Origin of the sequence: Ideonella azotifigens, assembly GCF_021043325.1 — a bacterium.
GTDB classification, from domain to species: domain Bacteria; phylum Pseudomonadota; class Gammaproteobacteria; order Burkholderiales; family Burkholderiaceae_C; genus Ideonella; species Ideonella azotifigens.
In genome coordinates, this window is record NZ_JAJNKD010000005.1 from 221846 (window position 1) to 277031 (window position 55186).

At 66.8% G+C, this 55186-nt stretch carries 58 protein-coding genes (1 of these 58 only partly in view); 31 read left to right on the forward strand and 27 right to left on the reverse strand.

What is annotated here, in order from left to right:
* Positions 1-260: 260 nt before the first annotated feature.
* Together LRH25_RS13650 and LRH25_RS13655 are read left to right on the forward strand one after the other, a co-directional pair.
* Positions 261-638, forward strand: coding sequence for a hypothetical protein (locus LRH25_RS13650; RefSeq protein WP_231011364.1), 378 nt, complete (start codon positions 261-263; stop codon positions 636-638).
* 10 nt (positions 639-648) lie between these two features.
* Positions 649-1161, forward strand: a complete 513-nt coding sequence (locus tag LRH25_RS13655) for a hypothetical protein (protein WP_141291328.1) — start codon at positions 649-651, stop codon at positions 1159-1161.
* Between the two features lie 363 nt (positions 1162-1524).
* Here LRH25_RS13655 and LRH25_RS13660 read toward each other — a convergent pair whose 3' ends face one another.
* The gene (locus LRH25_RS13660; protein ID WP_141291326.1) at positions 1525-2070 is read right to left on the reverse strand and encodes an FxDxF family PEP-CTERM protein; all 546 of its coding nucleotides are present in this window, start codon (positions 2068-2070) and stop codon (positions 1525-1527) included.
* A 400-nt stretch (positions 2071-2470) separates the two neighbouring features.
* Between LRH25_RS13660 and LRH25_RS13665 the strand changes: the two genes are divergently transcribed.
* The 3 genes from LRH25_RS13665 (at position 2471) to LRH25_RS13675 (ending at position 5390) form a co-directional block, all read left to right on the forward strand.
* Positions 2471-3736 (forward strand): hypothetical protein, encoded by a 1266-nt coding sequence (locus LRH25_RS13665; RefSeq protein WP_231011365.1) that lies wholly within the window; start codon positions 2471-2473, stop codon positions 3734-3736.
* The gene (locus LRH25_RS13670) at positions 3733-4485 is read left to right on the forward strand and encodes a hypothetical protein (protein WP_231011366.1); all 753 of its coding nucleotides are present in this window, start codon (positions 3733-3735) and stop codon (positions 4483-4485) included. Before LRH25_RS13665 ends, LRH25_RS13670 begins: the two co-directional genes overlap by 4 nt.
* A gap of 140 nt (positions 4486-4625) precedes the next feature.
* On the forward strand, positions 4626-5390 hold the full coding sequence (locus tag LRH25_RS13675) for an SDR family oxidoreductase (RefSeq protein WP_141290825.1): 765 nt from the start codon (positions 4626-4628) through the stop codon (positions 5388-5390).
* 102 nt (positions 5391-5492) lie between these two features.
* Here the strand turns inward: LRH25_RS13675 and LRH25_RS13680 are convergent, their stop codons facing one another.
* Positions 5493-6239: a response regulator transcription factor gene (locus LRH25_RS13680; RefSeq protein WP_141290823.1), complete on the reverse strand. Its 747-nt coding sequence runs from the start codon at positions 6237-6239 to the stop codon at positions 5493-5495.
* 83 nt (positions 6240-6322) lie between these two features.
* Between LRH25_RS13680 and LRH25_RS13685 the strand changes: the two genes are divergently transcribed.
* The 3 genes from LRH25_RS13685 (at position 6323) to LRH25_RS13695 (ending at position 8627) form a co-directional block, all read left to right on the forward strand.
* A complete protein-coding gene (locus LRH25_RS13685; RefSeq protein WP_231011368.1) occupies positions 6323-7270 on the forward strand; it encodes a sensor histidine kinase in 948 nt (315 codons plus the stop codon).
* On the forward strand, positions 7267-7926 hold the full coding sequence (locus tag LRH25_RS13690; RefSeq protein WP_141290728.1) for a response regulator: 660 nt from the start codon (positions 7267-7269) through the stop codon (positions 7924-7926). The genes LRH25_RS13685 and LRH25_RS13690 overlap by 4 nt, the downstream gene beginning before the upstream one ends.
* A gap of 77 nt (positions 7927-8003) precedes the next feature.
* Positions 8004-8627 carry a TetR/AcrR family transcriptional regulator gene (locus LRH25_RS13695; RefSeq protein WP_141290726.1) on the forward strand — a complete coding sequence of 208 codons (624 nt, stop codon included), beginning with the start codon at positions 8004-8006 and terminating at the stop codon, positions 8625-8627.
* 108 nt (positions 8628-8735) lie between these two features.
* On the opposite strand, the gene LRH25_RS13700 is transcribed toward LRH25_RS13695, so the two are convergent.
* Positions 8736-10043, reverse strand: a complete 1308-nt coding sequence (locus LRH25_RS13700; protein ID WP_141290724.1) for a pectin acetylesterase-family hydrolase — start codon at positions 10041-10043, stop codon at positions 8736-8738.
* Positions 10040-10870, reverse strand: a complete 831-nt coding sequence (locus LRH25_RS13705; RefSeq protein ID WP_231011369.1) for a hypothetical protein — start codon at positions 10868-10870, stop codon at positions 10040-10042. The genes LRH25_RS13700 and LRH25_RS13705 overlap by 4 nt, the downstream gene beginning before the upstream one ends.
* 213 nt (positions 10871-11083) lie before the next feature.
* Here LRH25_RS13705 and LRH25_RS13710 point away from each other — a divergent pair, with 213 nt between their 5' ends.
* The 10 genes from LRH25_RS13710 (at position 11084) to ntrC (ending at position 22032) form a co-directional block, all read left to right on the forward strand.
* On the forward strand, positions 11084-11896 hold the full coding sequence (locus LRH25_RS13710; RefSeq protein WP_141286536.1) for a TIGR00266 family protein: 813 nt from the start codon (positions 11084-11086) through the stop codon (positions 11894-11896).
* A 228-nt stretch (positions 11897-12124) separates the two neighbouring features.
* Complete coding sequence (locus LRH25_RS13715) at positions 12125-13108, forward strand: YncE family protein (RefSeq protein WP_259374025.1); 984 nt, start codon at positions 12125-12127, stop codon at positions 13106-13108.
* Positions 13092-13910 (forward strand): polysaccharide deacetylase family protein, encoded by an 819-nt coding sequence (locus LRH25_RS13720; protein ID WP_141286538.1) that lies wholly within the window; start codon positions 13092-13094, stop codon positions 13908-13910. The genes LRH25_RS13715 and LRH25_RS13720 overlap by 17 nt, the downstream gene beginning before the upstream one ends.
* An 8-nt stretch (positions 13911-13918) precedes the next feature.
* Positions 13919-14947 (forward strand): sterol desaturase family protein, encoded by a 1029-nt coding sequence (locus tag LRH25_RS13725; protein ID WP_141286540.1) that lies wholly within the window; start codon positions 13919-13921, stop codon positions 14945-14947.
* Positions 14948-15003: 56 nt separating this feature from the next.
* Positions 15004-15927 (forward strand): EI24 domain-containing protein, encoded by a 924-nt coding sequence (locus LRH25_RS13730; protein WP_141286542.1) that lies wholly within the window; start codon positions 15004-15006, stop codon positions 15925-15927.
* Between the two features lie 29 nt (positions 15928-15956).
* Positions 15957-16742 carry a competence/damage-inducible protein A gene (locus LRH25_RS13735; protein ID WP_231011373.1) on the forward strand — a complete coding sequence of 262 codons (786 nt, stop codon included), beginning with the start codon at positions 15957-15959 and terminating at the stop codon, positions 16740-16742.
* Between the two features lie 388 nt (positions 16743-17130).
* Positions 17131-18546, forward strand: a complete 1416-nt coding sequence (gene glnA / locus LRH25_RS13740; protein ID WP_141286546.1) for a type I glutamate--ammonia ligase — start codon at positions 17131-17133, stop codon at positions 18544-18546.
* Between the two features lie 180 nt (positions 18547-18726).
* Positions 18727-19275 carry a hypothetical protein gene (locus tag LRH25_RS13745; protein ID WP_231011374.1) on the forward strand — a complete coding sequence of 183 codons (549 nt, stop codon included), beginning with the start codon at positions 18727-18729 and terminating at the stop codon, positions 19273-19275.
* A complete protein-coding gene (gene glnL / locus LRH25_RS13750) occupies positions 19272-20366 on the forward strand; it encodes a nitrogen regulation protein NR(II) (protein ID WP_259372430.1) in 1095 nt (364 codons plus the stop codon). Before LRH25_RS13745 ends, glnL begins: the two co-directional genes overlap by 4 nt.
* A gap of 100 nt (positions 20367-20466) precedes the next feature.
* Positions 20467-22032 (forward strand): nitrogen regulation protein NR(I), encoded by a 1566-nt coding sequence (gene ntrC, locus LRH25_RS13755; RefSeq protein WP_141286548.1) that lies wholly within the window; start codon positions 20467-20469, stop codon positions 22030-22032.
* A 43-nt stretch (positions 22033-22075) separates the two neighbouring features.
* Here the strand turns inward: ntrC and xth are convergent, their stop codons facing one another.
* On the reverse strand, positions 22076-22840 hold the full coding sequence (gene xth, locus LRH25_RS13760) for an exodeoxyribonuclease III (protein ID WP_141286550.1): 765 nt from the start codon (positions 22838-22840) through the stop codon (positions 22076-22078).
* Between the two features lie 190 nt (positions 22841-23030).
* Here xth and LRH25_RS33095 point away from each other — a divergent pair, with 190 nt between their 5' ends.
* Positions 23031-23312, forward strand: coding sequence for a hypothetical protein (locus LRH25_RS33095; protein ID WP_141286552.1), 282 nt, complete (start codon positions 23031-23033; stop codon positions 23310-23312).
* 46 nt (positions 23313-23358) lie between these two features.
* Here LRH25_RS33095 and LRH25_RS13770 read toward each other — a convergent pair whose 3' ends face one another.
* Both LRH25_RS13770 and LRH25_RS13775 read right to left on the reverse strand, forming a co-directional pair.
* Positions 23359-23847: a nuclear transport factor 2 family protein gene (locus LRH25_RS13770; protein ID WP_141286554.1), complete on the reverse strand. Its 489-nt coding sequence runs from the start codon at positions 23845-23847 to the stop codon at positions 23359-23361.
* A gap of 176 nt (positions 23848-24023) precedes the next feature.
* Complete coding sequence (locus tag LRH25_RS13775; RefSeq protein ID WP_231011375.1) at positions 24024-24887, reverse strand: SDR family oxidoreductase; 864 nt, start codon at positions 24885-24887, stop codon at positions 24024-24026.
* A 188-nt stretch (positions 24888-25075) separates the two neighbouring features.
* Between LRH25_RS13775 and LRH25_RS13780 the strand changes: the two genes are divergently transcribed.
* On the forward strand, positions 25076-25453 hold the full coding sequence (locus tag LRH25_RS13780; RefSeq protein ID WP_425551801.1) for a winged helix-turn-helix transcriptional regulator: 378 nt from the start codon (positions 25076-25078) through the stop codon (positions 25451-25453).
* 472 nt (positions 25454-25925) lie between these two features.
* Here LRH25_RS13780 and LRH25_RS13785 read toward each other — a convergent pair whose 3' ends face one another.
* The 3 genes from LRH25_RS13785 to LRH25_RS13795 form a co-directional block, all read right to left on the reverse strand.
* Positions 25926-26525 (reverse strand): NADPH-dependent F420 reductase, encoded by a 600-nt coding sequence (locus tag LRH25_RS13785; protein WP_141287007.1) that lies wholly within the window; start codon positions 26523-26525, stop codon positions 25926-25928.
* A gap of 22 nt (positions 26526-26547) precedes the next feature.
* The gene (locus tag LRH25_RS13790) at positions 26548-26961 is read right to left on the reverse strand and encodes a GFA family protein (RefSeq protein ID WP_141287005.1); all 414 of its coding nucleotides are present in this window, start codon (positions 26959-26961) and stop codon (positions 26548-26550) included.
* Positions 26962-27057: 96 nt separating this feature from the next.
* Positions 27058-27792, reverse strand: coding sequence for an SDR family NAD(P)-dependent oxidoreductase (locus LRH25_RS13795; RefSeq protein ID WP_141287003.1), 735 nt, complete (start codon positions 27790-27792; stop codon positions 27058-27060).
* Positions 27793-27904: 112 nt separating this feature from the next.
* Here LRH25_RS13795 and LRH25_RS13800 point away from each other — a divergent pair, with 112 nt between their 5' ends.
* Positions 27905-28282: a winged helix-turn-helix transcriptional regulator gene (locus LRH25_RS13800; protein WP_141287001.1), complete on the forward strand. Its 378-nt coding sequence runs from the start codon at positions 27905-27907 to the stop codon at positions 28280-28282.
* A 130-nt stretch (positions 28283-28412) separates the two neighbouring features.
* On the opposite strand, the gene LRH25_RS13805 is transcribed toward LRH25_RS13800, so the two are convergent.
* Both LRH25_RS13805 and LRH25_RS13810 read right to left on the reverse strand, forming a co-directional pair.
* Positions 28413-29015, reverse strand: coding sequence for an NADPH-dependent F420 reductase (locus tag LRH25_RS13805; RefSeq protein WP_141286999.1), 603 nt, complete (start codon positions 29013-29015; stop codon positions 28413-28415).
* A gap of 32 nt (positions 29016-29047) precedes the next feature.
* The gene (locus tag LRH25_RS13810; RefSeq protein ID WP_141286998.1) at positions 29048-29656 is read right to left on the reverse strand and encodes an FMN-dependent NADH-azoreductase; all 609 of its coding nucleotides are present in this window, start codon (positions 29654-29656) and stop codon (positions 29048-29050) included.
* A 244-nt stretch (positions 29657-29900) separates the two neighbouring features.
* On the opposite strand from LRH25_RS13810, the gene LRH25_RS13815 reads away from it, so the two are divergent.
* A complete protein-coding gene (locus LRH25_RS13815; RefSeq protein WP_141286997.1) occupies positions 29901-30842 on the forward strand; it encodes a LysR family transcriptional regulator in 942 nt (313 codons plus the stop codon).
* Between the two features lie 300 nt (positions 30843-31142).
* Entirely contained in the window at positions 31143-32384 is a 1242-nt protein-coding gene (locus LRH25_RS13820; protein ID WP_141286995.1) for a serine hydrolase domain-containing protein, read from the forward strand.
* Positions 32385-32647: 263 nt separating this feature from the next.
* On the opposite strand, the gene rbp is transcribed toward LRH25_RS13820, so the two are convergent.
* The 3 genes from rbp to LRH25_RS13835 form a co-directional block, all read right to left on the reverse strand.
* The gene (gene rbp, locus LRH25_RS13825) at positions 32648-32998 is read right to left on the reverse strand and encodes an RNA-binding regulator (RefSeq protein WP_141286993.1); all 351 of its coding nucleotides are present in this window, start codon (positions 32996-32998) and stop codon (positions 32648-32650) included.
* Between the two features lie 102 nt (positions 32999-33100).
* Positions 33101-33310, reverse strand: a complete 210-nt coding sequence (locus LRH25_RS13830) for a hypothetical protein (protein WP_141286991.1) — start codon at positions 33308-33310, stop codon at positions 33101-33103.
* A 417-nt stretch (positions 33311-33727) separates the two neighbouring features.
* Complete coding sequence (locus LRH25_RS13835) at positions 33728-34627, reverse strand: LysR family transcriptional regulator (RefSeq protein WP_141286990.1); 900 nt, start codon at positions 34625-34627, stop codon at positions 33728-33730.
* A gap of 101 nt (positions 34628-34728) precedes the next feature.
* Here LRH25_RS13835 and LRH25_RS13840 point away from each other — a divergent pair, with 101 nt between their 5' ends.
* Complete coding sequence (locus LRH25_RS13840; RefSeq protein ID WP_141286989.1) at positions 34729-35598, forward strand: SDR family oxidoreductase; 870 nt, start codon at positions 34729-34731, stop codon at positions 35596-35598.
* A gap of 192 nt (positions 35599-35790) precedes the next feature.
* Here LRH25_RS13840 and LRH25_RS13845 read toward each other — a convergent pair whose 3' ends face one another.
* The 9 genes from LRH25_RS13845 to LRH25_RS13885 all read right to left on the reverse strand — a co-directional run bounded on the left by LRH25_RS13845 (position 35791) and on the right by LRH25_RS13885 (position 45938).
* The gene (locus LRH25_RS13845) at positions 35791-36717 is read right to left on the reverse strand and encodes a sugar kinase (RefSeq protein ID WP_141287009.1); all 927 of its coding nucleotides are present in this window, start codon (positions 36715-36717) and stop codon (positions 35791-35793) included.
* Between the two features lie 14 nt (positions 36718-36731).
* Positions 36732-38270, reverse strand: a complete 1539-nt coding sequence (locus tag LRH25_RS13850) for a D-arabinonate dehydratase (protein WP_141286987.1) — start codon at positions 38268-38270, stop codon at positions 36732-36734.
* Positions 38271-38309: 39 nt separating this feature from the next.
* Positions 38310-39467, reverse strand: coding sequence for a mannitol dehydrogenase family protein (locus LRH25_RS13855; protein WP_231011378.1), 1158 nt, complete (start codon positions 39465-39467; stop codon positions 38310-38312).
* Between the two features lie 10 nt (positions 39468-39477).
* Positions 39478-40488, reverse strand: coding sequence for a zinc-binding alcohol dehydrogenase family protein (locus tag LRH25_RS13860; RefSeq protein ID WP_141291865.1), 1011 nt, complete (start codon positions 40486-40488; stop codon positions 39478-39480).
* A gap of 8 nt (positions 40489-40496) precedes the next feature.
* Positions 40497-41333 (reverse strand): amidohydrolase family protein, encoded by an 837-nt coding sequence (locus LRH25_RS13865; RefSeq protein WP_231011379.1) that lies wholly within the window; start codon positions 41331-41333, stop codon positions 40497-40499.
* A complete protein-coding gene (locus LRH25_RS13870) occupies positions 41330-42346 on the reverse strand; it encodes an aldo/keto reductase (protein WP_141287647.1) in 1017 nt (338 codons plus the stop codon). Before LRH25_RS13870 ends, LRH25_RS13865 begins: the two co-directional genes overlap by 4 nt.
* Before the next feature lie 48 nt (positions 42347-42394).
* Positions 42395-43336 (reverse strand): ABC transporter substrate-binding protein, encoded by a 942-nt coding sequence (locus tag LRH25_RS13875; protein WP_141287648.1) that lies wholly within the window; start codon positions 43334-43336, stop codon positions 42395-42397.
* Between the two features lie 62 nt (positions 43337-43398).
* A complete protein-coding gene (locus tag LRH25_RS13880) occupies positions 43399-44382 on the reverse strand; it encodes an ABC transporter permease (protein ID WP_141287649.1) in 984 nt (327 codons plus the stop codon).
* Positions 44379-45938, reverse strand: a complete 1560-nt coding sequence (locus tag LRH25_RS13885) for a sugar ABC transporter ATP-binding protein (RefSeq protein WP_141287650.1) — start codon at positions 45936-45938, stop codon at positions 44379-44381. Before LRH25_RS13885 ends, LRH25_RS13880 begins: the two co-directional genes overlap by 4 nt.
* Before the next feature lie 198 nt (positions 45939-46136).
* Between LRH25_RS13885 and LRH25_RS13890 the strand changes: the two genes are divergently transcribed.
* Positions 46137-46886 (forward strand): FadR/GntR family transcriptional regulator, encoded by a 750-nt coding sequence (locus LRH25_RS13890; protein WP_141287651.1) that lies wholly within the window; start codon positions 46137-46139, stop codon positions 46884-46886.
* A 281-nt stretch (positions 46887-47167) separates the two neighbouring features.
* Here LRH25_RS13890 and LRH25_RS13895 read toward each other — a convergent pair whose 3' ends face one another.
* Both LRH25_RS13895 and LRH25_RS13900 read right to left on the reverse strand, forming a co-directional pair.
* Positions 47168-47464: a hypothetical protein gene (locus LRH25_RS13895; protein ID WP_231011429.1), complete on the reverse strand. Its 297-nt coding sequence runs from the start codon at positions 47462-47464 to the stop codon at positions 47168-47170.
* 160 nt (positions 47465-47624) lie between these two features.
* Entirely contained in the window at positions 47625-49553 is a 1929-nt protein-coding gene (locus LRH25_RS13900; RefSeq protein WP_141287652.1) for a hypothetical protein, read from the reverse strand.
* A 511-nt stretch (positions 49554-50064) separates the two neighbouring features.
* Here LRH25_RS13900 and LRH25_RS13905 point away from each other — a divergent pair.
* On the forward strand, positions 50065-50316 hold the full coding sequence (locus tag LRH25_RS13905; RefSeq protein WP_141287653.1) for a hypothetical protein: 252 nt from the start codon (positions 50065-50067) through the stop codon (positions 50314-50316).
* A 246-nt stretch (positions 50317-50562) separates the two neighbouring features.
* Here the strand turns inward: LRH25_RS13905 and LRH25_RS13910 are convergent, their stop codons facing one another.
* Positions 50563-51489, reverse strand: coding sequence for a YicC/YloC family endoribonuclease (locus LRH25_RS13910; RefSeq protein WP_231011381.1), 927 nt, complete (start codon positions 51487-51489; stop codon positions 50563-50565).
* 30 nt (positions 51490-51519) lie between these two features.
* Between LRH25_RS13910 and LRH25_RS13915 the strand changes: the two genes are divergently transcribed.
* The 5 genes from LRH25_RS13915 to hemW form a co-directional block, all read left to right on the forward strand.
* Positions 51520-52488: a serine/threonine protein kinase gene (locus LRH25_RS13915; RefSeq protein ID WP_141288372.1), complete on the forward strand. Its 969-nt coding sequence runs from the start codon at positions 51520-51522 to the stop codon at positions 52486-52488.
* A gap of 32 nt (positions 52489-52520) precedes the next feature.
* Entirely contained in the window at positions 52521-53432 is a 912-nt protein-coding gene (locus tag LRH25_RS13920) for a PP2C family protein-serine/threonine phosphatase (RefSeq protein WP_141288371.1), read from the forward strand.
* Between the two features lie 73 nt (positions 53433-53505).
* A complete protein-coding gene (gene rph / locus LRH25_RS13925; protein WP_141288370.1) occupies positions 53506-54246 on the forward strand; it encodes a ribonuclease PH in 741 nt (246 codons plus the stop codon).
* Positions 54247-54268: 22 nt separating this feature from the next.
* On the forward strand, positions 54269-54901 hold the full coding sequence (locus tag LRH25_RS13930; RefSeq protein ID WP_141288369.1) for a non-canonical purine NTP pyrophosphatase: 633 nt from the start codon (positions 54269-54271) through the stop codon (positions 54899-54901).
* 9 nt (positions 54902-54910) lie between these two features.
* On the forward strand, positions 54911-55186 hold the beginning of the coding sequence (gene hemW, locus LRH25_RS13935) for a radical SAM family heme chaperone HemW (protein ID WP_141288368.1). Its footprint extends 1041 nt past the window's final position; the window shows 276 of its 1317 coding nt (coding positions 1-276); the start codon lies at positions 54911-54913; its stop codon lies beyond the right edge, outside the window.

Sequence of the window (55186 nt, forward strand, 5' to 3'; positions counted from 1 at the left end):
GGTCGCGGCATAGGCGCGGGTGGTGGCCGGCAGGTGGAACCGCGCCGGGCGGCGCCGTCCAGCCGCATCACCAGCGACCTGGCGACCCGGCTCGGCACCGTGCCGGTCGCCTGCAGCACCGGCAACCGTGCGCAGGCCAGTGCCTTGCCGGCTTCGTCCAGCGCGAAGCACCGGTTGAACACCGAGAGTCGGCGCAGCACCAGGCGCTGGGTCTCGGCAGCGCCTGGCAGAGCTGCAGGATCGCGGGCAGGTTGGCGGGCGTGGCGGCGAAGCCCCGGCGCGCTGGCCGCGGCACGTTCCACCAGCAAGGCCACGGCAGGCCATTCGAGCGCTTCGGCCAGGCAGACGGGCGGCGTGGTCGGGCCGCGGTCACCTTGGCAACCACCGCGGCGATGCGCCGCGAGAGTGGTGCACCCCGCGCCGCAGCGCCATTGCACAGTCAAAGGGCTTTGGCGTGCTTCGACGGCAAGGTGCGCCTCGTTCGTTTGGAGGAGATTTCCGCCGCCTTCGACTTCGAACAGCCCGTGATCAGAAGCTATGCTTGCCTGGCACCGAAAACCTTCAGCCACCCATGGGCTGAGGCCTTCGCTGTCCCCTTTGCCCTCAAGCAGGTGTTCAGAAGTGACGAATTTCCCTGACAGACGCAGTGTGCTGACACTGCTCGCCGTGGGCGGAGTGACGGTGTCCTGCGCCCCGCCGCTCGATGAAAAACTTCGGGCGGCAGGGGTCAGCTTTACCGTACCTGCCAACTGGACCGAGCAAAGCTTCCCGGGTTCCAGCGGTGTACAGATCATGTGCCCGCCAATCGCCGGAGGTTATGACGCGTACCTCTTCATTGAACAGTTGAGTCGCACCGAGCCGCAAAGCCCAGATGACTACCTGGCCAATCTTTCAAACCGACGCAAGGCCAACACCGTGGGTTACGAGGAGCGCAGGCGAAGGGAAGGCAGGAACGTACACGGAGTGGTGTATGGCCTGCTGGAGTATTTTCACGTCCTCAACCGCATCCCGAGTGTGGAATGGGCCGCGGTGCTTCCGAGAACTCGGCTCAGCAATGTCTACGTGTATGGCTGCACCACGGCGGCGACTGCCGAGCGGCACCTCGCCATCTTCTACGAGTTCCTGAACTCGATTGCGCTGGCGCCGAGCCAGGCGCCATGAGCAAAGCTGGATCAAGCTGCGACGGCTGATGCCTGCCGGCGGCGATGGCTTCGATGCCGTCCATCACCGGCATGCGCAGGTCGAACAACGCGACATCGGGCCGGTGCTGCAGCCAACAAGGCCACGACGGCTTGGCCGTTGGCGGCTTCGCCCGCCACGCACATGTCCACGTGCCTGCCGATCATCGCCGCCAGTCCCTCACGCACGGTGACGTGGTGACCGGCATTCAGCATGCGGATGACGCCAGCGCCGGTGGTGGGCACTGGTGTTGCGGTTTTCGGCAGAAAGGTCGGGTGCCAGCGGGGCCGCACCTTTCCCGGCGCACCAACTGCGGTGCGCAGCCGGCTTGCCTGGCGCGAAGCCTCAGGCAGTGGCGAGCGGGTGTGCGAGGCCAGGCGCTTCGGCTTCGGCCTCTTCCTTCCTGCGGCGCCGGCTCATCAGGGCCAGCACGCCAATGCCCAGGCCCAGCATCGCGTAGGTGCTGGGTTCCGGCACCGGCGCGGCCTGGGCCAGCAGCGAATAGACGCCGCCGTGGCTGCCGGCAGTCTTGCCGGTGACGCCCAGGTAGTAGTTGCCGCCGGGGGACAGCGTGATGTTGCTGAGGCTCTGGTAGTCGCTGACGATGGCGGTGCCGCCGATGGTGTGGGTGATCGACAGCTTCAGGCCGAACAGCTCGGTGAAACCGCTGAGCAGCAGCGTGTTGGAGGCGAACGAGACCAGGCTGGCGTTGGTCGGCACGCTGAAGGACCACCAGTCGGTGAACACGCTGGGCTGGGCCGTGACGCCGTGCACCGCGAAGGTCGGATCGGCGGGCGAGACGCTGAGCACGCCCAGGTCGTACACGCCGGCCTGGCTGGCCAGGCTGGCCGTCGCCAGGCTCAGCGCAGCGAGCAGAGGTTTCAGTTTCATGAGGTCTCCTAGGTTCGGTTTTGCGCAGCCCATGCGGTCGATCACTTCTGGCTGCACCAATGTCGACAGCTTTTGGGGTGTGGCTGCTGGGTTTCAAGCAGTTTGGCCTGCCTGACACCTTCAGCCGGTACCTGCCGCCGCGACACCCGAGGCAAGGGCAAGACTGGGGCCGCCATTCGCCCGGCGTCGCAGCTCGTTACGCCGGTGTCAACTCGGACACGCCGATGCGACGGGTGGCCGGGCACGAGGCGCGGGTGCCGTTCACCGGGAGGCTGTCCCGATTGGCTGGTCTGCCGACCACCCTGCTGCGGGATGCGCTGGCGTGCGGCAGCGCCGAAGCTGCGGGCATCCGCAACCCCCGGCGCCGGCCGTCCGGCACGCTCACGTTTTGGAGCCGCTCATGTCATCTGGTCCTCGAACCCTCCGCTGGCTGCGCCTGCTGCCGTGCCTGGCACTGGCAGGCTGGCTGGGCAACGCCAGCGCGGCGGACGCGCCGATCCGCTCCGCCGGCACGCTGCTGTTCACCGATGCCGACACGCTGGTCGTGGCCGACTGGCGCGGCGCCGCGCTGCACGCGCTGAAGCTGCCGCCGCTGAGCGTGGCGCCCGCCGAGGCGAGCCGGCCGTTCAACCAGTTGCAGGTGGCGGCAAAGGTCGCGAAGGCGCTGGGCACCTCGGCCGAACGGCTGCAGTTCGAGGACATGGCGATGCGCCCCGGCGCCGGCCTGGCCTACCTCTCGCTTTCGGTGGACCATGGCCGCGGTTTGCCCGAGCCGGCGGTCGTGACACTGGACGCTGGTGGCCTGGTGCGCCGGCTGGACCTGGTGCATGCGCCGCACAGCAGCGCGCTGATTGCCGGCCGGCCCACCGATGACCAGCGCTTCTGGGCGGACGTGCCGGCCGCGACCTATACCGTGACCGACATGGTCTACCAGGCCGGCAAGTTGTACGTGGCCGGGCTCAGCAACGCAGCCTTTGCCTCCACGCTGCGGGTCTACGACTTCCCGTTCAACGGCACGGCCAGCGCGACCAGCGTGGAGATGTACCACGCGGTGCACAACCAGGTCGAGACGCGGGCGCCGATCCGCCGCATGGCCATCGCCACGCTCAACGGCGAACCCACGCTGGTGGCAGCCTACACCTGCACACCGCTGGTGACGATTCCTTTGAGGGACCTGAAAGACGGTGCACACATCGTCGGCCGCACCGTGGCCGAACTGGGCTGGGGCAGCGCGCCGGTCGGCCTGGTCAGCCTGGAGACGCAGGACGGACCCGCGCTGCTGCTGGCCAACTCGCACAAGGCGGCGGACCTGTTGCCGGTCTCGGCCATTGCCGCCGCGAGCGCGCAGCCAGGCCTGGCCAAGCCGATCAACTGGCCGACCGAGCCGTACCTGGGCGTGAAAGCCATCCCGATCCCGCTGGCCGGCATCGTCAAGCTCGGCGTGCAGGACAAGACCTTCCTCACGGTGCTGCGCCGCCATGGCAGCACCGGGGCGCTGGAGCTGGTGTCGCTGCGCCAGGGGGCGTTCCTGCGCCTGAGCGATTTCATCAACGAGTACGACTTCGCCGACTTCCGCTACCAGGCCAGCGATGGCTTCCGCGGCCTGCACGGCGTGCTGCGCAGCGACGAGGGCTACCCCGAACTGGCGCGGCGCACGCTGCCGTGAAGCACGGTCGTGCTGCGGTGGCGCTGGCGCTGCTGTCCATCGATGTGCTGGCGGGCTCCGTGCAGGTTTTCCCGTCCGGCCCCAGCGTGCCGGAGAACCTGCTGCACATCGAGCTGCGGCTGCCCATGCCGCTGTCACGGGCGCTGGACATGCGCCATGTGACCTTGCTGGACGCTGCCGGCCAGGTGCTGCCGGGCGCGCTGCTGGACCTGCCGCTGCCCAGTGCCGACGGCCGCCGGCTGACGCTGCTGCTGCACCCGGGGCGGGTCAAGTCCGGGCTGGTCGCGCACGAGCAACTGGGGCTGGCGCTGAAGGCCGGCGACAGCGTCACGCTGAGGATAGACGACCCGGCACTCGGGCCCGCGCTGCGCAAGACCTGGCAGGTCACGGCCGCGGACCGTGCGGCGCCAGAGCCGGCGCGCTGGCGCATTGCAGCGCCGCGAGCCGGCAGTGCGGCTGCGCTGGTGGTGAGGCTGGATGCGCCTGTGAGCGCCAGTGGTGAAGGCTTGATGGCCGTGCGTGGCCCGGACGGTCTGCGCCTGGCGGGCCGGCCGCAGCTGTTGGACGCCGAAACCGGCTGGCGCTTCGTGCCTGCGCAGCCATGGGTGGCCGGGCGCCACAGCCTGATGGTCCACCCCGACCTGGAAGACGCCGCCGGCAACCGGGCCTGCGCCCTGTTCGAGATGCGCGGCAACAGCCACCAGGCGTGTGGCGAGGGCCAGGCCTTGCCGTTTGAAGTGAAGCCTTGAATCTCGTCGACCACCGCGCGTGAATTGCAGTGAATTCACAGCGATTCACTGGTGCGGCCGGGTCGCTCCCAACACCATGCATCACCTCGTTCCTCAACCCCGTTGCTCGCCCACGCGTGCGAGCCAAAAGGAGAAACAAGATGGATCGTCTATCAGGCAAGGTCGCACTGGTCACCGGCGCGAGTTCCGGCATCGGCCATGCCAGCGCGCTGCTGTTTGCTGCCGAAGGTGCCAAGGTGGTGGTCACCGCCCGCCGCGCGCACGAGCTGGACCAGTTGGTCGACGCCATCCGCGACCGCGGCGGCGACGCGGTCGCGCTGGCCGGGGATGTGCGTTCGGAGGCACATGCCAAGGCGCTGGTGGCGCTGGCGGTGGCGCGGTATGGTCGGCTGGACATCGCTTTCAACAACGCCGGCACGCTGGGCGAGGGCGGGCCGAGCACGGAGGTGTCAGAAGCGGGTTGGTCAGACACGCTGGCCATCAACCTGACCGGCGCTTTCCTCGGCGCCAAGCACCAGATCGCGCAAATGCTGCGCAACGGCGGCGGCTCGGTGATCTTCACGTCGACCTTCGTCGGCCACACCTTTGCCTTCCCGGGCGTGGCCGCCTATGCCGCGAGCAAGTCAGGGCTGATCGGCCTCACGCAGGCGCTGGCCGCCGAGTTCGGGCCGCGCGGCGTGCGCGTGAATGCGGTGCTGCCCGGTGCGGTGGACACCGACATGTACCGCAGCATGAACAACACCGAGCAGGCCCAGGCTTTCGTGACGCAGCTGCATGCGCTCAAGCGCGTGGCCACGCCGGAGGAACTCGCGCGCTCGGTCCTCTACCTCGCGTCCGACGACGCCGCGTTTGTCACCGGTACCGCCTCTCTGGTGGACGGCGGCGCTTCCATCACCCGCACCTGAAGCCTGGCTCGGTCCACTGGCTGATGGATGCAGCGACAGGATGCAGCGACAGTGCCGGCAGTCAATGTCGTGCAGGACTTCCTTGCCCGGTGACGGCGGAAGTCAGATTGCGTGGCTCAGGCTTCGCGTGGCCGAGGCCGCAGGCTGCGGGCGATGCGCCGGTGACGGTTCGGTCCGCACGCCGGTGGCGGGCGACGATGGTGCTTGCGAACCGATCAGCCCGCGCCGCATCGCGACGTTGGCCGCTTCGGTGCGGCTCTTCGCGTCCAGCTTGTTCAGGATGCTCTTGACGTGGGCCTTCACGGTGCCGCCGGACAGGCTCAGCGCATTGGCGATGGACTTGTTCGAGTCGCCTTGCGCGAGCAACTGCAAGACCTCGCTCTCGCGGCCGGTCAGCGCCTGGTAGCTCATGCTCTCAGCCACCAGGCTGGCCGCCGCCGGGCACAGGTGGCGCTGGCCGCGGCTGACGGCCAGCACGATCTCCTGCAGCTGGGAAATGCCGCAGTCCAGCAGCGCGTAGCCATGAGCCCCGTGGCGCAGCGCGGCCTGCACGTCCTGCGGCTGCACCTGGGTGCTGACGACCAGCACGCGCACGCTGTTGCCCCAGCCGTGCGCATGCTCACGCCGCTGGGCCAGCAGCAGGGCGGCGCTTGTCGGGTCGCAGACGGCAACGTCGGCCCGCGCACTCACGCAGGCTGCCAGCGGTGATGCCGTGGCGCCGACGATGTCCACCTCGCAGCTGGACTGGCCGCGCAATGCGGTGGCAATGCCCAGCGCGATCACGGCTTCGCTGTGGATCACGCTGACACGCACGGTGCCAGCCTCATGGGACATCCGCTCATATGACATCTGGGCCTCCTTTTGGGTGAGCTGATGCTAGGCCGCATCGTTTGCTTTGATCCAGCCCAGGTCCAGCGACGCCAGATTCACCCTTGTGGGTGAAGGCTGCGCGGCCGAACTGCGGCAAGCTGGACCACCGGCCGCACGCCTGTCTTTTCCAGCACCGCTCATCGTCTGACATGCCGTTTTCCTCGCCGCCGCCGTCGTGTGTTCCGCAAGCCTGTTTCGAGCAGGTGCTGCGTGGCCCCGGTGGCTGGCTGGTGGCGTTTTCGGTGCTGCTGCTGTTGATGGCCGGCTGCAGTTGCGCGCTGTTGCGCAGGCGTGCCCGCTCGCGACAGCAGGAGGCCGAGCGCGCCCGGCAGTTGCGCGAGCTGCAGGCCATGCAGTTGCATGACAGCCTGCTGCAAAGCACCCAGGGGCTGGTGCTGGCGGTCGAAGGCCTGGCGGCCACCTTGCCGGCCGACGGGCCGGTGCGCGCGGATTTTGAAACCCTGCTGACCCAGGCCGATGGCTGGCTGCTGGAGGCGCGCGACCGGGTCAGGACCTTGCCGGCCGCCGAGCTGGATGCCAGCGTGCTGTCGCAAGCCATCGCGGCCATCTGGGCCGAGCTGGCGGGGGGAGAATCGCAGGCTTTTGGGGTGCTGGTGCAGGGCCGGGCCCGGCCGCTGCGGCGGCTGGTCTACCACGAGGTCTGCAGCATCATCCGCGAAGCGCTGGCGCATGCGGTGGCCCACGCGGGGCTGCGTTCGGCGCTGGTGACCCTTCACTACAACGAACAGGTGTTCATCGTCGACATGCAGGACAACCGCCCCGACCACCCGACGCAAGGCCTGCCGGCCTCGGCGGCCATGCACGAGCGTGTGGCGCGCATGGGCGGGCAGCTGCACCTGGACGAGCGTGATGGTGGGGCGCGGCTGCAGCTGCGCCTGCCCGCGAGCCTGGCGCATGAGGCGCCGGACTTGCGCGCACCGACCGGTGGCGATCAGTCCGCAGGCAGTGCCTGGCGCAGCTTGCTGCGGCGGCTGAAGGCGGGCCGATGAACGCCGCGGCGATCCGCCTGCTGGCGGTGGACGACCATCCGCTGATGCGCCAGGGCATTGCCTCGCTGATCATGTCGCAGCCCGACATGCGGCTGGTGGCCGAAGCGGCCGATGGCGACGAGGCCTTGCAGCAGTACCGCAACCACCGGCCCGACGTGGTGCTGATGGACGTGCAGATGCCGGGCAGCGACGGCATCGAGGCGATCGAGACCATCGTCGCCGACGACCCCGGCGCCCGCATCGTCGTGCTGACCACCTACGAGGGTGACGTGCAGGCCCTGCGGGCGCTGAAGGCGGGGGCCCGCGGCTACCTGCTGAAGAACATGGTGCGCAAGGAGCTGCTGGACGCGATCCGCGAGGTGCATGCCGGCAAGCGCCACATCCCGACGGCAGTGGCGGCGATGATGGGCCTGCACTCGTATGGCGAGGCGCTGTCGCCGCGCGAGCTGCAGGTGCTGCGCCAACTCAAGCAGGGCGGCACCAACCGGCAGATCGCCGATGCGCTGTGCCTGTCCGAGGACACGGTCAAGACGCACATGAAAAGCATCCTGTCCAAGCTGGGCGCCACCGACAGGACGCAGGCCGTGGTGATTGCGCTGCAGCGCGGCTTCATCAGCATTGTCGACACGCCGAGCGGGCCGCCCGGGCGGCGTTGAGGCTGCGCGGCATCGGTGCGGCAAGGGCGAAGTGACCGCTCAGTCGCAACTTGACTCGCCAGTCATAGAATGTGGCAATGGCCAAGGTTTCGTTTCGCGAGCAGGTGTTGAAGGTGCGGGAAGACGCCATCGTGGCGTCGGTCAACCGCTTGCTGGCCGAAAAAGGCTTTGACCTGATGACGGTGGACGAAGTGGCCGCCGACGTGGGCATTGCCAAGGCCAGCCTGTACCGGCATTTCGCCTCCAAGGAAGAGCTGGCCGCCGCGGCCATGGTCCGGGTGTTGACGCTGGCGCAGGCCTTCATGGCCACGCTGCCCGCCACCGAGCCCACGCCGCTGGGCCGGCTCAAGGCCGTGGCACGCTGGACCATGCAGTTGCAGCTGGCCGGCGAAATGCCCTCCCTGCCTTCGCAGAACTCGTCCCTGCGCACCACGCTGATGGGCCACGAGACCTACCTGACGCGGCTCAACGAGGTCAGCGAGCAACTCGGCGAATGGATCGTCCAAGCCCAGCAGCAAGGCTCACTGGACGATTCGCTGCCGCCAGAGCTGGTGCTCTACACCCTGTTTGCCCGCGCCTGCGACCCGGTGCTGCCGGTGTTGAAGGCGACCGGCCAGTACAGCGATGAACGCATCATCGAGCTGTTGCTGCAGACCTGCTTCGGTGGGTTGAATGGAGCACCCGGTCCCACGGGTACGTGAGACCACCCGCCGGGCGGGTTGGCGCAGCCGCCTTGGGGCGGCCCGGCGCCGGCTGCGCTGGTGCGCCGTCTAGCGTTGCTTCACAGCGCCCGGCCAGCAAAGCGCCGTTCAGACAAACAGGTTTTCGAGCCAGTTCAAGAGCTGGATGATCGGGCTCAAGGTCTGCGACAGGTCAGAGACCTGGTCGGTTTCGTAGTTGCGCTGCACCGGGCCGCGGTCCATCAGGTTGTCGAAGAAGGGCAGCACCGAGGCCACGCCCAGCTCTTCGACGCCGGTGCCGGAGAAGTCGACGATGCTCAGGCAGTGGGCGTCGTTGAAGTCGCGGAAGAAGGGCACGTGGTAGTCGACATTGGCCTCTGCCGCCAGCGTGGGCAGCCAGTTGGCCAGGTCGGTGCGCCAGAGCTGGTTGACCAGCTGCTTCTGAACTTCGGGGTCGCTGGCATGCACTTCGGGGTGAAAGTCCAGGTAGCTGAAGCCGGAGAAGACGTTGTCGGTCTCGAAGGCCAGGTAGCCGAAGCGGTCCTGCGGATAGGCCCGCGCCAGGCCGGTGTTCAGGCTGCCCAGGTTGTTGACATCCAGCGCCGGCAGGCGTGCGGCCAGCCGCGGGATCATGCCGCCGGGCTCATCCAGGCCCCAGGCCGGGCGGATCTTCTGGTGCAGCGGCAGCGAGGGGTATTGGGTGGACGAGGTGGTGCTGGCGCGCGGGGCGTTGAACAGCGGGCCCGAGTCGGCCAGCAGCGTGCTTTTGCCCTTGGGGGCCAGTGTGTCGCGCACGGTCGCATAGTTGACCGTGGAGCCGACGCCGCCGGCCGAGAAGCCGCCGACGAGCAGGTCGTCGGCCCGGCCGAGGTTGCTGCGCAGCCACGAGGCGGCGGCGCGGATGTTGGCCAGGCCGGCGTGGTGCTGCACCCGCGGTGCCGAGGGGTCGACATCGTCGTAGACCGAGACCTTGCTGCCGGCGTGCACGTCGCCGGTGCAATACGGCAGGTAGACCATGGTCCAGTCCTGCGTGCGCACTTTCTGGAACGGGTCCAGCCGCGAGGTGAAAGGCGTGACCAGGCCGCCTGCGGCCATGGTCTGCAGCGAGTGCATGTAGTCGGGCGGAATGCCGTTCGGGTTGCTGGCGCTGTACGGGCCTTTGCCTTCGCAGGCGTCCTGGTCCCAGCAGGCGCCGCCGCCTTCGAAGGTCAGCGAGACGTTGTGGTTCAGCGGCGTGCGGTTGACGAAGAAGCGGTACGGCGTGCCGTTGCCGCAGGAGGCGCCCGATTCCGGCGGCAGCTCCACCATGTCCCAGTTGAAATAGCCGGCATGGGCGGCCGGCAGCACGACCAGCGCCAGCAGGGCGCTGGCGCGTGCCAGCCAGCGGGAAGACAGGCGCCGCCGCACGGGCATGGGCGCAGTGGATGCAGGGTTCACGGTTGGGTTCCTCCGGTGGTGCCGGTGTTTGTGTTGTTGCCGCTGTTGCCGGCATAGACCTGGCCGCGCAGCGTGCGCAGCTGCTGGCTCAGTTGGGCTTCGTTGCGCTGGGCCGCGGGCCTGGCCTGCCAGGCGGCCACTGTGCTGGCCTGGGCCTGCAGGTAGGTGGCGTCGCGCGGGTCGGGCTGGCTGGGTGCTGCGGCGGCCTGCTGGCGGCGCCAGGCGGCCAGGGCCATCGCGCGCGCGGCGGTGTCGGGTTGCAGCTGTTCAAGCAGCGCGGCTTTGAGCGTCTGGGCTTCGCCAGCGCTGACTTCGTTGTTCGCCAGGTGCTGGTCCAGCTCACCGTCCAGCTGCCTGGCCAGCGCGCGCAGCTCGGTGGCGGACGCGCCGTTCTGCCTTGCCTCCTGGAAGCGCCGCACGCGCGACTGGTAGCTCAGCAGCTGGCCGATGCGGCTCAGCTCGGCCTCGCGCTGCGGGTGCTGTGCCAGGGCCTGCTGCACCTTGGCCCAGTCCGCTGCGCTGACACCTTCCGGCGTGCCGGCGCTGGGGGAGGCATTGGGGGTGGATGTGGCCGGCGTGGCGGCCTGGCTGGCCGCTGCTGCGGCATGGCCTTCGCCCAGGCGGCCGGTACTGGCCGGGGCATAAGCCGGCTTGCCAGCGTAGGCGAACACGCCCAGCCCGCCTATCACCGCCACGGCTGCCAGCAGCGCCAGCGGCCAGGGGCCAACGCGGCCGGCCTGGCCATGTTGATGAACCGGCGTTCCGGGGAGGACGGTGGGGAACTTGGACACGGCAGCGGCGGGCACGGCAGGAGTGGGGCGTGGCATGGGCATCCGGCCAGTGTGGTTGGCGGCTGGCTTGGCAGCCATACCCAGTTGCACGCATGACGCGACGAGGCGCCGCGTCATTGTGCCAACGCAGGTTGCATTGCGTTACCTTGAGGTCCCCTTGAATTGGGGATGCAGCAACACGCGGCCGGCGGGCGCGGGCTTTTGTACCATTCGCCTCTTTGCAGACTTACCTAACGGGGAGTGATCGCCATGGCGATGGATGTGGTGGACTACGAGATCAAGGGCTCGGAGATGCAGTTTGTCGAGGTGGAACTCGACCCGGGCGAGGCGGCGGTCGGCGAAGCCGGCAGCATGATGTACATGGACGCCGGCATCTCGATGGACACGGTGTTCGGCGACGGCAGCAAGTCCAGCGGCGGCCTGTTTGGCAAGCTGCTGGGGGCGGGCAAGCGGCTGGTCACCGGCGAATCGCTGTTCACCACCGTCTACACCAACCAGGTGGACGGCAAGAAGCGCGTGGCCTTCGCCGCGCCTTACCCCGGCAAGATCTTGCCGATGGACCTGCGCCAGCTCGGCGGCATGCTGATCTGCCAGAAGGACGCATTCCTCTGCGCGGCGCGTGGCGTGTCGCTGGGCATCTACTTCCAGCAGAAGCTTTCGGTCGGCTTTTTTGGCGGCGAAGGTTTCATCATGCAGAAGCTCGAAGGCGACGGCCTGGCCTTCGTGCATGCCGGCGGCACGGTGCTGCGGCGTGAACTGCAACCCGGCCAGACGCTGCTGATCGACACCGGCTGCATCGTCGCGATGACGCCGAACGTCAATTTCGAGATCCAGTACGTCGGCAAGATCAAGACTGCGCTGTTCGGCGGCGAAGGCCTGTTCTTCGCCAAAGTGACCGGCCCGGGCACGGTCTGGCTGCAAAGCCTGCCGTTCTCGCGCTTGGCCAGCCGCGTGTTTGCCGCGGCGCCGCAAAACGGCGGCAGCCGCGAGGAGGGCTCAGTCCTGGGCGGCTTTGCCGGCGCGGGCCTGCTGGGTGGCCTGCTGGGCGGCGACGACGACTGAGCCACCGCCACGGCAACGGCGGCAGCGGGCTTGCGCCAACGCAAGCTTGCTGCAGGGAGATGCCGGTTATTCGAGGTCTGGCAAGGCAGGGCGGCTAAACTGGCATGTTGCTCCGTTCAGGGTCCTGTTTCAGTGAATTTGTCTGCCGTATTTCCCTTGAAGGCGCGCCGCCTGCCGGCGTTGCAGGCCCTGTTGCTGGCTGTCGGTTGCCTGTCGACCTCGTTGCTGATGGCGGCACCGGAGCCGGCAGCCACGGCCAGTGCCGCCGCTGCGACAGTGCCGCTGCCCGGCCAGCGCCCGATCTTCGTGCTGAACTCGCTGGATGCCAGCGTCAGCGTGCTGGACCCGGTCACCTTCACTGAGCGCGAACGCATTCCGGTCGGCAAGGAGCCTCACCATCTGTACCTCACGCCCGACGACAAGTCGCTGCTGGTGGCCAATGCGCTGAGTGATTCGCTGACCTTCATCGACCCGCTGACCGCCAAGGTGCAGCGCACGCTGGGCGGCATTTCGGATCCGTACCAGCTGCGCTTCTCGCCGGACATGAAGTGGTTCGTCACCCTGGCGAACCGGCTGAACCACGTGGACATCTACAAGTGGCAGCCCGAGAACGCCGCCGAGCCGATGAAGCTGGTCAAGCGCGTGCCTACCGGCAAGACGCCCAGCCACCAGTGGATCGACAGCAAGAGCACGACGATTTACGCGACCATGCAGGACAGCGACGAGCTGGTCGCGATCGACCTGGCCTCGCAAGCGGTGCGCTGGCGCGTGCCGACCGGCAAGCTGCCGGCCGATGTGTACCTCACGGCCGACGACAAGACGCTGTTCGTCGGCCTGACCGGCGACCGCTTCGTCGAGGTCTACGACGTGTCCAATGGCCCGGCGAAGCTGGTCAAGCGCATCCAGACGGGCGAGGGTGCACACGCCTTCCGCGCGATGGGCGACAAGCGCCACATCTTCGTCAGCAACCGCGTGGCCAATACCATCAGCCTGATCGACACGCAGACCATGACGGTGGTGAGCGAACTGCCCGGCCCCGGCGGCCCGGACTGCCTGGACCTGATGGCCGATGGCCGCACTTTGTTGGTCAGTTCACGCTGGGCCCGCAAGATCAGCGTGGTCGACATCATCGACAAGAAGGTCGTGCGCCAGATCCCGGTGGGCCGCTCGCCGCACGGCGTCTGGACGCTGGACCATGTGCCGCGTCAATAGGGCGGCGGTTCGCAAGGCCGGCGCGCTGGCCTTGGCCGTGTTGCTGGCGGCGCAGAGCGGTTTGGCTGCCGCGGCGAGTTGCGACAAGCCGGTCTACCTGACGCTGGACACCGGCCACATGGGCGTGGCGCCGCTGATCGCCGAGGTGCTGACGCGGGAGCAGGTCAAGGTCACGTTTTTCCTGGCCAACGAAAAGACGCTGGACGGCGGCAGCAGCCTGGACGACCAATGGGCGCCGTGGTGGAAGGCCCGCGCGGCCGAAGGCCACGTGTTTGGCAGCCACACCTTCGACCACGTCTACTGGCGCGCGGACAAGCCCGGTGGCCGCTTCGTGATGAAGCCCTCGGCAGGCCCGCAGAACGGCAAGACGCTGGAGTGGACCGCGGCGGACTATTGCCAGGAACTCAAGCGCAGCGCGACGCGCTTCCACGAGATGACCGGTGCGACGATGGCGCCGCTGTTCCGCGCGCCTGGAGGGAAGACCTCGCCAGCGCTGCTGGCTGCTGCCAAGGCCTGCGGGTTTGCGCATGTGCCGTGGTCCGCGGCCGGCTTCCTGGGGGACGAGTTGCCCAGCGACAAGTACCCCAATGCGCAGTTGCTGCAAAAGGCGCTGCGCGACATCCAGCCTGGTGACATCCTGCTCGCGCACCTGGGCATCTGGTCGCGCCAGGATCCTTGGGCGCCTGCGGTGCTGGCGCCGCTGATCACGGGTCTGAAGGCGCGTGGCATGTGCTTCGCCACGCTGCGCGAGCACCCGCAATACCGCAGCCTCTTCAAGGCCGACGAAGCGGTGGCAAAGTAACGGGCGTCATGCAGGTCTTGTCGTCTGTTTTCGATTGGGTCGCCGATGTCTTCGGCCTGGCCCAGCAGTGGTTGTACGAAGCGGTGGTGCAGCCCCTGCTGTTCTCCATGGGTTGGGGTGCATACCTGGAAGACGCGTTCGACGCGACCGGCTGGCTGTTGGTCGGTCTGATCCAGTTGGTGATCATCGTTGCGCTGATCGGGCCGCTGCAGCGCTGGTGGCCGGGCGAAGTGGCACCAGCCGACCCTGCTCGCCGTGCCGAGCGCCGCCACGCGATCTTCATCGACTTCCTCTACACGCTGCTGCACCGGCTCGGGCTGTTCCGCGTCGGGCTGTTCCTGGCGATCGACCCGCTGTGGGACGCGCTGTTCGGCGGTCTGGCGCTGGCCGGCTACGGCGCCTGGCACCTGGACCAGTGGATCGCGCCATGGTGGCCGGGCCTGACCGACACCGCGCTGGCTGGCTTCGTCGCCTACCTCTTGGTGTTCGACCTGGCCAACTACCTGTTGCACCGGGCGCAGCACCAGTTCGAATGGTGGTGGGCGCTGCACTCGCTGCACCACAGCCAGCGCCACATGACGATGTGGACCGACAGCCGCAACCACCTGCTGGACGACCTGCTGATCGACAGCGCGTTTGTGCTGCTGGCGCGGCTGATCGGCGTGGCGCCGGGGCAGTTCGTTGCGCTGGTCGCTTTGTCGCAGCTGATCGAGAACCTGGCGCATGCCAACACCCGGCTGCATTTCGGCTGGCTGGGCGAGCGGCTGCTGGTCGGCCCGCGCTTCCACAGGCTGCATCACGCCATCGGCGTCGGCCATGAGTCCAAGGGCCAGGGCACCTTGGGCGGGCACAACTTCGCGGTGCTGTTTCCTGTCTGGGACCTGTTGTTCCGCAGCGCGCACTTCGGCGCCGAATGGCCGGCCACCGGCATTCGCGACCAGCTGCCCGAAGCGGGTGGGCGCGACTACGGCCGCGGTTTCTGGCGCCAGCAGTGGCTGGGCCTGCAGCGGCTGTTCTCACGCCGCCAGGCGAGCTGAAAGAACGCCACGGCCCACCCAGGGTTCATGGTCACGCTGCCGTATGCTTGCGCGCCATGAAACTCCTGCTTGATTCGGTCTGGCGCGCGGCGGCCTATCTCTTCATGCCGCGTGTCATTGGCCTGACCCTGCTGCCGCTCGTGGTGGCGGGCGGCCTGACGCTGGTGACCGGCTACTTCTTCTACGAGCCGGCCGTTGACGGCGTGCGCAACTGGCTGGAAACCTGGTCGCTGACCGAGGCAGTGCTGCGCTGGCTGGACCTGCATGCGGGCACCAGCTTCCGGGCCATGATGGCCATCATCATCGTGCTGGCGGTGGCAATTCCGGTGGTCGTCGTGCTGTCGCTGCTGCTGGTTGCGGCCTTCATGACGCCGGCATTGGTGAGCCTGGTGGCCGAGCGGCGTTTCCCTGGCCTGGAGCGCCTGCGTGGCGGCAACTTCTGGCGGGGGCTGGCCGTGTCGCTGGGCGCCACGCTGCTGGCGCTGGTGGCGCTGCTGCTGAGCGCGCCGCTGTGGCTGGTCCCGCCGCTGGCGCTGATCATCCCGCCATTGATCTGGGGCTGGCTGACCACCAAGGTCATGAGCTTCGACGCGCTGGCCGAACACGCCAGCGAAGCCGAGCGGCTGCGCATTCGCGAGCGCCACCACTGGCCGCTGCTGTTCATCGGCGTGATCACCGGCTACCTGGGCGCTGCACCCACGCTGCTGTGGGCCGTCAGCGCCGCCACGCTGATCCTGGCGCCGTTCCTGATCGTCGTGTCGATCTGGCTTTACACGCTGGTGTTCGCGTTTTCCGCGCTCTGGTTTGTGCACTACTGCCTGGGCGCCCTGCGCGACGACCGTTTGATCGTCGCCGGCAATGCCGCCGCCGCGGCCCGCCAGGCGACTGACCTGCGCGAGCTGTCGGTCGCCGGGCCCGGTTCCGACTACGACTTCCAGCGCGACGTGCCACCGCAACCGCCCGTGCTGCCGCCGGCCTGACCCTTCATTCACCTCAACTGCCCCGCACGATGAACTTCGGTCTGATCATCATTGGCGACGAGATCCTCTCCGGCCGCCGCCAGGACAAGCACATGGCCAAGGTCATCGAGCTGCTCGCCGCGCGTGGCCAGCAACTGGCCTGGGCCCGCTACGTGGGCGACGAGCGCTCGCGCATCACCGAAACCCTGCGCGAGGCCATGGCCTCCGGCGAAGTGGTGTTCTCCTGCGGCGGCATCGGCGCCACGCCGGACGACCACACCCGCCAGTGCGCCGCGCTGGCCGCCGGTCGGCCGCTGGTGCTGCATCCCGAGGCCAAGGCGCTGATCGAGGAGCGCATGCGGGACGTGTCCGCGGAGCAGGGCACGACCTGGGAGCCGGACCGGCCGGACAACGTGCACCGGCTCAACATGGGCGTGTTCCCCGAGGGCGCGCGCATCATCCCGAACCCGTACAACAAGATCCCGGGCTTCAGCGTCGGCCATGTGCACTTCGTGCCGGGCTTCCCGGTGATGGCGCATCCGATGATCGAGTGGGTGCTGGCGAGCCGGTACGCCGAGCTGGCACCGCTGGCCCATGAAGAGCGCTCGCTGTTCGTCTATGGCGGCATGGAGGCGACACTGACGCCGCTGATGGAAACGCTGGAAACCCAGTTCCCCGGCGTGCGCGTCTTCAGCCTGCCCAGCGTCGATCACCCGCAGCGCGGCAAGCACATCGAGCTGGGCGTGAAGGGCGAGCCGGGCAGCGTCGCGGCAGCCTTCGCGCAGTTGCAACAGGGCTTGGCCGCTTTCGAAGGCTTGCGCTTCGACCTGGCCTGAGCCCGATTCGGCGGGCGATGCCCTGATTTGGCGGTGCCGCCCTGAGTTGGTTCATGTGGACGCCAGTTTGGTGCAAATGGCGCCTTACCCTGCCAGGGCGTTGGCAATGCCCGGATTCACGACACCAAATATGGCATCTTCCGCGCTTTGCACTGCGGCGCGGCCGGGGTTGGCTGTCCCGGCTTGGTGCAAATCAGGTCTGGGCGAGGGCGATTCGCGGCGTCTGGCCACGGGGTCCACGCCCCCTTCGCTCCCCATTTCTGGGCATGGTTTCTGCTACATTCGCCGGCGCCGTGGTGCACCCGTGGGCTGGCTCGAGGGCTGGCCAGTGTCGGGGAATTGCGACCAAGCACCCTGTTGAACAACTCATCCGCCAGGAGCCTTATTGATGGCCAAGACCGTCGCCGATGTGATGAAGCTGGTGAAGGAAAACGAAGTCAAATTCGTGGACTTCCGCTTCACCGATACCCGTGGCAAGGAACAGCACGTGACCGTGCCTGTGTCCGCCTTTGACGAAGACAAGTTCACCTCGGGCCACGCGTTCGACGGTTCCTCCATCGCTGGCTGGAAAGGCATCGAAGCCTCCGACATGCTGCTGATGCCGGACCCGAACACCGCCAACGTCGACCCGTTCTTCGAAGAGCCGACGCTGATCCTGACCTGCGATGTGATCGACCCGCATGACGGCAAGCCCTACGAGCGCGACCCGCGTTCGCTGGCCCGCCGCGCCGAGGCCTACATGAAGTCCTCGGGCCTGGGCGACGTGGCCTACTTCGGTCCCGAACCCGAATTCTTCGTCTTCGACAGCGTGCGCTGGGCGAACGACATGTCCGGCTGCTTCTTCAAGATCGAATCCGAAGAAGCTGCCTGGAACAGCGGCAAGGAATACGAGCACGGCAACAGCGGCTACCGTCCTTCGGTCAAGGGCGGCTACTTCCCCGTGCCCCCGGTCGACTCGGCGCAGGACATGCGCTCGGAAATGTGCCTGCTGCTCGAGCAGATGGGCATTCCGGTCGAAGTGCACCACCACGAAGTGGCGAACGCGGGCCAGATGGAAATCGGCACCAAGTTCAGCTCGCTGGTCGAGCGCGCTGACTGGGTCCAGCTGCAGAAGTACATCATCGTGAACGTCGCCCATGCCTATGGCAAGACCGCGACCTTCATGCCCAAGCCCATCGTTGGCGACAACGGTTCGGGCATGCACGTGCACCAGTCGGTCTGGAAGGACGGCAAGAACCTGTTCGCTGGTGACGGCTATGCAGGCCTGTCGGAATTCGCGCTGTACTACATCGGCGGCATCATCAAGCATGCCCGCGCGCTGAACGCCATCACCAACCCCGGCACGAACTCGTACAAGCGCCTGGTGCCCGGCTTCGAAGCCCCGGTGAAGCTGGCCTATTCGGCCAAGAACCGCTCGGCCTCGATCCGCATTCCGTACGTGGCGAACCCCAAGGGCCGCCGCATCGAAGCACGCTTCCCGGATCCTTCGGCCAACCCGTACCTGGCTTTCAGCGCGCTGCTGATGGCCGGCCTGGACGGCGTGGAAAACAAGATCCACCCGGGCGAAGCCGCCACCAAGGACCTGTACCACCTGCCGCCGGAAGAAGACGCGAAGATCCCGACCGTCTGCCACAGCCTTGACCAGGCGCTGGACTACCTGGACAAGGACCGCGCGTTCCTGACCAAGGGCGGCGTGTTCACCGATGCGTACATCGACGCCTACATCGAATTGAAGATGCAGGAAGTCACGCGTTTCCGCATGGCCACGCACCCGGTCGAATACGACATGTACTACGCGCTTTGAGGGCCCCCAGACCTGCCGCTTCGCGTCAGGCCCCCGCGGGGGACAAGGAAACTTGGGACGGCCCGGCGTTTCCTTGCGATCCTCCACGGATCATTGGTAACGGAAGAGGGACGGCTTGTGCCGTCCCTTTTTTTTCGGTTCACAATGCCGGCCATGCGGTTGTCTGCCCTGTCATTTCCCATGCCTCCAGTCCTCAGTGACATCCGTGCTTCACGCGGTTTGTCCGGCGGTGTCGCCGGTGGTTTTCTTGCCGTTGCCGCGTGCATGGCGCTGCTGGCCGGTGCGGGACAGGCGAAGGCCCAATCACCGTCGGTGTATTACATCTGCCCAGGCAATGTCTTCACCAACACCATCACTTCGAAGGAAGCCGAGCAGCGTGGCTGCAAGGCGCGCGAGGCCCAGCAGCCGACGACGATCGCCGGCCCGAGGGTGAAGGCGCCAGCCGGTCCGGCGACCACCGCTCGTTCCGACGGCGAGCGCGTGGATTCCTCCGAGCAGAAAAGCCGCGACACCGATGCCCGCCGCATCCTCGACGACGAGTTGCGCAAGGAAGAAGCGGCGCTGGAAGCGATGAAGCGCGAGTACAACAACGGCGAGCCCGAGCGCCGCGGCGACGAGCGCAATTTCCAGAAGTACCAGGACCGCGTGTCCGACCTGAAGGCTGCCATCAGCCGCAAGGAAGCCGACGTGGCCGCGCTGCGCCGCGAACTCGGCAAGCTGCCGTCGTGAAGCTGCTGCGCCCGCGCGAGTCGGCCGAGGCCAAGGCCTGGGAAACCTTCGACCTGCTGGCCACGATGGTGGCCGTGGTCCAGCCTGACGGGACCTGCCTGTTCGTCAATTCGGTGCTGGAGTCAGTCATCGGCATGTCGCGCAAGGCGCTGCTCAAACGCAGCATGCTGGAGTGGTTCCGCGAACCGGCGGCGCTCAGCGAGGCGATCGATGCGGTCGCCCGCAACGAATTCGCCACCCGCCGCTTCGAAGGTGCGCTGCGCCGCGCGGTGGTCGGTCATCACGAGCCGCTGCCGGTGCACATCATCGTCAGCCAGACCGAGCATTCGCACACCCGCATCCTGGTTGAAATGCTGGAGATCGAGCAGCAGACCAAGCAGGACCGCGAGGAGCGTGCGCTGGGCCAGGCGCAGGTCACCAAGGAACTGATCCGCAACCTGGCGCATGAGATCAAGAACCCGCTGGGTGGCATCCGCGGTGCGGCGCAGCTGCTGGCAATGGACCTGCCGTCGCCCGAGCTGATCGAATACACCCAGGTCATCATCCACGAGGCCGACCGGCTGCAGTTGCTGGTCGACCGGCTGCTGGCGCCGCACCGCAAGCCGCATGTGGTGACGGACGTCAACATCCACGAGGTCTGCGAGCGGGTGCGCTCGCTGGTGCTGGCCGAGCATTCGCGCGGGCTGGAGGTGGTGCGTGACTACGACGCCTCCATCCCCGAGTTCCGCGGCGACCGCGAGCAACTGATCCAGGCGTTGCTGAACATCGTGCACAACGCCAGCCAGGCGCTGGCCGAGCGCATCGACGCCGGTGACGCGCAGATCGTGCTGCGCACCCGCATTGCCCGGCAGGTGACGATTGGCAAGCAGCGCAATCGACTGGCACTGGAATTGCATATCCAGGACAACGGACCGGGCGTCCCCGAAAGCTTGCGAGAACGCATCTTCTTCCCCTTGGTATCGGGGCGGGAGGGCGGCTCAGGGCTAGGGCTGACGCTGGCGCAGACCTTTGTGCAGCAACATCAGGGCATGATCGAATGTGACAGCGAACCGGGACGCACGGTCTTCAAGATCGTGATTCCGTTGCCCTGAAGCGAGGACACCCCCGGGCCGCCAATGGCGGTGGCCCGCGCTGGGTGGTTCAATTTGGGAGCGGCCTTTCCTTGGCTTTCAAGACCTAACGACCGCTCGAATGAAACCCATCTGGATCGTCGACGACGATCAATCCATCCGCTTCGTCCTCGAGAAGGCCCTGGCCCGCGAGCAGTTGCCGGTGCGCAGCTTTGCCAACCCCCGCGACGTGCTGGCGGCGCTGGCGGATGACGAGCCCCAGGTGCTGGTCAGCGACATCCGCATGCCGGGTGGCTCCGGGCTGGAACTGCTGGCCAAGGTCAAGGAGCGCATGCCCAACCTGCCGGTCATCATCATGACCGCGTACTCCGACCTGGACAGTGCCGTGTCGGCTTTCCAGGGCGGCGCCTTCGAATACCTGCCCAAGCCCTTCGACCTGACCAAGGCGGTGGAGCTGATCCGCCGCGCGGTCGAAGAAAGCCTGCGCGAAGAGGTCAATGACGAGCGCGGCGCGCCCGCACCCGAGATCCTCGGCCAGGCGCCGGCGATGCAGGACGTGTTCCGCGCCATCGGCCGCCTGTCGCAGAGCAATGTCACGGTGCTGATCACCGGCGAGTCCGGCTCCGGCAAGGAACTGGTGGCCCGCGCGCTGCACCGCCACAGCCCGCGCGGTGACCTGGGCAGCAACGGCCCGTTCATCGCGATCAACACCGCAGCCATCCCCAAGGACCTGCTGGAGTCCGAGCTGTTCGGTCATGAGCGTGGCGCCTTCACCGGTGCGCAGACCATGCGGCGCGGCCGCTTCGAGCAGGCCGATGGCGGCACGCTGTTCCTGGACGAAATCGGCGACATGCCGTTTGACCTGCAGACCCGGCTGCTGCGCGTGCTGTCCGACGGCCAGTTTTACCGCGTGGGCGGCCACCAGCCATTGCGCAGCAATGTGCGTGTCATCGCCGCCACCCACCAGAACCTGGAACAGCGGGTGCGCGAGGGTGGCTTCCGCGAGGACTTGTTCCACCGCCTGAACGTGATCCGGCTGCGCCTGCCGCCGCTGCGCGAACGCAACGAGGACATCCCGGCGCTGGCCCGTTTCTTCCTGCAGAAGAGCGCCAAGGAACTGGGCGTGGAGCCCAAGCGCATCACCGACGACGCGCTGGAGCGGCTCAAGCTGTTCGAGTTCCCGGGCAACGTGCGCCAGCTGGAAAACGTCTGTCACTGGCTGACCGTGATGGCACCGGCCCAGGTCATCGAGTCCAAGGACCTGCCGCCCGAGTTCCTCGGCCCGGTGCCAGCGGTGTCGGTCAACAGCCTGCACGTCGATCCCGCCGAGACTGCGCGTGCGCTGCCGCAAGGTGGCTATTCGCCGCAGCCGGCGGCACCGCAGCCTGGCAACCACGCCGTTCCCACGCCTGTGATGGCAGCAGCAGCGGCGCCAGCCGGCGTGGCAGCTGCGCCCAGCAGCAGCGGCGAGGCACCCTGGTTGCAGGACCTCGAAACCGAGGCCAAGCGCCTGCTGGAAGCCGGTTCGCCCGAGGTCTGGGACCTGCTGACCCGTCAGTTCGAAGCACGGCTGATCCGCACTGCGCTGGCCATCACCCGCGGTCGCCGCATCGAGGCGGCGCAAAAGCTGGGCATTGGCCGCAACACCATCACTCGCAAGATCCAGGAACTCGCGCTGGACGATTGATGCGGCCAGGCCTGCAAGCCTCTGGCCGTGGCGCTTGTCGATGTCAGTCGAGGGTGATGACCACCGGTGCGTGGTCGCTGGGTCGCTCGTTCTTGCGCGGCAGCTTGTCGATCACGCAGGCCGTGACCCGCGGCTTCAGCGCCTGGCTGACGAGGATGTGGTCGATGCGCAGGCCCTGGTTCTTGCGGAACGCCAGGTTGCGGTAGTCCCACCAGCTCCAGCTCTTGGGCGGCTGCTCGAAGAGCCGGAACGCGTCGACGAAGCCCATCGCGATCAGCGCCTGGAAGTGCGCCCGCTCTTCGGGCGTGCAGTGGATCTGCCCGGCCCAGGCAACCGGGTCATACACGTCGCGGTCCTCCGGCGCGATGTTGAAGTCGCCCATCAGCACCAGTTGCGGGTGCTGGGCCATTTCGTCTGCCAGCCAACGGCGCAGCGCCGTCAGCCAGCCCATCTTGTAGACGAACTTGTCGCTGTCCGGTGCCTGGCCGTTCGGGAAATACGCGCCGACCACGCGCACGCCGTTCACTGTTGCCGCGATCACCCGTGCCTGTTCGTCTTCGAAGCCGAAGATGTTGCGCGCGACATCGGTCGCCGGCTCGCGCGACACCAGCGCCACGCCGTTGTAGGTCTTCTGGCCGAACCACTGCGCGTGATAGCCGGCTTCCTTCAGCGCCTCGTGCGGAAACTTGTCGTCCGTCAGTTTCGTTTCCTGCAGCACCACCACATCCGTCTGATGCTGGCCAAGCCAGTCCAGCAACTGCGGCAACCGCACGGCCAGCGAATTCACGTTCCAGGTGGCGAGTTTCATGGTGTACCTAAGTTCATGTTTTTGTTGAGATCCATTTACATGGCTGTGAGTGATGCCCCCACTCATACCCCAGAATTTTTCGCTGCGATCCGGCCACTGCCACTACCCAGTTGGTCGAGACCTGTATCACCATCGTACAAGCGTCGGTCCCGCAGAGCTCACGCGGCGACGCCAGCACGACAGTGTGCCGGTGCTCAGCGAGATCGAGAAGCTGCTGCTGGCCAACCTGCACAGCGTGTTGCCCAGGAGCTTGCCGGGACGGGCCTTGCACTACACGGCCGGGCAGTGGCACACGCCCAAGCGCGAAGCCCATGCCGATTGGCGTTCCGCGGCGCACGTTCAGCCCGTGGGCGCTTCGACGAGCTTCTGGACGATCCGCCGAGCGCGCTTGCCGCAGCAAAGCACTTTACGTTGGGACTGCCGCTGTCGTCGCGCACGCTGCAAACCAGCAATCCGGTTGCCGCCCGCCTGAGGTTGGCAGCCTGTGACTGTGGTCGCGCCGACACGGTGCCGTCGGCCTACTGTTTGGTGGTCGGGTCCCAGTGTTCTGCAATCTTGCCGTTCTCGATGCGGAACATGTCAAACCACGTCGTTGTGTACTTCTTCGTCGCGTCCTTCGGATCGGTGCCCTCGCGCGCGAAGGCGAGTACGACCAAGTCTCCTTCGGCTACGACGGCGACCAATGGGGCCTTGATCTTGGGCTCGATCGGCTTGGGCTTGGCGACCTTGCTGAAGAAGTCCACGAATGCTGCTCGTCCGGTGGCGACGTTCGGGTTGTGTTGGACATAGGAATCAGCCATGTATTTCTCGGCCAGTTCCATGTGTCCGCCTTCGAAGACCTCACGCCAGAAGTCGTAGACCAACCGCTTGTTCATGACTGCCTTGGGATCGCTGCCGATCAGCATCTGCTCTTGGTTCGGATTTGCGAGGACCGGAACCTGCGCTCGCAGCGCCGGAGAGGCGGCAAGCAGGAACGCAATGACGAGGGCATGGAAAGTGGTTTGCACGGGAGCTCCGATATGCGGGCGTTCGAGCCCAACGAATGAAAAAGACTTTCCCGTCCCGAACGCGCCGCGGTGCGGGTGTCGGCAACGCGTGCCTCGATGGCGATGTGAATTGCATCGACTCGTCCGGAAGGGGACGTCAATCTCCATTGACGGTGGCGAGAGTGTGATGGCGTCCTTCAGGACGCCTTCAAGGCGGCGGCGATCACCTGTGCCAGCGGCGTCGTCGGCCGGCCGATCAGGCGCGACAGCGCCTTGCCGTCGTCGAACAGGGCGCCCTTGGAGGCTTCGAAGTCCCAGCCGGCGATCGCTTCGGCCAACGCTGGCGGCAGCCCGAAGCCGGCCAGCGCGTTCGCGTACTCGGCCGGCGGCATGTTCCGGTAGGGGATCGAACGCCCGGTTTGGTGTGACAGCTCGGCCGCGAACTCGGCCAGCGTGTACGACGTGTCGCCGGCCAGTTCGTAGGTGCGGCCTTCTTGTCCCGGCGTCGTCAGCACCACGGCCGCAGCCTCTGCGTAGTCGGCGCGCGCGGCCGACGCGATGCGCCCCTCGCCGGCGCTGCCGATGAGCGCGCCACCGGCCAAGGCCCCGGGGATGGCACCGGCGTAGTTCTCGGTGTACCAGCCATTGCGCAACAGGGTGTAGGCGACGCCGCTGGCTTTCAGCATGGCCTCGGTCGCGCGGTGCTCGCTGGCCAGGCTGAGCGTGGAGACATCGGCACGCAGCAGGCTGGTGTAGACGATGCGCCCGACGCCGGCCGCACGTGCTGCGTCGATGACGTTGCGGTGCTGCTCTTCGCGCTGGCCGACCTCGCTGGACGAGATCAGCAGCAGCGTCTGCACGCCGGCCAGCGCGCCGGGCAGGGTGTCGGGGCCGGTGTAGTCGGCGGCTCGGGCGGCGATGCCCAGGTCGCCGGCCTTGGCCGGCGTGCGGACCAGGGCGAGCAGCTGCTCGGCGGCAACGCGCTGCTTCAGCGCGGCGACGACGAGGCGGCCCAGTTGACCGGTGGCGCCGGTGATGGCGATGGAGGTGGCGGTGGTCATGGTGAGACGGTGAAGTGAATGACGAGGCGCCACTCTAGAATCAATGATTACTTTTTGAAAGTACGTACATGGAAGTAAGTGAATCCGCCCATCCGAAGGACCCTGGAGCCCGGCGCCCGAAGGGGGGCCGCACGGCGCGAGGGGACTTGCTCGCCGAGGCCTGCCCGTCGCGCGAAGTGTTGAAGCACATGACCAGCCGCTGGGGACTTTTCGTGCTGATGGTGCTGACCAAGCGCACACACCGCTTCGCCGAACTGAGGCGGGCCATCGGCGGCGTCAGTGAACGCATGCTGGCGCAGACGCTGCAATGGCTGGAACTCGACGGCCTGGTGCTGAGGGTGGCGCACGACGTGGTGCCGCCGCATGTCGAGTACAGCCTGACGCCGCTGGGCCGCGACGCCTCGCACCAGGTCGTGGGCCTGACGGACTGGATCGAAAGCCACATGCCGCAGATGACGGCGGCGCGCAACCGCCACGCAGCCGCGGCCGCGGCACCGAAACGCGGGCCGGCGGCCGTCGCAGGGCGGGGCCATTCCACGGCGACCCGCGCCGCGGGGACGCGCTGACCACCTGAGAGCCTGCACCCCGGCGCGCAACTTTGGCAACGTGAATCGTGTGCACCGCCGCGTCGCCGCGGCGACTGCCCGCCCACGGGTCTCGATGCGCCGCCTTGTTCGGCCGGGCCCCGACTCGGCCCTAACTGCAGGTGTAGTTCGATGCCATCTTCGCGGCGTTGGGGTCGTTCGCCGGGCCGGCGTAACGCGGGTACTTCGGATACTGGCACAACGGCCAATTCAACCGGGGGGAGAGTTTCACAGAAGGCAGCCCGATTTTCGGACCGCGTTGGATGGCTTGGAGTTCGATTTCGGCGGGGCGACCTCTCCGCCAACGTCAATGAACGGGCGCCGGCGGAGTCTGCTTGTCGCCTCGGCCCATGGCGGCGAAGAAGTTCTTCACGACCTTGAACTTGGTGCTCATCGTGTCTTCTCCGGCAGGCTCGAATCGGATCGTGCTCGACCCGATTCGAGCGTCTTCTCATCACTCGAACTTGACCAGGTCCTTGAAGATCAGGCGACCCCAGGTGTTTCCGCGTGCCTGCACGAGCAATCCACCTTCGGATAGCCCGCCAAGCTGGATCGGCGCGAAGCCGAGATTTTTCGCGAGCTCGCCAATCTCTGCTGCCGCGCCTTCATCATCGCTCGCCAGGAACACGACTCGCTTTCCGCCGTGCACAGCGGGATCCTGATCGAGGACGGCAGCGCCCAGATGGTTGAAGCCCTTGACCAGTCGGGCACCAGGGAAGGCCTGTGCAACGAACCTGGATGAGGGCTGTCCTCCCAAGGTTTCGGGAGGCACGCCATAGGCATTGCTCACGTCGATGATGGTTCTTCCGTGCCAGTCGGAAAGCGCACCCCCGACATCTGCGTGCGATTCAAACCGCACAGCCAGAAAGACGACGTCCGCCTTGGCGGCCTCCGTCAGTGTGGTGGGACTTATCTGCGGTCCGATCGCGGCCGCGTCGGATGCGAAGCTTTCCGGGTTGCGCTTGGTTGCGACGGAGACGGCGATGCCGCTTCGGGCAAACGCCTTGGCCAGTGCTTGGCCGATCCGGCCGAAGCCGATGATTGCGTAGTTCATAAAGATTTCTTTCTTGCCAAGTTCACAGGAGGCGGGTGTCTTCCGGCTCGTGCTTCAGGTCGTCGTGACGGCCGTCGTTGTATTTCAAGGTCCTGGCGAGCTGGTCGGCGTCCTGCTCGATGCCGTCCAGCGCGGCGATGGACACAGCGTAGAACTTCGCTTCGTTTCCCTCTGCGAAGGTGCGGACACCACAGGTCCTGCAGAAGCGGTAGCGAAGGTGGGACTCGGATTTGCCGGGCGGAATCCATGCGTAATCGGTGAGCTGGTCTTCGCCTCTCTCGATTTCAAAATCTTCAGGCGGCACGATCGCGAACCAGAAGCGTGACTTGGTGCAGATCGAGCAGTTGCAGCGCGTCGTGCCCTTGTCGAAGTCGATCTTGGCCTCGAAGGCGAGCGCACCGCAGTGGCACGTGCCACGGTAGGTTTTCTTCGTCATCGTGTTCCTTGGTCCGCTGTGAATGAAGGTTGGAAAGGCCCCCGTCGGAGCCTCGCCAGCATCAGGTTCGCTGCTGCCCGAGCCTGGCTCCGTGCGTCAGAGTTGCGCCAAGCCGCCGTCGACGGCGACCTCGCTGGCGGTCATGAAGCTGCTGTCCGACGACGCGAGAAAGGCGGCCGCCGCTGCGATCTCGGACGGATCGGCCATGCGCTGGAGGGGAGTCATCGCACCGTAGGCCTTCTGACCCTCCTCGCCCAGGGCTGCCTTCGCGAGTTCGGTCGCGGTCGCGCCGGGAGATAGCACGTTGACACGGATGCCGGTGCCCTTCAGGTCCTCCGCCCAAGTCCGCGCGAGGTTGCGCACTGCCGCCTTGCTCGCGCTGTAGGCGGTGAATCCAGGGGCGCCCGTGGTTCCCGCGCTCGATCCGGTCAGGATGATCGACGCGCCCTTGCCCATCAGCGGCAACGCCTTCTGGACCGTGAAGATCGTGCCTTTCACATTGGTGTCGAAGGTTTCGTCGATGTGCGCGGCGGTGATCTTGCCGAGTGGAAGCGGGCTTCCCGCCCCGGCATTGGCGAAGACGATGTCGAGGGATCCGCGCTCGGCCTTCACCGCCGCGTAGAGTTGGTCGAGGTCGGCCTCATCCGAGACCGAGCCCTTCACCGCGCGGGCATTGGGTCCCAAGTCGGCCACGGCGGTGTCGAGCGCTTCCTGCCGGCGGCCGAAGATGAAGACGAATGCGCCTTCCTCGATGAAGCGCTTTGCCGCGGCGCGGCCGATACCGGTCGCGCCACCGGTGATCACGGCGGTCTTTCCAATCAGTCTGTTCATGACGTGCATCTTTCGTTGAAGTGGTTCGAAAACAGCCATCTGCTTCCTTGCCAGCGAATATGCACCGCTGATAACCTAAGGACAAGTATGCACATTTTGGTAAGTATCAAAAATGACGACCTCTTCTGAAATCTGCGGCACTGGCTGCGGGCTCAATGCCACGCTCCGCGTCATCTCGGGCAAGTGGAAACCGCTGGTCCTGTTCTTCCTTCGCGACGGCCCGAAGCGCTACGGCGAACTGAAGCGACTGGTCGAGGGCGTCAGCGACAAGGTGCTCATCCAGTCGCTGAAGGATCTGGAGGCCGATCGGGTGCTGGCGCGAACAAGCTACAACGAAGTACCGCCGCGCGTGGACTATGCGCTGACCCCGCTCGGTCGCGGTCTGGCCGACGCGATCATCCCGCTGTGCACCTGGGGAACCAAGAACGCGGCGGTGATGGCAGGCATCTTCGCGGAGCGCGACAGCCTGGTCCAGCAGGAAGCCGAATGACCGGTTCGAGGTCACTTGTCTGAAGCGGCGAGAGGCAGCAACGGGGCGCTATACAGAGCTCTCCATGGCGACCCCAGGCGGAAGTTCCTGTATCAAGTACGGCGCCCATTAGCGGGCATTCGCCGAACCGTCAGCCACGATGGGGAGCGCCGAGCTCGATCAGGTTCTGCAGAACAAGTGGGCCGCGGAACCGCAGCAGGCTTCCGCCTTCGGCAATCTTGCCCAGGATGATGGGAGCGAACCCAAGCGACGCGACCAAAGACGCAACCTCTGTGTTCGCCTCGTCATGGTTGCCGGCCACAAACATCACGCGTCGTCCGCCGCACTCGGCCGGATTGCGCGCGAGGAGAGCTGCCGGGAGCTGATTGAAAGTCTTGACAACTTTCGCGCCGGGAAGACCCCCGGCCACGAAATCACTTGATTGCAACCCACCCAGCGGCGTGAGGTCCGTTTCGCGGAAGTTCGTGACATCGATGACCGTCTTGCCCTTCCAGTCCTTCCTCGCCTTCGCGATCTCCGCATGTGCTGCGAAGGGCACGGCGAGAAGGATGATGTCGGCCTCGAGGGCGTCCTGGAGGCTGGCAGCAGTCACCGAAGGGCCCAACTCGTTCACAAGCTCGTTGAGGGAATCAGGGCCGCGCGCGTTGGAAACCATCACGGCAATCCGGTTGCGCGCGAACTGGCGCGCGAGAGCGGTTCCGATGTGTCCGGAGCCGATGATGGCGCAAGTCATGGTTGAGCTTCCAAATCCGGGGCCTCGTCGACTCAGGCCGTGATGGCCGCGATGTCCTCCAGGGCGCTCGCGACGGCTGCATCCTTGGCCTCCGGGCCGAACGCAAGGCCCTCAGCGCGCACAACCTTCACGTCCGTCAGGCCGAGGAATGACAGCAAGCCGATGAGGTAGCTCTCCTGGTGCTCGTTCGCTGCCGCTGGGGTTCCCGCCGGATACACGCTGCCTCGCGCCGACGCGATGAAAGCTCTCTTGCCCTTCAGCAGGCCCACGGGGCCGGTCGCGGTGTACTGAAACGTCTTGCCCGCCACGGCGATGCGGTCGACCCAGGACTTGAGTGGCGTCGGAATCGAGAAGTTGTACATGGGTGCGCCAATGACGACGATATCTGCTGCGAGGAGATCGTCCAGGTAGGCATTGCCTTTGACCAGATCAGCGGCGATGGTCGCGTCCGCATTGGATGCGCCGGCACGAATGGCCATGTGGGTGCCCGTCAGGTGCAGGGCCGGATCGGCCGCCAGGTCCCGGTAGGTGACGCGAATGTCCGGGTGCAGGGCGCGCTGGCGGGCGACGATTTCGGCTGAGAGCTGGCGGCTCACCGATGCGGCACCGAGTGCGCTGGAGTCGAGATGGAGAAGCTGCATGATGAAACCTCGATGGTTGTGAAGTATTCGGAAGGACCGAATGCCTGTTGCGTGATAACTTCGATCTGCACCCCACGCTTCACGGGGTCTGGTATGCCGAGGTGGTCGGCCCGACTTGGGTCAAGTTCGCCATGAACCCACTTCGCGTGGCCAAGTGCACAACGCAAATGTGCCAACAGGCCCGGCCGCCGAGAAGCCGGTATATTGAGATGCGAACCATCTGTTTTCGAGATGGCCTCCTCCCATGCTTGACGGTGTCTCCCTGGATCAGCTCCGAACTTTCATCGCGGCAGTGGATGAGGGAAGCTTCTCGGCTGCGGCTCGCAAGCTCAACCGCGTTCAGTCGGCAGTAAGCGGTTGGATTGGCAGTCTCGAGGACCAGATCGGGGTTGTGCTCTTTGACCGCTCCGGTCGATTCCCGAAGCTCACGCCGGAGGGCGTGCTTTTGCTTGCGGACGCGCGCAACATCGTGTCCGGGGTGGACACCCTCAAGGCCCGCGCCAAGTTGATGGCATCGGGCCTCGAGAGCGAGCTTTCGGTGGTGGTCGATGTGTTCTTCCCCACCGCGGTTGTCAGCGCTGCCGCCAAGGCCTTCGCGATCCAGTTTCCGTTGACGCCGCTTCGACTCTTTGTTGAAGGCTTGGGGGCGGCCTATCAGCCCGTGCTGGATGGTCGATGCACCTTGGGCATCCTGGCTGCGTTGCCGTTGACGTTCCCGTCGCTGGTCAGCGAGCGACTGGGCGAAGTGCCCTTGGTCTTCGTTGCCGCAGCCAGCCACCCCCTCGCGAGTCTTGGATCTCGGATCACAAGACGCGAAGTGGCGAAGCATGCGCAGCTCGTGCTCACCGACAGATCCGACCTCATGGCCGGACGCGACTACGGCGTCGTGTCGCCGTCGACCTGGCGGCTGGCCGACCTGTCGACGAAGCATGCATTCATCAAGGACGGCGTGGGGTGGGGCGGGATGCCCTTGCACATGGTCGAGGAGGACATTGCGGCGGGCACCTTGGTCGTCCTGGATTTGCACGACCTCCCGCAGTCAGGCTTTGCGTTGACGATGTCCGCATACCACCGGCCTTCGGAACCACCCGGGCCCGCCGGCAGATGGTTCATCGATCACTTGAGGGCCTCTTGGGCGCCGCAGACAAACTCTCCGCGAAAGCGCGGGCGAGGGCCCTCTTCCTAGTGTGACGTTTCGTTCTTGAATGAACTTGAATGCACTGCGTATCCGCAATGCGCTACTGCGGTTTGCATTGGACGGAGCAATTGCGAGTTGCCCCGACGATTGAGCTGACGGACGAGCAGCAAAGCGAGCCATCCATTCCCTGGTCTATCGGCTCAGGGCTCGCTTCGTCGCAAACCTTCGCCCGGTGCGCTTCGTGGTGGCATCCTGATGCCTGCCATGGGTGCCGCCCAAGTCCGAGTCGAAAGGCTTGCAGGCTTGACCAGGCACTGATCGTGTGAATTTCGAGCAAGAGGAGATGCAATGGGCGCAGGTAGATCGTGGGCGCTGGCCGTGGCATCGGTCAGCATGATGTCGGCCGTGGTGCTGGCCGGACAGCCGGCTGTGGCGGCGTTGGCGGCGCCACAAGCCTTGCCCGATCCCCGCGCCGCGATGGCTTCCGGCGAAGCGTTGAAGCGCAGGATCCAGAAGCGGATGGACGACGCCGGGATCGTCGGTGCAGCCGCGGCCCTCATCCTTGATCGGCGGGTGGTGTGGATGCAGGGTTGGGGCTACGCGAATCAAGCCGCGAAAACACCCTTCACGCCCGACACGGTCATCAACGTCGGCTCGATCAGCAAGACCGTGACGGGCGCAGCGCTGATGCAGGTGGTGCAGAGCGGGAAGCTCTCGCTCGATGCCGACATCAACACCTACCTGCCGTTCCGGATCGCCAACCCGTTCTTTCCCGACGCCCCCATCACGCTTCGCCAGCTGGCGACGCACACCTCGGGCATCACGGACCGCTGGGAGGTCTACCGGGATACGTACCACTGGGGCTCGGATGCACCCGAGCCCATGGGCGCCTTCCTCAAGGCCTATCTGGTGCCTGGCGGCAGCCGCTACGCCCGAGAGAACTTTCTGCCGATCGTGCCCGGGACGCACCGCGAATACTCCAACATCGGGGCGGGCCTGGCGGGCTTCATCGTCGAGCAAGCCATGGGCGAATCGCTGGCTTCGTACACCCAGCGGCGGATCTTTCAGCCACTGGGCATGAGCCGTACGGCCTGGCGGCTGGCGGACGTGCCGGCCGGTTCGCACTCGACCCTCTACGTCGGCCAGTCCGGCCTGAGCATTCCCATCCCGCCGTACGGGCTGACGACCTACGCGGACGGAGGCGTCAGAACCACGGTGAGCGACCTGTCGCGGTTCTTCATCGCCCTGTTGAACGGCGGACAGTACCAACAGGCGCGCATCCTGGACACCAGGACGGTGGAAGAGATGCTCAGGTTCCAGTACACCGACGCCCACAAGCCCGACAACGTGACCTTGAATGAGAAGAACTCGGGCATCTTCTGGTCCACCAAGTTCAACGTCACCCGCATCGGCCATGGTGGGTCGGATCCGGGCGTGCGCGCCGAGATGCTTTCCGACCTGTCTCATGAGACCGCCATCGTCTTCGTGACGAACACCTCCATCGAAGGGGCAGAGGCCAAGGTCTATGACGATCTGCTGAACGACCTCTGGCAACATGCTGAGCTGCTCAGGCGGGAAGGTCAGCCCTGACACGGTGAGAAGCGGGGCAGGGCCCACCTTGAAGCCCATTCGGCTGCGGATGATCGGAGGCAGCCGCACGGCGCGGCCCATCCGCCGGTCACACTGGCAGGGGGACTCGGTGGCGTCGGCGGTCTTTGCCCGTGAGCTTCGATGAGCTGCCAGTTCTTCGCGCAGTTGTACAAGAAGGCCGTCACCGTCAAGCGGCCGCGCCGGCGCGACGGACGAAAAAAAGCCGGCCTCTTGGGGCCGGCTTTGCGTGCGCCCGAAAGCGCTCAATAACGACCGCCGCCGTAGCCCCCGTTACCGTAGCCAACGTCGGCGCGCTTGCTGGCGGTAAAGCCGCCAGCGCCATGGCCGCCAGCGCCACCAGTGGCCTCGCGGGGGCGAGCCAGGCTCACCACGATGGAGCGTCCGTCCACCGACATGCCGTGCAGTGCCTCGATGGCGGCTTGTGCCACCTCGGCGTTGGACATTTCCACGAAGCCGAAGCCCTTGGATTTGCCGGTGTCTCGGTCCATCATGACCTTGGCGGACGACACGTCACCAAACTCCGAAAAATTGTTTTTCAGGCTGGCGTCGGTGACGGAGTAAGGCAGGTTGCCCACGTAGATTTTGCTGCTCATGATTGAGCCTTTCTGGATGAGAGTGGCGCAGGTTCAAGTGCGCATTCGCGAAACCCGGTTTCGCAGTTGGGGCCGCTTGTGGGAACGTCTCCCGCCAAGCCGTCAGCAGGCCGGTGGTTGGGCCATGCTGGTTTGCAGCCAGCCCTGGGACACGGCAAAGAGCCGGGCCGCATCACGTGAGGCAAACGTCTTGTCAAAACGGAAGACACGGCAGTAGCTGCCGTTGCCTTGCGATCGCTGAACCGAGATCGAGGCGCGAAAGCGGCCGCATTCGGTCGGGTGTGTCGTGGGCGAAACGACGAATTGGCCCATGGAAATGGCAGAAGGGAAAATCTTGATCAATCAAAGCTGCAGGCTCAAACAGCACCGCAGGTAAAACGGCCGCTCGGAGGGCTGCAGGCAGCTCGAACGGTCATGACAAGTCGTTGGGGGCGACGTGTGTAGAGGGCGATGGAGGATTTGCTGGTTATCAACAAATTTTCGCCGCTGGAGCTTGAGGCTTTTCGGGAAGCAGGTCAATGACTTTCTGACTTCTTGTGGATGCCATCGAGGTGCTGGTGCGAATGGTATTCCTTCAGGGGCTGTACCAGCTCTCGGGCGAGCAATGTGCAGCACCTCGTCGAGCCCGCAAGAGCGCTGGAAGCTCAGCCGATCGGGCACTTGGGAGGCACTTGGGAGGCACTTGGGAGGCACTCGGGAGGCACTTGGGATGTGTCAACAGGCCCCAGCTCAGTCGATGAAGGCCGCCAGTTCATCTGGCGACCCTGTGGGAAACGACGCTTTCAAGAACTCCAGGAAGGTCGATACACGTGCGCTCAGCAGCCGGCGAGAGGGGTACAAGGCCCACAGTGCAATCTCCGGGCCTTCGACGTCGCCCCAGCGCACCAACTGCCCGCCGGCCAGATCCTTGGTCACCAGAGAGATCGGCAAGCGCGCCACACCGACGCCCGCGCGAACCGCGTCTCGCACCATGAACAACGAGGCAAGACTCAAAGCGGGTGTCACGGTGATGCGCTTCTTCTTGCCAGACGCGCCGATGTACTCCCAGGAAGATGCCGCTGCGCCGAAGCCGCCGCCTCGCATGACCGCTGGCACCGTCGCCTGGCCTGCAGGTGGCTTGAGTTTCGGACTGGCGACCACGACGAGGCGATCCCTCACGAGGATCCGCCCCACCAGCCTCGCATCTGGGTCGGGGTTGACGCGGATCACGAGGCCGTAGCCCTCTTCCACCATGTCCACGGCCCGGTCCTCGGTGGTGACCTCGAGGCGGATCTCGGGATACTGCAGCGCGAACCTGGCCGCGAGCTTCCCCATGGCGGCCTGCGAGAAGAGCAGCGGCGCGCTCACCCGCAAGCTGCCTCGCGGTGTCGCGCCGCCCGACGTGATCGCCGCAGCCGTTTCGTCGATTTCGAGCAGCAGCGCCGAGGTCCTCTCGTACAGGGCGCGCCCCTCTTCGGTGAGTTTCAGCGCCCTCGCGCCCCGCTCGAACAAACGCAGGTTGAGGCCGCTTTCCAGATCTGCCACGCGCCGCGACAGCGTGGCCTTGGGGCGGCCCGATTCGCGCGCTGCGCGCCCGACGCCCCCGTGTCGGGCGACCAGGTTGAAGTCAGCCAGCGCAAGCAAGTCCATGTGTTCCACCTGTGAGACGAAGTGTCCAAATATATCGGCTATCGGCCTTCGGTAGGAACGAAGAAGATCTGGTCTCGCTTCAACCAAACACGGAGTTTTTCATGACCATCCTGATCACCGGCGCCTCTGGCGCCATCGGCCGCCAAGTCGTTCAGCAACTCGTGGACCGGGGCGCCGCCGTGCGGGCACTCGTCCGCGACCCGGCCAGGACCCAGTTCCCCGCCGGCGTCGAAGTCGTTCAAGGTGACCTGCTCGACGTCGAGTCGCTGCGCAGAGCCTTGGCCGGGACCTCCACGCTGTTCCTGCTCAACGGCGTCGTCCCCGACGAGTTCACGCAGGCCCTGGTCACGCTCAATCTGGCGCGCGATGCGGGCATCGACCGGGTCGTCTACCTGTCGGTGATCCACAGCGACAAGTACCTCAACGTGCCCCACTTCGCCGGCAAGTTCGGCGTGGAGCGGATGCTCGAGCAGATGGGCTTCGGCGCCACCATCCTGCGGCCCGCGTACTTCATGCAGAACGACCTCACCATCAAAGACGTCATCACCGGCTACGGCGTGTATCCGATGCCCATCGGCAGCAAGGGTCTGGCCATGATCGACACGCGCGACATCGCGGAAGTCGCGGCCCTCGAACTGCTGCGCCGCGAACAGGCACCGGGCTCGCTGCCACTGAGCCGGATCAACCTGGTCGGCCCGGATGCGCTGACGGGAAGCGACGTCGCCGGCATCTGGTCGGACGTTTTGGGTCGCCCGATCAACTACGGTGGCGACGACACCGCGGGCTTCGAGAAGAACCTGCTGAACTTCATGCCGGGCTGGATGGCCTACGACATGCGCCTGATGAGCGAGCGTTTCCTGACCGAAGGCATGAAGCCCGACGCCGGTGACGTCGAACGCCTGACGACGCTGCTGGGCCGGCCGCTGCGTTCCTACCGCGCTTTCGCTGCCGAGACCTCGGCTTCGGCCTGAGCTGTCGGCCTGCGCGGCAAAGCGCCGAACGGCCCCGAAGCGCAGGCCGAGCAGGTGTCGACTGCATGCGCAATGCCGAGAGAGCGGGGCGATTCGACGATGCCGTGGCGGCGATCAACCCGCTTCTTCCAAAGCGCTGACGCGCTCCTGATGTGTTTCAGGAAAGGCCAAAGGCCTGCAGTGGCGGCGTGGTCAAACCTGCAACTGCGCCCGCGTGGGCAGGCCGTCGCAGTCTCCTGGGAATTGAACGACGCGTGCCCCGATGGCGCAGCCGCGTTGCGCCGCCGCATCCAGCGGCAAGCCTTCGAGCAGTGCGCTGACGACACCGACCGCGAAGCCATCGCCTGCGCCCACGGTGTCCACCACTCGCTTCACCTGGACGCCTGGCACGTGTGCGCGAAGCCCCTGCTGGTTGGCGCAATAGGCGCCATCCGGGCCGAGCTTGACCACGACGGCTCCTGCGCCCAGCGCCAGGTAGAAATCGGCGATGTCGTCGGGCTGGGCTCGGCCTGTCAGCAGGCGCCCTTCCGCCAGGCCAGGCAGCACCAGGTCACTGATGGCCGCGAATCCGTTGATGGACCGGATCATCTGCTCGCGGTCGGGCCACAGGCGAGGGCGCAGGTTCGGGTCGAACGACAGGCTGCTGCCTTGCTCGCGCGCGCGCTCGGCGAGCCTTTGCGCCAGTTCGCTGCAGCCAGGTGACAGTGCGGGCAGGATGCCCGTGAGGTGCAGGTGGCGTGCCCGGGTGCCGTCGAGGCGGGCGAGATCCCCCGCGTGCATGCGGCTGGCCGCAGAACCGCGGCGGAAGTACTCGATCTGCGGATCGGTGCCGTCCGCTTCGAGCGACTTCAGCATGAAGCCGTTGGAGCTGCCTTGATCGACGCTCGCGAAGTCCGCGACGATGCCTTCGCGCCGGAGGACTTCGGCGAGGAAGCGACCGAAGGCATCGTCGCCCAGCCGGGTCAGGTAGCCGACGCGCAGGCCGAGGCGCGCCAGGCCGATCGCAACATTCAACTCCGCCCCAGCACTGAACCGGCGGAACCGCTCGACGGCATGCAGGCCGCCTGTCTCCTCTGCCGCGAGCAAGACCAGGGCCTCGCCAGCGGTCAGGACGTCCAACGCTGCGCTGGCGCTCACATCACGGCTCCGAGTTGCCACGGCACGAATTCGTTGTTGCCGAGGTCGTGCTGCTCGCTCAGCGTGCGCTGTCCCGAGGCCGTGGCCAGCATGAGCTGGAACAGGCGCTCGCCCGCCTGAGCGACATCCAGCGTGCCGTCGACGATCTCGCCGGCGTTGAAGTCCATGTCCAGGCGCATGCGCTCGAACATCGTGCTGTTGGTGGCCAGCTTGATGGACGGCGTGGGCTTGCAGCCGTAGGTGGAGCCGCGGCCCGTGGTGAAGCAGATCAGGTTGGCGCCGCCGGCGACTTGGCCGGTGGCCGAGACCGGGTCGTAGCCCGGCGTGTCCATGAACACCAGCCCGTGCGCGGTGACCGGCTCGGCGTACTCGACCACGTCCATCAGCCCGGTGTTGCCGCCCTTGGCGACGGCGCCGAGCGACTTCTCGAGGATGGTGGTGATGCCGCCTGCCTTGTTGCCGGGCGATGGGTTGTTGTTCATGTCGCCGCCGTTCTTGCCGGTGTAATCCTCCCACCACCGCAGCCGGGCCATCAGGCGTTCCGCGATCTCGGGCCGCGCGGCGCGCGCCGTCAACAGGTGCTCGGCGCCGTAGATCTCGGGCGTCTCTGACAGGATCGCGGTGCCGCCATGGCGCACGAGCAGGTCGACTGCAGCGCCGAGCGCGGGGTTGGCGCTGATGCCCGAATAGCCGTCCGAGCCGCCACACTGCAGGCCGACGACAAGCCGGCTCGCGGGCAGCGTTGTGCGGCGGGCGGTGGCGGCGAGATCCAGCATTTCCCGCACGATGGCCTCCCCCTTGGCGATGGCCTCGCGGGTGCCGCCTGCGTCCTGGATGGTCATCGTGCGCAGCCGTCCGGGAATCGCCGCGAGCCGCGGGTCGACCAGGCCGTCGACCTGGTTCACCTCGCAGCCCAGCCCGATGATGAGCACGGCCGCGAAGTTGGCATGGGCTGCGTAGCCGCGCAGCGTGCGCTGCAGCAACTCGATGCCCTCGCCGCGTCCGCTCAGGCCGCAGCCGCCGCCGTGGGTGATCGCGACGACGCCGTCCACGCCCGGCCACTCGGCCATCGCGGCGCCCGCGAACGCCTTCTCGATGGCCTTGCACACCGTCGCGGAGCAATTGACGCTGGACACCACGCCGACAAAGTTGCGCGTGCCGACACCGCCGTCTGCGCGCAGGTAGCCCTCGAAGGTGGCGGGCACCTCCGCGGGCCGGGTCGGCACGTAGGCGTGGCCGATGCCGTGCAGCGGATGGGAGTCGCCCATGTCCAGGTTGTGCACGTGCACGTGCTCGCCGGCGGCGATGGGCGCGGTGGCCTTGCCGATGACCTGGCCGTACTTGCGCACCACGGTGCCCGCTGCGATGTCAGCGAGCGCGATCTTGTGGCCCGCGGGAATCTCGTTGCGAGCCACCAGCGCGCCGCCGCGCGGAACCGCGATCACCGCGCCCGCCACCAGCACGGCGCGGGCCACGGCGACGTTGTCGTCCGGATGCAGCATCAGCACCGCCGGAGCCTGGGTCTCAGTCGACATGGCACACCTCCGCCCCGCCGGACACATTTCCCATTCGTTTCATGACGGATCCTGATTGGTTGAGCCTGACGACGCGAGGGCGCCGCAGAGCCAGGGTTGGGCAAGCGCCGGCGCGTGCTCGCGGGCCGCCGCGACCACGGGCGCCAGGCGGCGCGCCTTCTTCTGGTCGTGGTTGCCGGCGATGTCGGCCAGGCGATGCGCAAGAAACGGGTTGAGCAGCCGCTCGCGAACCTCGTCCCGATAGGCGCGCGCAGCCCCGCCCTGACCCAGGGCGTCGAACACCGGCAGCACCTCATCGGTCCACACGCCTTCCAGCGTCAGACGCCACGCGGCGACATGCATGGCCTCCAGCACCGTGCGTCCGGCCGGCTGGCCCTCGCGCAGCCAAAGCTCCGCGAGCACCGTGTGCGCCAGGTTGAGGAGCCAGAGCTTGAGCCGCTCGAACCGGTCGAGCGCATCGGTCGGGACGATGGCTGGATGGCGGCAGGGAACGATCAGCCCGGCGGTTCGCTCGATGGCCCACAGTGCATAGGGCTCCGCGATCGCCCCGGCCGGCTCCAGCGGCGCCGACACGATCCGGTCGACCAGCGAGTTGCCCCAGACCAGATGACCGCGCAGCCAGTCCTCGAACGCCGCCGGCAGTTGCCAGGCCCTGGCAAGGCCGGCGACCAGTTCGCGCAGGCGGTCGCCGTTGCGCGACACCAGTTCGCATGGCAGCAGGCTGAGGGCAGCCTCCGGTTGCGCCTGCCAGCGGTCGTGCAGCAGCACCAGCAGTTTGGCGGGAAACGCCTGCGGCGCGGCGGCGTCGGGCGCGGCAAGGCCGGGGCCGTCCGCGTCGGCGAGTTGCCAGCCCGCGTCGCCGGTGTTCGAAACCACGACCTGCACGGCACCTTCGGCCAACTCGCGGCGCACACGGTGCCACTGCGTGGTGGTGCTCAGCGCCGCCTTCACGGCATGGCAATGGCACAACTCATCGACTTCCCGCCCGTGCATCAGGCCCTGCAGCCGCACCGGGTAAGCGCGGCCCTCGGCCAGCGCCGCGACACGCGCCGCGCCCTGCGCACTGCCTGTCGTCTGCACGACGGTGATGCCGCCCAGCGCCTGGCCAGCGTCCAGCGCCTGCGACACGAACAGGTCGACATGCGCCTGCAGAAAGCGGCTGGTGCCGAACTGGAGGATGGGATGGCCGAGCGGCATCGTCAGGCGCTCAGCATTCGACGATGGCCTTGATGACGCCCTCGGCCGGATCGAGCAGGCGCTCGAAGCGGGCAGGGAGGTTCGCCAGCGCCAGCCGGTGCGTGGCCAGTGCCGCGTCGGGCACCTGGCCTGCGCGCATGGCCGCGAGCACCGTCTCGAAGTCCTCGGTCGTCGCGTTGCGGCTGCTCAGCAGCGTGGCCTCGCGCTTGTGGAATTCAGGGTCCGAGAAGGCGATGGCTCCCTGCACGATGGAGACCAGCACATAGCGCCCGCCATGCGCGATGAAGCGGAATCCGCGTTCCATGGCCTTGGCGTTGCCGGTGGCATCGAACACTGCGTCGAAAAACTCGTTGTCGGTCAGCCGGGCCAGTTCGTCCGTGTCGCCGTCACCCACCGGCACCGCTGCGTCAACGCCCAGGTGCGTCGTCGCGAAGTCGAGGCGGTCGCGCCGCGTGTCCAGCGCCGTCACACTCGCGCCGCGCAGCTTGGCGAACAGCATCACGGCCAGCCCGATGGGACCTGCGCCGGCCACCAGCACGCGCTGGCCGGCCACGATCTCGCCACGGCGCACTGCATGCGCACCGATGGCCAGGAATTCGAGCATCGCCGCCTGGTCCAGGCTGACACCGGTCGCAGCGTGCACGAATCCGGCAGGCACGCACAGCAGCTCGGTCAGCGCGCCGTCGCGGTGCACGCCGAGCACCCGGATGTCGGTGCAGCAATTGGTCTTGCCTTGCCGGCAGGCGATGCAGTGGCCGCAGGACAGGTAGGGCATCACATACGCCGGATCGCCGACCTGCAGCGGGCTTGCCGGATCGGTCTCCTCGACGATGCCGGAGAACTCATGCCCCATCACCCGCGGATAGTTGAGGTAAGGCTGGTTGCCCGTGAAGATGTGGAGGTCGGTGCCGCAGATGCCGACTCGCTTGACGCGCAGCATCACCTCGCCGGGCTGGCGCACGGGGCGCGGGCGGTCTTGGGCGACGAGGCGGCCAGGGGTTTCGCAGAGGACGGTGAGCATGAGGGGGTTCAGAGTCGGTAGAGGGCAGCGGCATTGCCGCCGAAAAGCGCAGCGCGGTCGGCGTCCGAGGGCGCAGGATCGACGGCGTCGATCAGCGCTTCGGCCATTGCGCGCCATGCGGTGTAGTCGCTTGCCAGCCGAAGCACCGGCCAGTCGCTGCCCCACAGCAGCCGATGCGGACCGAACAGCGTCCACACCGCCTGCACGAAGGGCTGCAATGCCACGCGCCCCGCACCTGCGGCGGCCTCGGTGAGCAGGCCGGAGAGCTTGCAATGCACGTGAGGCAGCGCGGCCAGGCGTGCCATGTCCGTGTGCCACGGCTCGAGCGTGCCGCGCGCGATGGACGGCTTGGCAGCGTGGTCGACGACGATGGCGAGCGTCGGATGGGCGGCGGCGAAGGCGTGCAGCGCCGCGAGGTGCCGCGGCATCACCAGCGCGTCGAACACCAGGCCGTGGCGTGCCATCGCGCCAGCGGCAGGCGCCAGCGCGGGGTCGGCAATCCAGTCGTCTTCGGGCAGGTCCTGCAGCATCGGGCGCAGGCCCTTGAGCAGCGGGTCCCCGGCGAGCGCCTCGATGGTGTGGACCGCGTCGGCGGCCTTCAGGTCGGCCCAGCCGACCACGCCGCGCACGAAGTCGGTGTTGCGCGCGGTTTCGAGAAGAAAGGCGGTGTCTTGCGCGGTTGGCAGCGACTGCACCAGCACCGTCGCGTCGATGCCGTTCTCGCGCAGCAGCGGCGCGAGGTCCTGCGGCCCGAAATCACGGTGGATGGCGTGCAGTTCCGCCGGCGGCCAGGCGCCGGCGCGATCGGCCAGGCGCCAGAAGTGCTGATGCGCGTCGACCTTCATGCGGCGCTCCCGACGGGGCAGGGCGACTGCGGGTCGACAAGCCCGCGTTCGCGCAGGGCGTCCCACAAGGCCGTGGGGATGGCGCGTTCGAACCAGGCGACGTTCTGCCGCACCTGCTCGGCGCTGCGCATGCCGCAGAGCACCGCGGCGACGGCAGGATGCGCCAGCGGGAACTGGAGTGCGGCGGCCTCCAGCGGCACGTCGAATTCTGCGCAGGCTGCGCGCAGCGCTGCCGCGCGAGAGAGCGCGGACGGCGGTGCGTCCGCGTAGTCGAATTTCGCCTGCCCGGCCAGCAGGCCCGAATTGAATGGCCCGCCGACGATGATCGCGGTGCCGGCCTTCGCGCACTGGTCGAGAAAGCCCAGCGCGCCTTGCTCCAGCAAGGTGTGGCGGCCTGCGAGCAGCGTGCAGTCCAGATGGACTTCGCCCATCGCGTCGCGCGCCACCGCAGACTCATTGACGCCAAGGCCGATGGCGGCCACCCGGCCCTCGGCGCGCAGTTCCTCCAGCGCGCGGAAGCCGCCGCCGCGGGTCAGCGCCTCCCAGTGCCTGTCGTGCCGGTCACCATGGGTCATGCGGCCGATGTCATGCACCAGCAGCATGTCGATGCGGGCGAGTCCCAGGCGCTGCAGGCTGTCCTCGACCGAGCGCAGGATCGCGTCGCGGCTGTAGTCGAAGACGGGACGGAATGGCAGCGGATTTGCCCATCCATCGTCCAGCGGCGCGACGCCCGGGTCCGGCCGCATCAGCCGACCGACCTTGGTGCCGAGCACGAACGCGTCGCGCGGGCGTTCGGCCAGAAAGGCGCCGACCCGCCGCTCGCTTCGCGTGTAGCCGTAGAACGGCGCGGTGTCGAAGTAGCGCAGCCCGGCCTCCCAGGCCTGTGCCAGCGTCTCTTCGGCGTCGTGCGCGCTCACCGGTGTGTAGAGCCCTGCGAGGGCGGCGGTGCCCAGGCCGAGCGCGCTGAGTGCGAGGCGGCCGCCGGCAATGGGTCGAAGAGCGCTTGCTTGCATGGCGATGGCATCCGGTCCGGGCACGCGGCGCGCGCCCGGACCTGCGGGTCAATAAAGGACGTTCTTTGCTTCGGGCTTGTCGACGTTGCCGCGGGTCACCAGCACCACGCCGGTGTCGCGGAACTTGGGCACCTGCTTGCCGGCGATCACGTCGGCCAGCGTCTTCACGCCGAGGTAGCCCATCTGGTACGAACTCTGCACGGCGGTGGCCTCGAGCGTGCCGTCGCGCACGAACTTCTGCAGGTCCTCGTTGCCGTCGAAACCGATGGCGACGACCTTGCCGGACTTGCCGCTTTGCACCAGCGCGCGGCCCATGCCGACGGCGGTGGGCTCGTTGGCGCCGAAGATGCCCTTGAGGTCCGCATTGGAGGCCAGCACGTCCGTCGTCTGGTTGAGTGCGGTCGCCATCTGCGACTGGGAGTAGAACGGGCCGACGACCTGCAGCTTCGAATGCGCCTGGAGGTATTCCTTGAAACCGCCGACGCGGCCGATCTCGGAGCCGGCACCTGCGACGTAGGACATGATGGCGACCTTGCCGGTGGTGCCGACCTTGGCGATCATTTCCTTGGCGCACATTTCGCCGGCAGCCTTGTTGTCGGTGGCCAGGAAGGACTGGTAGTAGGCCTTGCCGGCATCCGACACCATCGAGTCGATCAACACCACCGGGATCTTGGCTTCCCAGGCCTTCTTGAGTGCGGGGACCAGTGCGTCGGGGTCGGAGGCGGCGAGCAGGATGCCGGCGACCTTGCGGTTGACGGCGTTCTCGACCAGGTTCACCTCGTCGGCCACGGCCGATTCGGAGGCCGGACCTGAAAACGTCATGGTGTGGCCCTTGCCCTCCTTGATCGCGGCGTCAGCGCCTTTGTTGACGTTCTGCCAGAAGTTGGAGTTGGTGGTCTTGACGATCACGGCGATCTCGCCGGCGCAAGCGCCAATGGATGCGAGCGCGAGCGAGCCGAGCAGCAGGAAGCGGGGAAGTCTGCGGTTCATGGTCTGTCTCCTGTCGATGTTGTGGTGGGGCGGTTCGAGAAGGCCTTGCGGCCGGGGCAACGTCATCGGCGATTGCGCATCTGGTCGATCCAGACGGTCAGAAGAATGACCAGGCCGATGATGATTTGCTGGGTGAACGCCGAGACGCCGTTCATGTTCAAGCCGTTGCGCAGGATGCCGATGACAAACGAGCCGATCATGGTTCCGGAGATCGTGCCGACCCCGCCGATCAGCGAGGTGCCACCGATCACCGCGCTGGCGATCGCGTCAAGCTCGTACATCACACCCTCGTTGGGCTGCGCGGTGACCAGGCGTGACATCAGGACGCAGCCGGTGAGGCCGGCGAGTGCGCCGGACACCACATAGGCGAACATCACGACCCGCCCGACGTTGACGCCCGACAGCCGCGCTGCCTCTGCGTTGGAGCCCACCGCGTGGATGTGGCGGCCCAGCGTGGTGCGGGTCAGCAGGATGCTGGCGATCACCGCCAGCACGATCATCAGCAGCACCGGGTAGGGGATGCCGGGGAAGACCACGTCCGGAAAGCCTCTTGCATCGAGCTTGACCACGCGCCACAGCGAGCCGTTGCCGAGCTCGCCGAAGGCGTCGCCCAGGCCCGAGATGGCGCGCGCACCCGTGATCTGCAGCGCGACGCCACGCGCCACGAGCATCATGCCCAGCGTTGCGATGAACGGCGGCAGCTTCAGCCGCGTCACCAGCAGCCCGTTGATCGCGCCGCACAGTGCGCCCACCGCGATGCCCAGCGTCATGCCCAGCGGCACTGACATGCCGGCCTTCACGGCAAGCGCTGCGACGACGCCCGACAACGCCAGGATCGAGCCCACCGACAGATCGATGCCGCCGGTCAGGATCACGTAGGTCGCGCCGATGCCGAGATAGACGATGGAGGTGACCTGCAGCGCGACGGTCATGCCGTTGCCAAGCGTGAAGAACGAGTTGCTTGTGGTCGAGAACACGACCACAAGCACCAGCAGGCCCGCCAGCGCTGCAAATTTCTGGATGAGATCCTTCTGTCTGTCGTTCATGGTGCAGTGGTCTGGAGCGTGGGAGCGTGCGCCGCCGTTGCCGACGAACGCACGGAGGCGTGGTGCATGATTTCTTCCTGGCTGGTGGCGCGCGTTTCCAGGATCTTGGTCAGCGAGCCTTCATGGAAGACGCAGACCCGGTCGGTGAGCCCGAGGATCTCCGGCAGCTCCGAGCTGATCAGCACCACGCCGATGCCGTCTGCGGCGAGCTTGTCCATGAGTTCGTAGATCGCGTACTTGGCGCCCACGTCGATGCCGCGCGTGGGTTCGTCGAAGAAGATGACGCGGGAATCGCGGAACAGCCATTTCGCGATGACCACCTTCTGCTGGTTGCCCCCAGAGAGCAACCTGGCGACCTGGTCGGCCGACGGCGTGCGGATGCCCAGCGCTTCGATGTAGCGGCGCGCCGCAGCCGTCTCGTCGGCGAAGCGGATGAAGCCAAGGTTGCCGGAGACGGCCCGCATGTTGGCCAGCGTGACGTTCTGGGCGACCGTCATCTTCACCGCCAGCCCGTGCGCCTTGCGGTCTTCGGACAGGTAGGCGATGCCATGGCGGATCGCGTCAATGGGCGAGCGGATGTCCAGCTTGCGGCCGTGCAGCAGCACCTCTCCGGCATCGACCGGGTCGGCGCCGAACACCGCGCGAGCGACCTCCGTGCGCCCGGCGCCGATCAGTCCGGCAAAGCCCAGGATCTCGCCGCGTCGCAGGTCGAAGTCGACGGGGCCGAACGCGCCCTTGCGGCGCAAGCCGCGCACCGCCAGCACGGTCTCGCTGCCGCGTTGGCGTGTCGCCGCTGGAAACTTGTCGTCGAGGGCGCGGCCGACCATCAGCGAGACGATCTCGTCGATGGACGTGGCCGCCAGATCCATGGTCGCCACGTAGCGACCGTCGCGCAGCACCGTGACGCGGTCGACGATCTCGGCCATCTCGTCCAGCCGGTGCGAGATGTAGACGATGCCGACGCCAGCGCGCTTGAGTTCGTGGATCACCTTGAACAGCTGCGCGGTCTCGGTGTCCGTGAGCGAAGAGGTCGGCTCGTCCATGATCAGCAGCTCGGCGTTCATGGACAGCGCCTTGGCAATCTCGACCATCTGCTGTTGGGCGACCGACAGGCTTGCCACCGGCGCATCGGGCCGGATCGCGACGCCCAGCCGGTCGAGGCAGGCCTGCGCGCCGGCGCGTTGCCGGGCGCGGTCGACAAATGGTCCCCGCCGCGGTTCGCGTCCCAGGAAGATGTTTTCCGCCACATCCAAGTGCGGCACCAGGTTCAGCTCCTGGTGGATCATCACGATGCCCTTGGCCCGCGCCGCCTGCGTAGAGCCGAAGCGCATCTCTTCGCCTTCGAAACGGAGCTGGCCTTCGTCGGGCGCATACATGCCGCTGATGACCTTCATCAGCGTCGACTTGCCGGCACCGTTCTCGCCGCAGACGGCGTGGACCTCGCCGCGCCGGACGTCGAAGCTGACGCCGGCGAGCGCGGTGACGTTGAGGAAGCGCTTTGTCACGCCGCTCAGTTGGAGCAGCGGCGGCGGCACGGACGAACCAGGGGAAGACATCAGCGAGGTCAGGAAAAATCGAAGGCTTGAGAATTGGTAAAGCCAATTTGCCACAAAAACGAATTGGCCTGACCAGTAAAAACCCCATCCTGGCCCCGCTGTGCAGTGAGCGAGACTGGCGTAGGCGCGTCGTGCCTGCGCCCGGGTGGCGGCGCTTCCCGCCGCTGGTCAGGCCAATTCCTTTCACAAGCTTTTTGAATGCCTTCCTCTTCCCGTACCGTCGATGCGCGCAGGTCGTACCAGCAGGTGGCCGACCGGATCCGCGCCGTCATCCAGGACGGCGCGTTCAGCGTCGGTTCGCGGCTGCCGCCGGAGCGCGAACTCGCGCTGCAACTGGGCGTCTCGCGGCCGTCCCTCCGCGAGGCCCTGATCGCGCTTGAAATCGACGGTCGCGTCGAGATCCGCATGGGCTCGGGCGTCTATGTTTGCGCGCCGCCTGCCACCATCGAGCACGGCACGCCGGCGCTCGGCGAAAGTGCCATCGAGCTGATGCAGGCGCGCGCCGCACTCGAAGGCGCCGTGATCACGCTGGCCGCGGCTCGCGCCACGCGTGCCGGTCTCGACCGCGTGGCGGAGAGCCTGCGGGCGATGCGACGCGAGCACGCACGCGGGCGCACACCGGTCGACGCAGACCGGCGCTTCCATCTGAGCATCGCCGAGATGGGGGGCAACTCGGTGCTGGTGCGGCTGGTCGGCGAGCTGTTCGACGGTCGCCACAGTCCGATCTCGTCGCACATGCGCGGACGGTCCGAGAACGTGCACACCTGGACCACCGCGCTGCAGGAACACGAAGCCGTGTACCACGCGCTGGAGGCGCGCGACCCCCAGGCGGCGGCCGCTGCAATGTTCACGCATTTGCGGGCGTCGCAGGAGCGCTGGCTCGCCGAGCCCTCCGCGGCACACGAACCCACGCCGCTGATGAACGTCCCCGACAAGGATTCCGCGTGATACGCGAGAGCGCACGATGTTGACCATGCGCGCGACCGGCAGCCAAACCGGCCATCAGCAGCTGGCGTTGCCGAGCGATGTCGTCTGGCCAAGCTGCGCCGCTTCTTCGAACTGAGGTGCCTGAATGGTCCGACAGATCCGAAGACGCAGCGATCGAAAAAAACCAGCGCGGCGGTCGGCGGATGGGCACGGAGATGCGTGATCGCGTGACTGTGGTGCCTACGTCGGCGCTCTCCTGGAAGGCAAGCTGACCATGCCATTGCCATGGCGGCACTGAGGGCTCAACCGATCGGCGTGCCGCCCTGTCCGCCGATCTGAACGCCTTTCTGCGGTTGGTCGGGCATGTGCCTGGAGAGCAGTTCGAACCCTAGCGCGCCAGCCTTCGGTCGTTGACCGCCGACGTTCGACACCGCATGGCCATCGCCGCCCGCCTGATCGCCGAACTGAAGCCAGCTTGGAGGTCGAGATGACGACAGGTCAGCATTCGTGGACGTGATGCGGCGACGTGCAGGGCGGGCGGGTGGGCGGTTTAAGCCCTCGCACGCGGCGTTGTCTGGCGAGCACCCCTTGTGGAACATCGAGCGAACCTGGCTTGGCTTGAGAGATCCGGGTCAGCCAGCCTGGCCAGCGGTGGTGGCCGCCCCTCACGGTAGCTGTGCCCGAGCTCGACTGACAGGTCATCGGCCAATGCTGGCATGCCGGCGGGGCGCGCTCAGCGCGCTTGAGAGGGCCGGGTTTTCAGGGCTGACCTGCGGCCGGCACGGCGTTCACGGTCGGGACCCAGTCGGAGGCCCAGATCTCAAAGGGCTTGTCGGGCGTGGACAGCCACAGCGACGGGTACAGGTGCGCGCCGACGGGCAGCTTGGTGACCTGCGGCAGCCCCTTGGAGATGTGGCGCGTCTCGCCCGGCTGCAGCGTGACCAGTGTTTGCGCCTGGCCACCGTCGCCCGGCACGGCGAAGCTGGTGTTGTTGTTCGGCGAGCCGGTGGGCAGCACGTTGTCCGAGGTCCAGAACGCCAGGGTGCGCGTCGTCGTGCCGGTGTTGCGCAAGTCGAAGCCGTAGCTGCACTTGCTGCCTGCAGGCAGTGCGTCGCTGTTGCTGCAGGCGGTGATGTTGGCGATCACTATGTGCTTGGGCGGCACCGTGAAGTTCACCGCCGCCGGGGCGGCCTTGCCGTCGTAATCGAACGCGGCCGAGTAGCCGATGTCGAAGCCCGGAATGCCCATGGCCCAGAACTGGTAACGCCCGGCCGGCGCGCGGCGCATGTCCATGCTGAAGTTGCCGTCCAGCCCGACCTGCACGCTCTTCAAGTAGCCGGTGCACAGCGCGTAGCCAGGGGCCATGCACAGGTAGAGGTTGACGTAAGGCGGTGCCGGATCGGTGACCGGCTGGCCGGTTTCCGCGTTCAGCAGCGAGCCGCGGAAGCTGAGCTGGGGCGCCGGAGCGGCGGCCTGCGCGCTCTGCCTGGTCTGGCGGCTGGCCTGCATGCGCAAGGCCTGGCCTTGCGTGCGCTGGGCGAACTGCGCCTCCGTCATGCCGGTGGCGCCCTCGGGCGTCACGGTGAAGCCGAAGAAGAGCTGGCCCAGCGTGGCCAGCGGCTTGCCGGCCTTGCTCACATACACCGTGCCTTGGCTCAGGATGCCGGTAGGCGCGCCGGCGATGGGCAGCAACTGCGTGACGGTTGTGGAGGCGCCAGGGGCCAGTTGCACGTGGGCCGGGGTGTAAAGCGCCGTGCCGCTCATGAAGGTCGCGGTGCCATAGGGGCCGCCGCTCATGTTGGCACTGACCATGGTCCACACGTCCGCGTCGATCGTGTTGGCCGTGATGTTGGTGAGCGTGACGGTGTACTCGCAGTCACCGCCGTCGGTGGCCCGGGTGCAGTTGGTCGGTGAAGTCACGCTCACCGGCGCCAGCTTGGCCTTCAGCGCCTCCTTGAACACGGTGTCCGGCCCGTCGTAGTGGAATGGCGTGCCGTAGGTGGTGACGTAGCCGGTCGGCGAGGTGCTGAGCTGGTAGTAGCCGGTGTCAATGCCGGACAGCGACAGCGCGAAACTGCCGTCGGCGGCCACGGGCAGCGTCATCAGCTCGGTCTGGCAGATGTCGTAGCCTGGACCGTCGCAGTGGCGCAGCGTGACGGGACCGACGCCCACGGGCAGCGGGAGGCCGGTCACCGCATCCTTCACCGTGCCGGTGACGTAAGGCGGTTGCGGCTTGACCACCTTCAGCGAATAGGTGCCCAGCTCGCTGGGATTGCCGGTGAACGAGAAATCGGGAAAGCCCGCCGCGGCGAAGATGACGGTGCCATCGGCCGGTACCCTGAACAGCGCACGCGAGTCCATGTCCGGTCCCGCATAGTCGTTCTGGCTGATCTGCTGGCAGTTGCTGTCGAACACGCCGACGATGCTGTCTGCCAGCGTGCCGCCACCCCCCAGCGCCGCCGACAGATTGACCTGCAGCAGCTTGCCTGGTGTCGCGGTCACGCGGAAGAAGTCCACATCGCCGGCGATGATCTCTCCGCTCACCGACACGCCGGGCGCGGCTCCGATGGATTGCGCGGCGGCGCAGCGATTGTTGGGTTCGATCTCGGCCACCTTGGCGTGGACCCAAGAACTGGAGGCGGCCAACGCCAGCGCAATGGCAGCGGGTCGCATGAAAGTTCTGTTCATGACCAAAAGACTCCGTGTGGGGGATGCTCAGGCGTGTGTTGCCAAGGCACGATGTTGATTTGGAAGCCCGCCGCATTGCCCAAGGTCTTCGCCTGCCTGCCAGGCTGGCGAAGAACTCGACGCTGGCATGGGTGTCCGACGGCGCTGACCCAGGTTCTGCGGAGCGGCGCAGGTGTTTCTGTCGGTGTCGCCCTCGGGTCGGCGGCGTGTCAATGACGTGTCAAGTGCGTGTCAGATCAGGATAGAGCGGGCTCAAGACGGTTGCAAGAAATTTCCAGAGAAATTCTGAGAATACCCCTAATGTGTCGCGGCTGCGCTCTCGGCACCAAGACCTTGGCCGGAAAGGTGCTCAAGGGCCACCACGAAGCCTACGTCGGCTGGGCGGAGTTTGAGCGCGACCAGAAGCAGCTCGCTGCCAATGCCTACAGCCGAGCGGATGGTGTAAAAGTCAGGCCGTGGTCGGCAGGCCTTGCTCGCAGGCATGTTGTGCTGCGGTCACTGCGGGCGATGGTTGACGGTGGCGTATGCCGGCCGGATTCCGCAGGCGGTCTACCGCTGTGATTGGCCCAACTTCGCGCTCGCCATGCCGCGCTGCTTCATGTTCGCCGGTCGCCGCCCCGATGCAGCGATCACGCATGAGCTGTTGCGTGTTGCCGAGCCGCTCTCGATCGACGCAGCCCTGGAAGCGCAACGGAGGCACATGGAATCTCAGGCCGATCAGCAACGCATCTGGGGACCTCGAACTGCAGCAGGCGCGCCGTGAGGCCGGGCTTGCCGAGCGACGATATGCCGCGTGCGATCCAGACAAGCGGCTGATTGCGGCACAGTTGGAGAAGAGCTGGGAGGCGGCACTGCAACGCGTTCGCCAGCGGCGCTTCAAGGTGACCACCGACAGCCAGCACGCCAGCCAGGTTGGCCGAGCACGGCATCACAGCCTCCATGAGCCGGCGGGGCAACTGGCTGGGACAACGCCCGTAGCGAGACGTTGGCCTATGTCAGCCCCGAAACCTCACTCAATGTTCTGCACCTGTTCTCTCATCTGCTCGATCAGCACCTTCATCTCGACCGAGATGCCGGTCAGTTCCAGCGCGGCAGATTTCGAGCCCAGCGTGTTGGCTTCGCGGTGCAGTTCCTGGATCAGGAAGTCCAGCCGTTTGCCCAGCTCGCCACCGGCTTTGAGCAGGCGTTCGATCTCGTCCAGGTGGGCATTCAGGCGCGAGAGTTCTTCGGCCACGTCGATGCGGATCGCGAATGCCGCGGCTTCGTTCAGCGCCCGGTCGCGGGCCGACTCTGCCGACACGCTGGCGTTGCCGCCGGTGCTGCTGTCGGCCGCGGCCAACGCTTCGGTCCAGCGTTCCAGGAAGCGCTGCTGCTGCTTCTGCACCACGGCAGGCACCAGCGGGCCGGCCTGGGCGGCCAGTTCGCGCAGCTTGACGATGCGCTCCATCAGGATCGCGACCAGCCGGTCGCCTTCACGGGCGCGGGCGTCCTTCAGGCTTTCGATGGCGGCGCGGGCGGCCTGCAGGGCAAGCTCGTCCAGCCGGGCCGGGCCGGGGGCGCTGCTGCCGGCGCTGCGGCACCACTGCAAGGCCTCGTGCACCGACAGTGGCGGTGCCTTTGGCAGCCAGGCCTGAACCGAGGTTTCGAGCCGGCTGAGCCGGTTCAACTGTTCGGGGCTGGGCTGGGGCAAGCCTTCTTCGGCGGCGCGGCCCTGCGCAGCGCGCAACTCCACCTTGCCGCGGCGCAAACCGGCCACCAGCAGCTCGCGCATCGCGGGCTCCAGCTGGCGCAATTCGTCCGGTAATCGAAAGGCAATGTCCAGGAAACGGCTGTTGACCGTGCGGATCTCCACGGTAATGCCGGGTAGGGCGGTTTCGACGTCTGACACCGGGCTGGCACTCGCGCTAGCGAAGCCGGTCATGCTGTAAACTGCCATGAAGCTTTTGCAGGAAGCAAAACCCCGATTATGTCAAAGCCCAAGCCCTCCCCGTTGCCCGCGGGCACCGTGGTTGGTGGCTACCAGATTATCAAGAAGCTGGCGGCCGGCGGCTTTGGCGTGGTTTACCTCGCCGAAGACGACAGCCGCCACCTGGTGGCCCTGAAGGAATACCTGCCCGCTTCGCTGGCCGAACGCGCCGCTGGTGAGCTCATTCCCCGCGTCAAACCCGAGAAGCAGCCGCTGTACCGGCTGGGCCTGAAGAGCTTCTTCGAAGAAGGCCGCTCGCTCGCGCAGATCTCTCACCCCAGCGTGGTTTCTGTGCTGAATTTCTTCCGCGAAAACGAAACCGTGTACATGGTGATGAACTACCTGCAGGGCGACACGCTGCAGGACTTCATCGTCACCGCACGGGACCTCAAGCGCGAGAAGGTCTTCCGCGAGTCGACCATCCGCAGCCTGTTCGACGAGATCCTGCGCGGCCTGCGCATCGTGCACCAGCACAAGATGCTGCACCTGGACATCAAGCCGGCCAACATCTTCATCACCAACGACAACAAGGCGGTGCTGCTGGACTTCGGTGCCGCGCGCGAAGTGCTGTCCAAGGAAGGCAACTTCATCCGGCCGATGTACACGCCAGGCTTTGCCGCGCCCGAGATGTACCGCCGCGACGGCTCGCTGGGCCCGTGGACCGACATCTACGCGATTGGTGCCTGCATCTACGCCTGCATGCAGGGCTATCCGCCGAACGACGCGCCGCAGCGCATCGACAAGGACCGCCTGCCGCTGTCGCTCTCGCGCATGCGCAACACCTATTCCGACAACCTCATCGAGGTGACCGAGTGGTGCATGTCGCTGGACCCGCTGTCGCGCCCGCAAAGCGTGTTCTCGCTGCAGAAAGAGCTGTCGCGTGAGACCGAGCGGCGCTACACCTCGCTGGGCTTCACCGAAAGGCTGAAGCTGCAGATTGAAAACCTCAAGACGGGTGCCAGACCGTGAGCCGCAGCGTCTACACAGGATCCGGAAGCCCGATGCGCTTTTCTGTCTATCAGATCAGCCGCAAGGGGGGGCGCGAGAAGAACGAAGACCGCATGGGCTATTGCTACACGCGGGATTCCGGCTTGTTTGCACTGGCCGATGGCATGGGTGGACACCCCGAGGGCGAGGTGGCTTCGCAGCTCGCCCTGCAGACCCTGGCTGCCGCCTTCCAGCGGGAAGCCAAGCCTTCGCTGAAAAACCCGCTGCGCTTCCTGCAGGATGCGCTGCTGGCCGGCCATCACCAACTGCTGCGCTACGCGACCGAGCGCTCGTTGGTCGACACACCGCGCACCACGGTCGTCGCCTGCGTGATCCAGGGCAATGCGGCCTACTGGGCGCACTGCGGCGATTCGCGGCTCTACCTGGTGCGCGGCGGCAAGCTGATGCAGCGCACCCGCGATCATTCGTACACCGAGCTGCAGGAAACGTTGGCCCACGTGGTGCCCATCGATGCACGCTTCAACCGCTCGGTGCTGTTCACCTGCCTGGGCAGCCCCGGCAAGCCGGTGGTCGACACGGCCGGCCCCATCATGTTGCAGCCCGGTGACCGCATCGTCGTCTGCTCCGACGGCTTGTGGAGCACCGTCACCGACGATGAGATCGTCAACATCCTGAGCAACCGGCCCTTGCAGGACGCCGTGCCCGAGATGGTCGAGCAGGCGCTGCGCAATGGTGGCACGCATGGGGACAACGTCACTGCGCTGGCGGTCGAATGGGAGGCGGTTGAAGATCGCGACACCACGGTGGGCATCTCCACGCGTTCTCTCGGCGAAGACGTGTTTGCCTCGACCATCCAGGCCACGCTCAGCGACAGCAACACCGGTGACCTCGACGAAGCCGAGATAGAACGCTCGATCCGCGAGATCAACGAGGCCATCCAGCGTTCATCGCGCAAGCCGCGCTGACCCGGCCCACACTGCTTGCCGCTGCCGCCGCTTGCCGGCGGCGGCTTCTTGTTTTCTCCGACAGGTTTTGCCCATGAGCTACGAACGATCCAGCGGCCGCGCCGCCAATGCCCTGCGCCCGGTGCGCATCACCCGGGGCTTCACCTGCCATGCCGAAGGCTCGGTGCTGATCGAGTTCGGCCGCACGCAGGTGCTGTGCACAGCGTCGGTTGAAGAGCGGGTGCCGCCGCACAAGCGCGGCAGCGGCGAGGGCTGGGTCACGGCCGAATACGGCATGCTGCCGCGCGCCACGCACACCCGCAGCGACCGTGAGGCCGCACGCGGCAAGCAGAGCGGCCGCACGCAGGAAATCCAGCGCCTGATTGGTCGTTCGCTGCGCTGCGTGTTCGACCTGAAGGCCCTGGGCGAGCGCACCATCACGCTGGACTGCGACGTGCTGCAGGCCGATGGCGGCACCCGCACTGCAGCCATCACCGGCGCCTTTGTCGCCGCGCAGGATGCCGTCAACCTGCTGCTGGCCCAGGGCAAGCTGACGACTTCGCCGATCCGCACCGCGGTCGCGGCGATCTCGGTCGGCATCGTCGAAGGAACGCCGCTGCTGGACCTGGAATACATCGAGGACTCGGCCTGCGACACCGACATGAACGTCGTGATGACAGGCGTTGGTGGCTTTGTCGAGATCCAGGGCACGGCCGAAGGGGCTGCTTTCAGCCGCGCCGAGATGGACCAACTGATGCAACTGGCCGGCGACGGCATTGCCGAGCTGGTGCGCCTGCAGCAGGTCGCGCTGGCTGCGCCGTTGGTCAAGCGCTGACCATCGGGCAGAGGAGCGCGGCATGCGGCTGGTGTTGGCATCCAACAATGCAAAGAAGCTGAAGGAGCTGGGTGGCCTGTTCGCGCCGCGGGCAATCGAACTCGTCACCCAGGGTTCGCTGGGCGTGAGCGAGGCCGAGGAGCCGCACCACACCTTCATCGAAAACGCACTGGCCAAGGCGCGGCATGCCGCGGCGGCCACTGGCTGCGCGGCGATGTCGGACGACTCCGGCTTGTGCGTGGACGCGCTGGGTGGCCACCCGGGCGTGCAAAGCGCCGTTTTTGCGCCGGTGAACGTGTTGCCCGGTACCGAACGCGAGGCGCAGCGTGTCTTTCAGGATGCCGCGAACAACCAGTTGCTGCTGCAGCGCCTGCACAGCGTGACCGACCGCCGTGCCCGCTTCGTCTGCGCGCTGGTCGCACTGCGCTCGGCTGACGACCCCGAGCCTCTGATCGCCTTCGGTCGCTGGGAGGGCGAGATCCTCACCGCGCCGCAAGGCGAGGGCGGTTTTGGCTACGACCCGCTGATGTTCATCCCGGCGCTGGGCCGCAGCGTGGCGATGCTCGACGCTGGCGTCAAGAACGCCCATAGCCATCGCGCATTGGCTGCCGGGCAGATGCTCGCGCTGATGCGAAGCGCCTGGCAACTCGGTTGAGTCCTGCGCATGTCCTTGCCGCCGATCCATCCCGCCGAAAGCCAGGGCCCGGTGCCCGATGGCGCCAGTGCCGCGCAGCGCTTCCTGCGCGCCGGCACACTGCAGCTGGGCGCGCCGCCGCCGCTGTCGATCTACGTGCATCTACCGTGGTGTTTAAAGAAGTGCCCCTATTGCGACTTCAACTCGCATGAGTGGGCCCCCAAGACGCCTGCGGCGTCGCCCCCCCAAGGGGGAGCGTTCGGCTTGGGGCGGCCCGGCGCCGAACCTCTCAACGCGTTGCCCGAG

Bases quoted from the DNA above. Each gene is read 5' to 3' on its own strand.
- LRH25_RS13660 (WP_141291326.1), bottom strand. From the start codon at position 2,070: ATGAAACTGAAACCTCTGCTCGCTGCGCTGAGCCTGGCGACGGCCAGC.
- LRH25_RS13665 (WP_231011365.1), top strand. From the start codon at position 2,471: ATGTCATCTGGTCCTCGAACCCTCCGCTGGCTGCGCCTGCTGCCGTGC.
- LRH25_RS13675 (WP_141290825.1), top strand. From the start codon at position 4,626: ATGGATCGTCTATCAGGCAAGGTCGCACTGGTCACCGGCGCGAGTTCC.
- LRH25_RS13680 (WP_141290823.1), bottom strand. From the start codon at position 6,239: ATGTCATATGAGCGGATGTCCCATGAGGCTGGCACCGTGCGTGTCAGC.
- LRH25_RS13690 (WP_141290728.1), top strand. From the start codon at position 7,267: ATGAACGCCGCGGCGATCCGCCTGCTGGCGGTGGACGACCATCCGCTG.
- LRH25_RS13695 (WP_141290726.1), top strand. From the start codon at position 8,004: ATGGCCAAGGTTTCGTTTCGCGAGCAGGTGTTGAAGGTGCGGGAAGAC.
- LRH25_RS13705 (WP_231011369.1), bottom strand. From the start codon at position 10,870: ATGCCACGCCCCACTCCTGCCGTGCCCGCCGCTGCCGTGTCCAAGTTC.
- LRH25_RS13710 (WP_141286536.1), top strand. From the start codon at position 11,084: ATGGCGATGGATGTGGTGGACTACGAGATCAAGGGCTCGGAGATGCAG.
- LRH25_RS13715 (WP_259374025.1), top strand. From the start codon at position 12,125: ATGGCGGCACCGGAGCCGGCAGCCACGGCCAGTGCCGCCGCTGCGACA.
- LRH25_RS13720 (WP_141286538.1), top strand. From the start codon at position 13,092: ATGTGCCGCGTCAATAGGGCGGCGGTTCGCAAGGCCGGCGCGCTGGCC.
- LRH25_RS13725 (WP_141286540.1), top strand. From the start codon at position 13,919: ATGCAGGTCTTGTCGTCTGTTTTCGATTGGGTCGCCGATGTCTTCGGC.
- LRH25_RS13730 (WP_141286542.1), top strand. From the start codon at position 15,004: ATGAAACTCCTGCTTGATTCGGTCTGGCGCGCGGCGGCCTATCTCTTC.
- LRH25_RS13735 (WP_231011373.1), top strand. From the start codon at position 15,957: ATGAACTTCGGTCTGATCATCATTGGCGACGAGATCCTCTCCGGCCGC.
- glnA (WP_141286546.1), top strand. From the start codon at position 17,131: ATGGCCAAGACCGTCGCCGATGTGATGAAGCTGGTGAAGGAAAACGAA.
- LRH25_RS13745 (WP_231011374.1), top strand. From the start codon at position 18,727: ATGCCTCCAGTCCTCAGTGACATCCGTGCTTCACGCGGTTTGTCCGGC.
- ntrC (WP_141286548.1), top strand. From the start codon at position 20,467: ATGAAACCCATCTGGATCGTCGACGACGATCAATCCATCCGCTTCGTC.
- xth (WP_141286550.1), bottom strand. From the start codon at position 22,840: ATGAAACTCGCCACCTGGAACGTGAATTCGCTGGCCGTGCGGTTGCCG.
- LRH25_RS13775 (WP_231011375.1), bottom strand. From the start codon at position 24,887: ATGACCACCGCCACCTCCATCGCCATCACCGGCGCCACCGGTCAACTG.
- LRH25_RS13780 (WP_425551801.1), top strand. From the start codon at position 25,076: ATGACCAGCCGCTGGGGACTTTTCGTGCTGATGGTGCTGACCAAGCGC.
- LRH25_RS13785 (WP_141287007.1), bottom strand. From the start codon at position 26,525: ATGAACTACGCAATCATCGGCTTCGGCCGGATCGGCCAAGCACTGGCC.
- LRH25_RS13790 (WP_141287005.1), bottom strand. From the start codon at position 26,961: ATGACGAAGAAAACCTACCGTGGCACGTGCCACTGCGGTGCGCTCGCC.
- LRH25_RS13795 (WP_141287003.1), bottom strand. From the start codon at position 27,792: ATGAACAGACTGATTGGAAAGACCGCCGTGATCACCGGTGGCGCGACC.
- LRH25_RS13800 (WP_141287001.1), top strand. From the start codon at position 27,905: ATGACGACCTCTTCTGAAATCTGCGGCACTGGCTGCGGGCTCAATGCC.
- LRH25_RS13805 (WP_141286999.1), bottom strand. From the start codon at position 29,015: ATGACTTGCGCCATCATCGGCTCCGGACACATCGGAACCGCTCTCGCG.
- LRH25_RS13810 (WP_141286998.1), bottom strand. From the start codon at position 29,656: ATGCAGCTTCTCCATCTCGACTCCAGCGCACTCGGTGCCGCATCGGTG.
- LRH25_RS13815 (WP_141286997.1), top strand. From the start codon at position 29,901: ATGCTTGACGGTGTCTCCCTGGATCAGCTCCGAACTTTCATCGCGGCA.
- LRH25_RS13820 (WP_141286995.1), top strand. From the start codon at position 31,143: ATGGGCGCAGGTAGATCGTGGGCGCTGGCCGTGGCATCGGTCAGCATG.
- rbp (WP_141286993.1), bottom strand. From the start codon at position 32,998: ATGAGCAGCAAAATCTACGTGGGCAACCTGCCTTACTCCGTCACCGAC.
- LRH25_RS13830 (WP_141286991.1), bottom strand. From the start codon at position 33,310: ATGGGCCAATTCGTCGTTTCGCCCACGACACACCCGACCGAATGCGGC.
- LRH25_RS13835 (WP_141286990.1), bottom strand. From the start codon at position 34,627: ATGGACTTGCTTGCGCTGGCTGACTTCAACCTGGTCGCCCGACACGGG.
- LRH25_RS13840 (WP_141286989.1), top strand. From the start codon at position 34,729: ATGACCATCCTGATCACCGGCGCCTCTGGCGCCATCGGCCGCCAAGTC.
- LRH25_RS13850 (WP_141286987.1), bottom strand. From the start codon at position 38,270: ATGTCGACTGAGACCCAGGCTCCGGCGGTGCTGATGCTGCATCCGGAC.
- LRH25_RS13855 (WP_231011378.1), bottom strand. From the start codon at position 39,467: ATGCCGCTCGGCCATCCCATCCTCCAGTTCGGCACCAGCCGCTTTCTG.
- LRH25_RS13860 (WP_141291865.1), bottom strand. From the start codon at position 40,488: ATGCTCACCGTCCTCTGCGAAACCCCTGGCCGCCTCGTCGCCCAAGAC.
- LRH25_RS13865 (WP_231011379.1), bottom strand. From the start codon at position 41,333: ATGAAGGTCGACGCGCATCAGCACTTCTGGCGCCTGGCCGATCGCGCC.
- LRH25_RS13870 (WP_141287647.1), bottom strand. From the start codon at position 42,346: ATGCAAGCAAGCGCTCTTCGACCCATTGCCGGCGGCCGCCTCGCACTC.
- LRH25_RS13875 (WP_141287648.1), bottom strand. From the start codon at position 43,336: ATGAACCGCAGACTTCCCCGCTTCCTGCTGCTCGGCTCGCTCGCGCTC.
- LRH25_RS13880 (WP_141287649.1), bottom strand. From the start codon at position 44,382: ATGAACGACAGACAGAAGGATCTCATCCAGAAATTTGCAGCGCTGGCG.
- LRH25_RS13885 (WP_141287650.1), bottom strand. From the start codon at position 45,938: ATGTCTTCCCCTGGTTCGTCCGTGCCGCCGCCGCTGCTCCAACTGAGC.
- LRH25_RS13890 (WP_141287651.1), top strand. From the start codon at position 46,137: ATGCCTTCCTCTTCCCGTACCGTCGATGCGCGCAGGTCGTACCAGCAG.
- LRH25_RS13895 (WP_231011429.1), bottom strand. From the start codon at position 47,464: ATGTTCCACAAGGGGTGCTCGCCAGACAACGCCGCGTGCGAGGGCTTA.
- LRH25_RS13900 (WP_141287652.1), bottom strand. From the start codon at position 49,553: ATGAACAGAACTTTCATGCGACCCGCTGCCATTGCGCTGGCGTTGGCC.
- LRH25_RS13910 (WP_231011381.1), bottom strand. From the start codon at position 51,489: ATGGCAGTTTACAGCATGACCGGCTTCGCTAGCGCGAGTGCCAGCCCG.
- LRH25_RS13915 (WP_141288372.1), top strand. From the start codon at position 51,520: ATGTCAAAGCCCAAGCCCTCCCCGTTGCCCGCGGGCACCGTGGTTGGT.
- LRH25_RS13920 (WP_141288371.1), top strand. From the start codon at position 52,521: ATGCGCTTTTCTGTCTATCAGATCAGCCGCAAGGGGGGGCGCGAGAAG.
- rph (WP_141288370.1), top strand. From the start codon at position 53,506: ATGAGCTACGAACGATCCAGCGGCCGCGCCGCCAATGCCCTGCGCCCG.
- LRH25_RS13930 (WP_141288369.1), top strand. From the start codon at position 54,269: ATGCGGCTGGTGTTGGCATCCAACAATGCAAAGAAGCTGAAGGAGCTG.